This window comes from Streptomyces sp. NPDC090045, from assembly GCF_044747975.1.
Taxonomy (GTDB): Bacteria; Actinomycetota; Actinomycetes; order Streptomycetales; family Streptomycetaceae; genus Streptomyces.
Window position 1 is genome coordinate 736011 of the sequence record NZ_JBIVFA010000002.1, and the last position, 56085, is coordinate 792095.

General features: G+C 72.1%; 49 protein-coding genes, 1 tRNA gene and 1 riboswitch (2 of these 51 running past the window's edge). Of the genes, 32 read left to right on the forward strand and 18 right to left on the reverse strand.

Annotation, left to right across the window (positions count from 1 at the left end):
• Positions 1 to 285 carry the start of a transglutaminase-like domain-containing protein gene (locus ACIPYQ_RS08375; protein WP_401247448.1) on the reverse strand. Its footprint begins 510 nt before the window's first position, so 285 of the gene's 795 nt are visible here — the first part of the coding sequence; it begins with the start codon at positions 283 to 285; its stop codon lies off the left edge, out of view.
• A complete protein-coding gene (locus tag ACIPYQ_RS08380; protein ID WP_361768969.1) occupies positions 282 to 1268 on the reverse strand; it encodes a GNAT family N-acetyltransferase in 987 nt (328 codons plus the stop codon). The genes ACIPYQ_RS08375 and ACIPYQ_RS08380 overlap by 4 nt, the downstream gene beginning before the upstream one ends.
• 117 nt (positions 1269 to 1385) lie before the next feature.
• Here ACIPYQ_RS08380 and fdxA point away from each other — a divergent pair, with 117 nt between their 5' ends.
• The gene (gene fdxA, locus ACIPYQ_RS08385; protein ID WP_361768967.1) at positions 1386 to 1715 is read left to right on the forward strand and encodes a ferredoxin; all 330 of its coding nucleotides are present in this window, start codon (positions 1386 to 1388) and stop codon (positions 1713 to 1715) included.
• A gap of 109 nt (positions 1716 to 1824) precedes the next feature.
• Positions 1825 to 2919: a succinyldiaminopimelate transaminase gene (gene dapC / locus ACIPYQ_RS08390; protein WP_361768965.1), complete on the forward strand. Its 1095-nt coding sequence runs from the start codon at positions 1825 to 1827 to the stop codon at positions 2917 to 2919.
• 76 nt (positions 2920 to 2995) lie between these two features.
• On the opposite strand, the gene ACIPYQ_RS08395 is transcribed toward dapC, so the two are convergent.
• Both ACIPYQ_RS08395 and ACIPYQ_RS08400 read right to left on the reverse strand, forming a co-directional pair.
• Positions 2996 to 3370 carry an ATP-binding protein gene (locus ACIPYQ_RS08395; protein WP_401247453.1) on the reverse strand — a complete coding sequence of 125 codons (375 nt, stop codon included), beginning with the start codon at positions 3368 to 3370 and terminating at the stop codon, positions 2996 to 2998.
• 291 nt (positions 3371 to 3661) lie between these two features.
• The gene (locus ACIPYQ_RS08400) at positions 3662 to 4657 is read right to left on the reverse strand and encodes a hypothetical protein (protein ID WP_401247456.1); all 996 of its coding nucleotides are present in this window, start codon (positions 4655 to 4657) and stop codon (positions 3662 to 3664) included.
• A gap of 85 nt (positions 4658 to 4742) precedes the next feature.
• Here ACIPYQ_RS08400 and dapE point away from each other — a divergent pair, with 85 nt between their 5' ends.
• Together dapE and ACIPYQ_RS08410 are read left to right on the forward strand one after the other, a co-directional pair.
• Positions 4743 to 5822 (forward strand): succinyl-diaminopimelate desuccinylase, encoded by a 1080-nt coding sequence (gene dapE / locus ACIPYQ_RS08405; protein WP_401247458.1) that lies wholly within the window; start codon positions 4743 to 4745, stop codon positions 5820 to 5822.
• Positions 5823 to 5886: 64 nt separating this feature from the next.
• Positions 5887 to 6645, forward strand: coding sequence for a TIGR00730 family Rossman fold protein (locus tag ACIPYQ_RS08410; protein WP_401247461.1), 759 nt, complete (start codon positions 5887 to 5889; stop codon positions 6643 to 6645).
• Between the two features lie 211 nt (positions 6646 to 6856).
• Here the strand turns inward: ACIPYQ_RS08410 and folP are convergent, their stop codons facing one another.
• Positions 6857 to 7717, reverse strand: a complete 861-nt coding sequence (gene folP / locus ACIPYQ_RS08415; RefSeq protein ID WP_362234519.1) for a dihydropteroate synthase — start codon at positions 7715 to 7717, stop codon at positions 6857 to 6859.
• 76 nt (positions 7718 to 7793) lie between these two features.
• Between folP and ACIPYQ_RS08420 the strand changes: the two genes are divergently transcribed.
• Positions 7794 to 8150 (forward strand): DivIVA domain-containing protein, encoded by a 357-nt coding sequence (locus ACIPYQ_RS08420; RefSeq protein ID WP_362234516.1) that lies wholly within the window; start codon positions 7794 to 7796, stop codon positions 8148 to 8150.
• Positions 8147 to 8725: a DNA-3-methyladenine glycosylase I gene (locus ACIPYQ_RS08425; RefSeq protein WP_401247464.1), complete on the forward strand. Its 579-nt coding sequence runs from the start codon at positions 8147 to 8149 to the stop codon at positions 8723 to 8725. Before ACIPYQ_RS08420 ends, ACIPYQ_RS08425 begins: the two co-directional genes overlap by 4 nt.
• A gap of 61 nt (positions 8726 to 8786) precedes the next feature.
• On the opposite strand, the gene ACIPYQ_RS08430 is transcribed toward ACIPYQ_RS08425, so the two are convergent.
• On the reverse strand, positions 8787 to 9590 hold the full coding sequence (locus ACIPYQ_RS08430) for an enoyl-CoA hydratase/isomerase family protein (RefSeq protein WP_401247467.1): 804 nt from the start codon (positions 9588 to 9590) through the stop codon (positions 8787 to 8789).
• Between the two features lie 333 nt (positions 9591 to 9923).
• Between ACIPYQ_RS08430 and ACIPYQ_RS08435 the strand changes: the two genes are divergently transcribed.
• Together ACIPYQ_RS08435 and ACIPYQ_RS08440 are read left to right on the forward strand one after the other, a co-directional pair.
• Entirely contained in the window at positions 9924 to 10091 is a 168-nt protein-coding gene (locus tag ACIPYQ_RS08435; RefSeq protein WP_003966491.1) for a DUF3117 domain-containing protein, read from the forward strand.
• A 120-nt stretch (positions 10092 to 10211) separates the two neighbouring features.
• Complete coding sequence (locus ACIPYQ_RS08440) at positions 10212 to 10829, forward strand: hypothetical protein (protein WP_401247469.1); 618 nt, start codon at positions 10212 to 10214, stop codon at positions 10827 to 10829.
• A gap of 48 nt (positions 10830 to 10877) precedes the next feature.
• On the opposite strand, the gene ACIPYQ_RS08445 is transcribed toward ACIPYQ_RS08440, so the two are convergent.
• A complete protein-coding gene (locus tag ACIPYQ_RS08445; protein WP_030710037.1) occupies positions 10878 to 11540 on the reverse strand; it encodes an O-methyltransferase in 663 nt (220 codons plus the stop codon).
• Between the two features lie 177 nt (positions 11541 to 11717).
• On the opposite strand from ACIPYQ_RS08445, the gene sigE reads away from it, so the two are divergent.
• From sigE to ACIPYQ_RS08470, 5 genes are all read left to right on the forward strand, one after another.
• Positions 11718 to 12497: an RNA polymerase sigma factor SigE gene (gene sigE / locus ACIPYQ_RS08450; protein ID WP_199808064.1), complete on the forward strand. Its 780-nt coding sequence runs from the start codon at positions 11718 to 11720 to the stop codon at positions 12495 to 12497.
• Positions 12494 to 13156 carry a zf-HC2 domain-containing protein gene (locus ACIPYQ_RS08455; protein ID WP_401247473.1) on the forward strand — a complete coding sequence of 221 codons (663 nt, stop codon included), beginning with the start codon at positions 12494 to 12496 and terminating at the stop codon, positions 13154 to 13156. Before sigE ends, ACIPYQ_RS08455 begins: the two co-directional genes overlap by 4 nt.
• A 54-nt stretch (positions 13157 to 13210) precedes the next feature.
• On the forward strand, positions 13211 to 14533 hold the full coding sequence (locus ACIPYQ_RS08460) for a S1C family serine protease (protein ID WP_401247476.1): 1323 nt from the start codon (positions 13211 to 13213) through the stop codon (positions 14531 to 14533).
• A 142-nt stretch (positions 14534 to 14675) separates the two neighbouring features.
• Complete coding sequence (locus ACIPYQ_RS08465) at positions 14676 to 15122, forward strand: sec-independent translocase (protein WP_401247479.1); 447 nt, start codon at positions 14676 to 14678, stop codon at positions 15120 to 15122.
• A 141-nt stretch (positions 15123 to 15263) separates the two neighbouring features.
• The gene (locus ACIPYQ_RS08470; RefSeq protein ID WP_361768938.1) at positions 15264 to 16004 is read left to right on the forward strand and encodes a hypothetical protein; all 741 of its coding nucleotides are present in this window, start codon (positions 15264 to 15266) and stop codon (positions 16002 to 16004) included.
• 156 nt (positions 16005 to 16160) lie between these two features.
• Here ACIPYQ_RS08470 and ACIPYQ_RS08475 read toward each other — a convergent pair whose 3' ends face one another.
• The 3 genes from ACIPYQ_RS08475 to ACIPYQ_RS08485 form a co-directional block, all read right to left on the reverse strand.
• Positions 16161 to 17321, reverse strand: coding sequence for an Mrp/NBP35 family ATP-binding protein (locus tag ACIPYQ_RS08475; RefSeq protein WP_361768936.1), 1161 nt, complete (start codon positions 17319 to 17321; stop codon positions 16161 to 16163).
• Between the two features lie 43 nt (positions 17322 to 17364).
• Complete coding sequence (locus tag ACIPYQ_RS08480) at positions 17365 to 17937, reverse strand: DUF1003 domain-containing protein (RefSeq protein WP_401247722.1); 573 nt, start codon at positions 17935 to 17937, stop codon at positions 17365 to 17367.
• Positions 17938 to 18043: 106 nt separating this feature from the next.
• Positions 18044 to 19315: a magnesium transporter MgtE N-terminal domain-containing protein gene (locus ACIPYQ_RS08485; RefSeq protein WP_361768934.1), complete on the reverse strand. Its 1272-nt coding sequence runs from the start codon at positions 19313 to 19315 to the stop codon at positions 18044 to 18046.
• 223 nt (positions 19316 to 19538) lie between these two features.
• Here ACIPYQ_RS08485 and ACIPYQ_RS08490 point away from each other — a divergent pair, with 223 nt between their 5' ends.
• The gene (locus tag ACIPYQ_RS08490; RefSeq protein ID WP_401247483.1) at positions 19539 to 20330 is read left to right on the forward strand and encodes a hypothetical protein; all 792 of its coding nucleotides are present in this window, start codon (positions 19539 to 19541) and stop codon (positions 20328 to 20330) included.
• A 598-nt stretch (positions 20331 to 20928) separates the two neighbouring features.
• Here ACIPYQ_RS08490 and ACIPYQ_RS08495 read toward each other — a convergent pair.
• Together ACIPYQ_RS08495 and ACIPYQ_RS08500 are read right to left on the reverse strand one after the other, a co-directional pair.
• Complete coding sequence (locus ACIPYQ_RS08495) at positions 20929 to 21774, reverse strand: hypothetical protein (RefSeq protein ID WP_401247486.1); 846 nt, start codon at positions 21772 to 21774, stop codon at positions 20929 to 20931.
• 125 nt (positions 21775 to 21899) lie between these two features.
• On the reverse strand, positions 21900 to 23357 hold the full coding sequence (locus ACIPYQ_RS08500; protein ID WP_401247725.1) for an MFS transporter: 1458 nt from the start codon (positions 23355 to 23357) through the stop codon (positions 21900 to 21902).
• Between the two features lie 547 nt (positions 23358 to 23904).
• On the opposite strand from ACIPYQ_RS08500, the gene ACIPYQ_RS08505 reads away from it, so the two are divergent.
• Together ACIPYQ_RS08505 and ACIPYQ_RS08510 are read left to right on the forward strand one after the other, a co-directional pair.
• Positions 23905 to 24681 carry an ABC transporter ATP-binding protein gene (locus tag ACIPYQ_RS08505; protein WP_279399180.1) on the forward strand — a complete coding sequence of 259 codons (777 nt, stop codon included), beginning with the start codon at positions 23905 to 23907 and terminating at the stop codon, positions 24679 to 24681.
• On the forward strand, positions 24678 to 27260 hold the full coding sequence (locus ACIPYQ_RS08510; protein ID WP_401247489.1) for an ABC transporter permease: 2583 nt from the start codon (positions 24678 to 24680) through the stop codon (positions 27258 to 27260). The genes ACIPYQ_RS08505 and ACIPYQ_RS08510 overlap by 4 nt, the downstream gene beginning before the upstream one ends.
• Positions 27261 to 27351: 91 nt before the next feature.
• Here ACIPYQ_RS08510 and ACIPYQ_RS08515 read toward each other — a convergent pair whose 3' ends face one another.
• The gene (locus ACIPYQ_RS08515; RefSeq protein WP_401247727.1) at positions 27352 to 28611 is read right to left on the reverse strand and encodes a DUF2079 domain-containing protein; all 1260 of its coding nucleotides are present in this window, start codon (positions 28609 to 28611) and stop codon (positions 27352 to 27354) included.
• A gap of 465 nt (positions 28612 to 29076) precedes the next feature.
• Between ACIPYQ_RS08515 and mfd the strand changes: the two genes are divergently transcribed.
• Positions 29077 to 32607, forward strand: coding sequence for a transcription-repair coupling factor (mfd, locus tag ACIPYQ_RS08520; protein ID WP_401247492.1), 3531 nt, complete (start codon positions 29077 to 29079; stop codon positions 32605 to 32607).
• A 60-nt stretch (positions 32608 to 32667) separates the two neighbouring features.
• Here the strand turns inward: mfd and ACIPYQ_RS08525 are convergent, their stop codons facing one another.
• On the reverse strand, positions 32668 to 33369 hold the full coding sequence (locus tag ACIPYQ_RS08525) for a hypothetical protein (protein WP_401247495.1): 702 nt from the start codon (positions 33367 to 33369) through the stop codon (positions 32668 to 32670).
• A gap of 221 nt (positions 33370 to 33590) precedes the next feature.
• Between ACIPYQ_RS08525 and ACIPYQ_RS08530 the strand changes: the two genes are divergently transcribed.
• Both ACIPYQ_RS08530 and ACIPYQ_RS08535 read left to right on the forward strand, forming a co-directional pair.
• Positions 33591 to 34217, forward strand: a complete 627-nt coding sequence (locus ACIPYQ_RS08530) for a hypothetical protein (RefSeq protein ID WP_401247498.1) — start codon at positions 33591 to 33593, stop codon at positions 34215 to 34217.
• Complete coding sequence (locus ACIPYQ_RS08535) at positions 34214 to 35734, forward strand: protein kinase (protein WP_401247501.1); 1521 nt, start codon at positions 34214 to 34216, stop codon at positions 35732 to 35734. Before ACIPYQ_RS08530 ends, ACIPYQ_RS08535 begins: the two co-directional genes overlap by 4 nt.
• Here ACIPYQ_RS08535 and ACIPYQ_RS08540 read toward each other — a convergent pair.
• A complete protein-coding gene (locus tag ACIPYQ_RS08540; RefSeq protein ID WP_401247503.1) occupies positions 35722 to 38076 on the reverse strand; it encodes a YfhO family protein in 2355 nt (784 codons plus the stop codon). The genes ACIPYQ_RS08535 and ACIPYQ_RS08540 overlap by 13 nt on opposite strands.
• Positions 38077 to 38253: 177 nt before the next feature.
• On the opposite strand from ACIPYQ_RS08540, the gene ACIPYQ_RS08545 reads away from it, so the two are divergent.
• Both ACIPYQ_RS08545 and ACIPYQ_RS08550 read left to right on the forward strand, forming a co-directional pair.
• A complete protein-coding gene (locus ACIPYQ_RS08545; RefSeq protein WP_401247506.1) occupies positions 38254 to 38877 on the forward strand; it encodes a SurA N-terminal domain-containing protein in 624 nt (207 codons plus the stop codon).
• Positions 38878 to 38905: 28 nt separating this feature from the next.
• Entirely contained in the window at positions 38906 to 39928 is a 1023-nt protein-coding gene (locus ACIPYQ_RS08550) for a nucleoside triphosphate pyrophosphohydrolase (protein ID WP_401247508.1), read from the forward strand.
• 13 nt (positions 39929 to 39941) lie between these two features.
• On the opposite strand, the gene ACIPYQ_RS08555 is transcribed toward ACIPYQ_RS08550, so the two are convergent.
• The gene (locus ACIPYQ_RS08555; RefSeq protein ID WP_401247511.1) at positions 39942 to 41162 is read right to left on the reverse strand and encodes a globin domain-containing protein; all 1221 of its coding nucleotides are present in this window, start codon (positions 41160 to 41162) and stop codon (positions 39942 to 39944) included.
• A 121-nt stretch (positions 41163 to 41283) separates the two neighbouring features.
• Between ACIPYQ_RS08555 and ACIPYQ_RS08560 the strand changes: the two genes are divergently transcribed.
• From ACIPYQ_RS08560 to ACIPYQ_RS08600, 9 genes are all read left to right on the forward strand, one after another.
• Entirely contained in the window at positions 41284 to 42606 is a 1323-nt protein-coding gene (locus ACIPYQ_RS08560) for a cytochrome P450 (RefSeq protein ID WP_401247514.1), read from the forward strand.
• 71 nt (positions 42607 to 42677) lie between these two features.
• Positions 42678 to 43712 carry a transglycosylase family protein gene (locus ACIPYQ_RS08565; protein WP_401247516.1) on the forward strand — a complete coding sequence of 345 codons (1035 nt, stop codon included), beginning with the start codon at positions 42678 to 42680 and terminating at the stop codon, positions 43710 to 43712.
• A 279-nt stretch (positions 43713 to 43991) separates the two neighbouring features.
• Positions 43992 to 44164, forward strand: a riboswitch (cyclic di-AMP (ydaO/yuaA leader).
• Positions 44165 to 44167: 3 nt separating this feature from the next.
• Positions 44168 to 44890: a transglycosylase family protein gene (locus tag ACIPYQ_RS08570; protein WP_401247519.1), complete on the forward strand. Its 723-nt coding sequence runs from the start codon at positions 44168 to 44170 to the stop codon at positions 44888 to 44890.
• 273 nt (positions 44891 to 45163) lie between these two features.
• Positions 45164 to 46450, forward strand: a complete 1287-nt coding sequence (gene eno / locus ACIPYQ_RS08575) for a phosphopyruvate hydratase (protein ID WP_266787795.1) — start codon at positions 45164 to 45166, stop codon at positions 46448 to 46450.
• 100 nt (positions 46451 to 46550) lie between these two features.
• Positions 46551 to 47039 carry a septum formation initiator family protein gene (locus tag ACIPYQ_RS08580; protein ID WP_361756041.1) on the forward strand — a complete coding sequence of 163 codons (489 nt, stop codon included), beginning with the start codon at positions 46551 to 46553 and terminating at the stop codon, positions 47037 to 47039.
• 47 nt (positions 47040 to 47086) lie between these two features.
• Positions 47087 to 47629 (forward strand): DUF501 domain-containing protein, encoded by a 543-nt coding sequence (locus ACIPYQ_RS08585; RefSeq protein ID WP_030716431.1) that lies wholly within the window; start codon positions 47087 to 47089, stop codon positions 47627 to 47629.
• Entirely contained in the window at positions 47626 to 48567 is a 942-nt protein-coding gene (locus tag ACIPYQ_RS08590; RefSeq protein WP_401247523.1) for an exopolyphosphatase, read from the forward strand. Before ACIPYQ_RS08585 ends, ACIPYQ_RS08590 begins: the two co-directional genes overlap by 4 nt.
• A 390-nt stretch (positions 48568 to 48957) precedes the next feature.
• On the forward strand, positions 48958 to 50334 hold the full coding sequence (locus ACIPYQ_RS08595) for an NAD(P)/FAD-dependent oxidoreductase (protein WP_401247526.1): 1377 nt from the start codon (positions 48958 to 48960) through the stop codon (positions 50332 to 50334).
• Between the two features lie 145 nt (positions 50335 to 50479).
• Positions 50480 to 51883: a class I SAM-dependent methyltransferase gene (locus tag ACIPYQ_RS08600; RefSeq protein ID WP_401247528.1), complete on the forward strand. Its 1404-nt coding sequence runs from the start codon at positions 50480 to 50482 to the stop codon at positions 51881 to 51883.
• Positions 51884 to 51991: 108 nt separating this feature from the next.
• Here ACIPYQ_RS08600 and ACIPYQ_RS08605 read toward each other — a convergent pair whose 3' ends face one another.
• Together ACIPYQ_RS08605 and ACIPYQ_RS08610 are read right to left on the reverse strand one after the other, a co-directional pair.
• Positions 51992 to 54544, reverse strand: coding sequence for an ABC transporter permease (locus tag ACIPYQ_RS08605; protein ID WP_401247531.1), 2553 nt, complete (start codon positions 54542 to 54544; stop codon positions 51992 to 51994).
• 59 nt (positions 54545 to 54603) lie between these two features.
• The gene (locus ACIPYQ_RS08610) at positions 54604 to 55368 is read right to left on the reverse strand and encodes an ABC transporter ATP-binding protein (RefSeq protein ID WP_362238191.1); all 765 of its coding nucleotides are present in this window, start codon (positions 55366 to 55368) and stop codon (positions 54604 to 54606) included.
• 410 nt (positions 55369 to 55778) lie between these two features.
• Here ACIPYQ_RS08610 and ACIPYQ_RS08615 point away from each other — a divergent pair.
• Positions 55779 to 55860, forward strand: a tRNA-Leu gene (locus tag ACIPYQ_RS08615).
• Between the two features lie 146 nt (positions 55861 to 56006).
• Positions 56007 to 56085: the 5' portion of a Bax inhibitor-1/YccA family protein gene (locus ACIPYQ_RS08620; protein ID WP_401247534.1), read on the forward strand. The gene runs 773 nt beyond the window's last position; 79 of the gene's 852 nt are visible here — the first part of the coding sequence; it begins with the start codon at positions 56007 to 56009; its stop codon lies off the right edge, out of view.

Below are 56085 nucleotides of genomic sequence, written 5' to 3' on the forward strand. Positions count from 1 at the left end.
GTGCAGCAGCGAGGACGACAGCCGGCCGTAGTCCGCCGGGGTGCCGTGGAAGCCGAGCCGCGCGCCCAGCACTTCCGTCACGGCCGACGCCCACGCCCGGGCGCCCCGCAGTCCGTACGGCAGCATCCCGGCGAGCCGGTCCAGCTCGATCTGCGCCCAGTCCATGGCGCGTTCGTCCAGGTCCGGGTCCGCCTCCGTCGCCAGCAGCAGGCACAGCAGGGCCAGATCGGGCCGCTCCGAGCGGGCCTCCGCCGCGAACTCCTCCCGCCGGTCCGCCGGACTCACCCCGCCGCCCGGTAGTGGTGGTAGGTGTGGTGCGTCGCGAAGCCCAGCCCGTCGTACAGGGCCAGCGCCGCCGCATTGTCCGTCTCGACCTGCAGCCACGCCGCCGACGCTCCCTCCTCCAGCGCCTTGCCGGCCAGCGCGGCCATCACCGCCGTCGCCAGGCCCTCCCGCCGCTGCACGGGATCGACCGTCACGGCCGAGAAGCCGGCCCAGCGCCCGTCCACCACGCACCGCCCGACCGCCCGGCCCCCGGGCAGCGCCGCGAACCACACCGACGGGCCCTCCACCAGCAGCCGCCGGGCCACGTCCGGGTCGCCGACCTTCCCGTAGCGTCCGAGCCATTCCTCGTCCGGGACACGGGTCAGTCGTACGGATCCGGCGGCGGGCGCCGCCACGTCGGCCACCGTCGCCAGCGCCCCGATCCGTACCTCCGCCGACACCTCGGACGCCCAGCCCCGCCGTTCCAGCTCCGCGCAGAGCAGCTCCTGCGTGCCGGCGGCTCCGGTCGCGGCCTGCACATAGGCCGGAAGCCCTCGTTCCGCGTACCAGGAGGTCACTCGCGCGAGTGCATCGTCCAGCGGTATCCCCGGGTCGCCCACCGCCAGCACCGAATTGGCCCGCCGGGTGAAGCCGGCGGACGCCCGCAGCGTCCAGTCGCCCAGCCGCTCGCTCTCCAGCGGCTGCCAGGACCGCGCCGCGATCCGCGACAGCTCCTCGAAGGAGGCCGCCGGACCCCGCCGCCGGGCCGGCGCCGGAGGCACCGTCTTGCCCGCGACCAGGGAGGATTCCGCGATGCGGACGGACTGCCCGTTCTTCTTTGTGATCAGCAGCACACCCTGGTCCCAGGATGTGAGAACACCGACCGTGTCCGTGAACTCGGGTGATCCGCTCAGCCCGGCCTCCACCCGTCGTACAGAGACTCGTTTACCCACGTCAGCCGGGGTAATTCGGACTTCCAGCAGTCCTCCGGCGTTGATTTCCACAGCTCTGTCCGCCCCTCCTGTTCGGATCGTGCCCGGGAACGGAGATACTAGGTGCGGGCATCGACGACGCCGCGCTCCCGCGCGATATGGAAAGCCCTACCGAGGAGGAACGAGAGCGTGACCTACGTCATCGCGGAGCCTTGTGTCGACGTCAAGGACAAGGCATGCATCGAAGAGTGCCCCGTCGACTGCATCTACGAGGGCCAGCGGTCCTTGTACATCCACCCGGACGAGTGCGTCGACTGTGGTGCGTGTGAGCCGGTCTGCCCGGTCGAGGCCATCTTCTACGAGGACGACACTCCGGAAGAGTGGAAGGACTACTACAAGGCGAACGTCGAGTTCTTCGACGAGCTCGGTTCGCCCGGTGGTGCCTCCAAGCTGGGCCTGATCGAGCGCGATCACCCCTTCGTCGCGGGGCAGCCTGCCGGCATCAACAGCGAGCACTGACCTTTTCAGGCAGACGCGCCCTCCGGTCCCGTACGGCCTCGTCGCCGCACGGGACCGAGGCGTTTGCGGACCCGCTACCAGCCAGTACTCAGAGAGAGCAGAGACCATCGTGGCCGCAGTATCCGACCGTCTTCCCGCCTTCCCCTGGGACAAGCTGGAGCCGTACAAGAAGACGGCGGCGGCCCACGCGGACGGCATCGTCGACCTGTCCGTCGGCACGCCCGTGGACCCGGTCCCGCAGCTGATCCAGCGCGCCCTGATCGAGGCCGCCGACTCCCCGGGCTACCCGACCGTGTGGGGCACGGCCGCCCTGCGCGACGCGATCACGGGCTGGGTGCGCGGGCGCCTCGGCGCGAGCGCCGCCGAGCACCGCAACGTGCTGCCGGTCGTCGGATCCAAGGAACTGGTGGCCTGGCTGCCGACCCAGCTCGGCCTCGGCGCCGGCGACAAGGTCGCCTACCCGCGGCTCGCCTACCCGACGTACGAGGTCGGCGCGCGGCTGTGCGGCGCCGAAGCGGTGGTCTACGACGACCCGACCGAGCTCGACCCGTCCGGTGTGAAGCTGCTGTGGCTCAACTCCCCTTCCAACCCCACCGGCAAGGTCCTCGCCAAGGAGGACCTCGTACGGATCGTGGCCTGGGCGCGCGAGCACGGGATCCTGCTCTTCAGCGACGAGTGCTACCTGGAGCTGGGCTGGGAGGCCGAGCCCGTCTCCGTCCTACACGACGAGGTGTGCGGCGGCTCGTACGAGGGGATCGTCGCCGTCCACTCCCTCTCCAAGCGCTCCAACCTGGCCGGCTACCGGGCGGCCTTCATCGCCGGTGACGCGGACGTGCTCGGCGAGCTCCTGGAGATCCGCAAGCACGGCGGCATGATGACCCCGGCCCCGGTGCAGGCGGCCACGGTGGCGGCGCTCGGCGACGACCAGCACGTCGAGGAGCAGCGCGAGCGCTACGCGGCCCGCCGCGCGGCGCTGCGTGCGGCCCTGGAGGCGCACGGCTTCCGGGTCGAGCACAGCGAGGCGAGCCTCTACCTGTGGGTGACCCGGGACGAGCCCTGCTGGGAGACCGTCGCCCACCTCGCGGACCTGGGCATCCTGGTGGCGCCGGGCGACTTCTACGGCGAGGCGGGCGCACGGTTCGTGCGCGTCGCCTTCACCGCCACCGACGAGCGCGTCGAGGCGGCGGTCAAGCGCCTCGGCTGAGCGCCGGGCAGCGCCGGGAACAGCCCGAGGGGGCCGGGAGTTCGCACTCCCGGCCCCCTCGGTGTTTCCCGCGGCGTCAGCCGCCCAGCGGCGCGCCGGGCAGTCCCGCCGGCAGGACAGCGCCGGCACCGCCCACGGGCAGCTCCGAGACCGGCAGCTGGGACACGGGGAGCTCCTTCGTGGGCAGCCCGCCGAGCAGGCCCCCCGCCTTGCCGGCCACGTCGGCGGCCGGGGCCGGCAGGGTCTCGGCGGTGGAGCCCACGGCGTCGGTGGCCGCGCCCGTGGTCGCGTCGGTGGCGGCTCCGGGCGCGTCCTGCGCGGTGAGTGCGCCCAGCGGCACGGACTCCAGACCGGCGGCGCTGGCCGCGCCGGCCGCACCGACCACGGGCGCTGCCCCGGCTGCGAGGAGCAGCGCGGCACGGGCGATCCGACGGGTCAGGGGGAGAGACATGTTGCTCCTAAGCGGTAGCGGCTGAGTACGCCGTGACTAACCGCTCGCGGGGCGGGAGGAGTTGCGGTGCCGGATGGTAAAGGATCGGTAACGCATCGTTTAATCGGCTTCCGCGACAAGCGCATTGGATGCGGGCCGACCAGGGCTTCCGTGTCTCCAGGGGGTCATGGCCCGGCGAACGGATCACCCTCGCAGGGGTGATCACTCGTACGCGCGCCCGGGGGTCCGTCCCGGCGTGTCGCGGGGCCCCGGCGGATGGCCGCCCCCGGCGCCCCCGGCGCGCCGTGGACGTCAGCGGGCCATGAAGATCCGCACCTCGTCCGGGTTCGAGTTGCGGGGATCCCCGTCGCCGTCCTTCGCCCCCGTGCCACCCTTGTGCTGCCACTGCCCCCGGGCCTGGCCCCCGATCCAGGCGCTCAGGCCGAAGGACACCCGGGCGATGCCCATGTCCTTCGCGTGGGCCACGGCCCAGTAGGCCATCGCACGGCTGCGGCGCGAGGCGGCCTCACCGCCGCCCTTCTTCTCCATCAGGGTGACCTCGACCTCCGGGCCGTCCTTGCCTTCGACGCTGACCCGGCCGGCCTGGCCGGACCGGCCCGGATCGCCGATCCGGGGGGGAATGGTGTGCAGGCCGTCCTCGCCGAAGATCCGGATGATCTCGCTCCGTACCTTCTCCGGATCGCCCGGCCCGGCGGGCTTGGGGCCGCCGCACTCCAGGATGCCGTCGCCGCCGAAGGCCGCCGTCAGCACGGTCGCGTCCGGCTCGTGCTTCGCGTACGCCTGCGGGAACCCGCTGCGCTGCACCTTCTGCGCGGCCACCGTCAGCGGCAGCCGCGAGTACCCCGGCACGTCGACGAGGTGGTCGTAGAAGATGCCGGCCGAGTAGACCGGGTCCCTGATCTGCTCCGGCGTGCCCCAGCCCATCGAGGGCCGCTGCTGGAAGAGGCCCAGCGAGTCCCGGTCGCCGTGGTCGAGGTTGCGCAGCGCGGACTCCTGCATGGCCGTCGCCAGCGCGATGGTCACCGCCCGGTCCGGCAGGCCCTTCGCGACGCCGACGGCGGCTATCGTCGCCGCGTTCGCCGCCTGCTCCGGGGACATTTCGTACGATTCGGAGGTTCCGTCGTAGTTGCCCGAGTACACCCTGGCCGTGCAGTACGGGGCTCCACCACCGCCGTTCGAAGCGCGTTGCACGGCGAGGTAGCCGATCACCGCGAGGAGAACGAGCAGACCGACGGCCGCGCGCAGCGGCCGGCGGCGGCGAGGACGGGAATCACGGTTCTCGGACACGCGGCCCACCGTACTTGAGGCATATGACGCGTCCACCGGCCGGACGGCGAGGTCCCGCCCCAGTCCGGGGCGTTAGGGTCATTCCATGTCCGAATCCGAGCTGGACCTCACCCTGGACGCCGCCGAGCTGACCGCCCGGCTCGTCGACATTCCGTCCGTGAGCGGCGACGAGAAGGTACTCGCCGACCTAGTGGAAGACGCGCTGCGCGGCCTGCCCCACCTCACCGTGGACCGCTTCGGCAACAACGTCGTCGCCCGCACGCACCTCGGCCGCGCCGAGCGCGTCGTGCTCGCCGGCCACCTCGACACCGTGCCGATCGCCGACAACGTCCCGTCCCGCCTCGACGAGAACGACGTCCTGTGGGGCTGCGGCACCACCGACATGAAGTCCGGTGTCGCCGTACAGCTGCGCATCGCCGCGACCGTGCCCGAGCCGAACCGGGACCTCACCTTCGTCTTCTACGACCAGGAGGAGGTCGCCGCCGACCTCAACGGCCTGGGCAAGGTCGCCGAGGCCCACCCCGACTGGCTGACGGGCGACTTCGCGGTGCTGCTGGAGCCCTCCAACGCCGAGGTCGAGGGCGGCTGCCAGGGCACCCTGCGCGTCCTGCTGCGCACCGCCGGCGAGCGCGCGCACTCCGCCCGCAGCTGGATGGGCTCCAACGCCATCCACTCGGCGAGCCCGATCCTGGCCCGGCTCGCGGCGTACGAGCCGCGCAAGCCGGTCATCGACGGCCTGGAGTACCACGAGGGCCTCAACGCGGTGCGCATCGAGGGCGGCGTCGCCAACAACGTGATCCCCGACGCCTGCACGGTGACGGTCAACTTCCGCTACGCCCCCGACCGCAGCGAGGCCGACGCGCTCGCGCACGTACGGGAGGTGTTCGCCGACTGCGACATCGCCGAGTTCGTCGTGGACGACTCCTCCGGCGGCGCCCTCCCCGGCCTCTCCCACCCGGCGGCCGCGGCCTTCATGGAGGCCGTGGGCGGCCGCGCCATGCCGAAGTTCGGCTGGACGGACGTCTCCCGCTTCAGCGCGCTGGGCGTCCCGGCCGTCAACTACGGCCCGGGCGACGCCCTGCTGGCCCACAAGGTCGACGAGCGGGTCGAGACGAAGGCGATCCTGCACTGCGAGGAACGACTCCGTGCCTGGCTGACCTCCTGAATTCCGCTTCTCGTCACCTTTGTGCGCCTACCCTGATCCAACGATCAGCAGGAGGGAGCACATCATGGGCAACCCCGAAGGTACCGCTCGTCGTCGGCCCGAGGAGCAGCAGCTCGGGCCGGTGCTGAGGAGGCGGAGCCAGATCAAGGCGGGCAGTACGACGGACCAGCGGCTGCTGGACTCCGCCGGGCCCTCCGAGTGGGTGCACACCGATCCCTGGCGGGTCCTGCGCATCCAGTCGGAGTTCATCGAGGGCTTCGGCACGCTCGCCGAGCTGCCGCCCGCGATCAGCGTGTTCGGGTCGGCCCGCACCGCGGCGGGCACCCCCGAGTACGAGGCGGGCGTACGGATCGGCGGCGCGCTGGTGGACGCCGGCTTCGCGGTGATCACCGGCGGCGGCCCGGGAGCGATGGAGGCGGCCAACAAGGGCGCCCGCGAGGCCAACGGCGTCTCGGTCGGCCTCGGCATCGAGCTCCCGTTCGAGCAGGGGCTCAACCAGCACGTCGATCTCGGGCTGAACTTCCGGTACTTCTTCGTCCGCAAGACGATGTTCGTGAAGTACAGCCAGGGCTTCGTCGTCCTGCCGGGCGGCCTGGGCACGCTGGACGAGCTGTTCGAGGCGCTGACCCTGGTCCAGACCCAGAAGATCACCCGCTTCCCGATCGTGCTGTTCGGCACGGAGTACTGGAGCGGCCTGATCGACTGGCTGCGGGGCACCGTGATCGCCCAGGGCAAGGCCTCGGAGAAGGACCTCTACCTGTTCCACGTCACGGACGACGTGGACGAGGCGATCGCGCTGGTGACGAAGGAAGTCGGCAAGTAGCCCCACCGGCCCGGGCCACCGCGGCCCGGGCCCGGTTCCTTCGAGTGCGGCTGCTCAGGCCAGGCCGCGGCGGGCGACGGCCGGCGGGCGGTGGCCCTGGATGGAGCGGACCATGTCCAGGAGCCCCTTCTTGACGCCGTCCTCGCGCGGTGCGGCGCCGGGGCGCCTTTCCGGCTTCGGCCGGCTGCGTCGGCCTCCGTCCGACGGGTGTTCAGGCCAGGCCGCGGCGGGCGACGGCCGGGGGGCGGTGGCCCTGGATGGAGCGGACCATGTCCAGGATCTGGCGGGTCTCGGCGACCTCGTGGACGCGGTAGACCTGCGCCCCCAGCCAGGCGGAGACGGCCGTCGTGGCCAGGGTGCCCAGCAGGCGCTCCTTGACCGGCTTGTCGAGGGTCTCGCCGACGAAGTCCTTGTTGGACAGGGAGACCAGGACCGGCCAGCCGGTGTCGGTCATCTCCGGCAGGCGGCGCGTGGCCTCCAGCGAGTGGCGGGTGTTCTTCCCGAAGTCGTGGCCCGGGTCGATCATGATCGCGTCCCGGCGGACGCCGAGTGCGGCGGCGCGTTCGGCCAGGCCGACCGTGACCCGCAGGATGTCCTCCATCACGTCCTCGTACGCGACGCGGTGCGGCCGGGTGCGCGGCTCGACCCCGCCCGCGTGCGTGCAGACCAGCCCGGCGCCGTAGCGCGCCGCGACCTCCGCCAGCTTGGGGTCCACCCCGCCCCACGCGTCGTTCAGCAGGTCCGCCCCGGCCTCGCACACGGCCTCGCCGACCTCGTGCCGCCAGGTGTCCACGCTGATCACCACGTCCGGGAAGCGGCGCCGGACCTCGGCCACGAAGCCGACCGTGCGCCGGGCCTCCTCGGCCGCGTCCACGTGCTCGCCCGGGCCCGCCTTGACCCCGCCGATGTCGATGATCGCGGCGCCCTCGGCGACCGCCTGCTCGACCCGGTCCAGCGCCGGCTCGTCGCGGAACGTCGCGCCCTGGTCGTAGAAGGAGTCCGGAGTCCGGTTCACGATGGCCATGATCACCGGCTCGTGGGTGTCGAACTCGCGCCTGCCCAGTCGCAGCATCCTGCTCTTTCCTCCTTCGGCGGCCCTCGCGCCTCGCCTGCGACCTTAACCTGGTGGCCGGAGTCTCTCAGGGGAGTTGATCGTGTTCTTCTTCTTGATGATCGCGCTGGTCGTGGTCGTGGCGGCGGTCACCCTGGCCGTGATCGGGGGCGGCTCGGAGGCCGTCCTGCCGGAAGCGGAGCCGGACCGTGTGGCGGACGGGCTGCCGGAGAGCCGGCCCGTCGTACGCGAGGACATCGACGCGCTGCGGCTGCCCGTCGCGCCGCGCGGCTACCGGATGGCCGAGGTGGACGACGTACTGGAGCGGCTCGCGGCGGAACTGGCCGAGCGGGACGCGCGGATCGCGCAGCTGACCGCCGCGGCGGCGGGGCCCGCCACCGCCCCGGCGGACGTGGCCGACCGCGTGGACCTCGGCAAGGGCGGTGAGCGGTGAGCGGCGTGCTGGCCGGGACGGACGGGCTGCTGCGCTGCCCGTGGGCGCTGTCCACGCCGGACTACGTCGCCTACCACGACACCGAGTGGGGCCGCGCGGTCCACGGTGACGACGCCCTCTACGAACGGCTCTGCCTGGAGGCCTTCCAGTCGGGGCTGTCCTGGATCACGATCCTGCGGCGCCGCGAGGGCTTCCGCAAGGCGTTCTCCGACTTCAAGATCGCGGCGGTCGCGGAGTTCGACGAGCAGGACGCGGAGCGGCTGCTGGCCGACGAGGGGATCATCCGCAACCGGGCCAAGATCGAGGCGACCCTGGCCAACGCGAAGGTCCTCGCCGGGTGGGAGCCGGGCGAGCTGGACACCCTGATCTGGTCCCACGTCCCGGAGGAGCCCTCACCCGCCCCGCAGACGGTCACCGAGGTCCCGGCCATCACCCCGGAGTCCACAGCCCTCGCCAAGGCCCTCAAGAAGGCCGGCATCCGCTTCGTCGGCCCCACGACGGCCTACGCGCTGATGCAGGCCTGCGGCCTCGTCAACGACCACCTGACGGACTGCGCCTCCCGCGACCCGGCGTGATCCGGCGCGGCGGCCGCCGGGGGCGTACGGCCCCCGGCCCCGCCGGCGCCGCCGGGACGGGTCAGCGGCCGACGTACTTCGGCGGCTGCTTCGCGAGGAAGGCCTGGACGGCGATGCCGTGGTCCTCGGAGGCCCCTGCGCGGGTCTGGAGGACGTCCTCGTGGGCCAGGGACTCCGCGAGGGAGTGGGAGGCCCCGTACGCCAGGGACTCCTTCAGCGCGGCGTACGCGACCGTGGGGCCCGCGGCGAGCGTGCGGGCCACGGCCTCGGCCTCCGCGTGCAGGGCGTCCGCGGGCACCAGGCGGTTGACGATGCCGAGCTCGTACGCCTCCTGGGCCTTGATCGAACGCGGGAAGAGCAGCAGGTCCGAGGCGCGGGAGGCGCCGATCAGGCGGGGGAGGGTCCACGAGACCCCGGAGTCGGCGGTCAGCGCCACCCCGGCGAACGAGGTGTTGAAGGAGGCGGTGTCGGCGACCACCCGGAAGTCCGCCGCCAGCGCGAAGCCGAAGCCCGCTCCGGCCGCGACGCCGTTCACCCCGGCCACCACGGGCTTCGGCATCTCGGTGAGCGCCCGGACGATCGGGTTGTAGTGGTCGGCGACCGTGGTCATGGTCAGCGAGGTACCGGTCTCGCGGTCCGAGGCGAGGTTCCCGACGTGCTCCTTGAGGTCCTGGCCCACGCAGAAGGCCCGGTCGCCGGCCGCGGTCAGCAGGACGGCCCGTACCGCCGTGTCCCCGGCCGCGGCCTGGACCGCGTCGCGCAGGGCGACCTTGGCCTCGGTGTTCATCGCGTTCATCGCGTCCGGACGGTTGATCGTGATGGTCGCGAGTCCGTCGGTCACTTCGTAGAGCACGCTGTCGGCCATGGCAGGGGGTCCCCCTTCGTCGCGGGCTTGGCTACCGGCCGGTACCGGCCGGTGCAAGGGCCAGCATGGCGGACCGGACGCGGCGCGCACATGTGATGTGCGTCAAAGAAAGCCGATGCCGTCCCCGTGGTGCGGCGGCGAAGTATCGCAGGCGGGTCCCCGAAATGAGTGGTTTTGGTCAAGCGCGTTGCCCAAGCGTTCCCGGCCGATGTTGGTCATCGGGTCCTGACATGCGGGATAATGGCTGGGAAGCAATGTGTTCGATGCCGGGTATTAGGCGCCTGAATGGGGCCGTCGGCTGACGATGAGCTGGTTTCAGGAAGGGGAACGAGCATGGCGGCCATGAAGCCGCGGACGGGCGACGGCCCGCTCGAGGTCACCAAGGAGGGGCGGGGCATCGTCATGCGCGTACCGCTCGAGGGCGGCGGTCGGCTTGTCGTCGAGCTGACCCCCGATGAGGCGGACGCCCTGGGTGACGCCCTGAAGAAGGTCGTCGGCTGACCCCCCAAGGACGCTGACAGCACTTCCACCTTCTGCATTCTCTGCGCTGCCCCGACCGCGATCAGCGGCCGGGGCAGCGTTGTGTCGTGTTCGAGGACAGATCCCCTCCGGAGCCACGCCGTGACCTTCTCCCCGCCCGCGCCGCCCGCCTTCGCCGACTGCAGCCCCCGCCAGAAGGCCGCCCGGGTGCTCTCCGACGTCCTGGCGCCGGCGAACCTGGTGGTGGCCCTGCTCCTGCTGATCGGGTGGCACAGCACGACCTCGTGGACCGGGCTCGGCTGGGGCCTGCTCGGCGCCCTGTTCTGCGGCGCGGTACCGATCGGCATCATCGCCCTCGGCGTCCGCCGCGGGGCGCTGACCGACCAGCACATCCGGGTGCGGCGCCAGCGGCTCGTCCCGATGGGCCTGAGCCTGCTCTCCGTGATCGCCGGGATCACCCTGCTGCACGTCCTCGGCGCGCCCCGGGAGGTCTTCGCGCTCGTCGTCGCGATGCTCGTGGGGCTGGTCTCGTCCCTGCTGGTCACGGTCGGCTGGCAGATATCGATCCACATGTCGGTGGCGGGCGGCACGGTGATGATCCTGGCGCTCGTCTTCGGCCCGACGGCGCTCCCCGCGGCCCTGATCGCCGCCGCCGTCGGCTGGTCCCGCCTGGCGCTGAAGGCGCACACCCCGGCTCAGCTCCTCGCCGGCACCGCCCTGGGCGGCACGGCCGCCCTCACCTTCGCGCTCCTGAGCTGACCGTACGGGGCGCCGGGCACCCCTCGCTCCGTGTCCGGCGCTCAGCGCTCAGCGACGGACGGCGCAGAGCAGTCCGTCGCCCACCGGGAGCAGCGCGGCCTCCAGGGCCGGGCTCTCACGGACGCTGCGCAGCAGCTCGCGGACGCGGAGCACCTCCACCGGCTGGGCCGCGGAGTCGACCGTACGGCCGTCGGAGAAGACCCCCTCGAAGCACACCAGCCCGCCGGGGCGCAGCAGCCGCAACGATTCAGCGAGGTAGTCGAGGGACTCGGTGGGGTCCCCGTCGCAGAAGACGAGGTCGTATCCGCCGTCGGCGAGCCGGGGCAGGACGTCGAGGGCGCGGCCGGGGATGAAGCGGGCGCGGTTGCCCGCGAAGCCGGCGGCGCGGAAGGCCTGGCGGGCGAAGGCCTGCCGGTCCGGCTCGGGATCCACCGTGGTCAGCACCCCGTCGGGGCGCATGCCGTGCAGGAGGTGGATGCCGGAGACGCCCGTTCCGGTGCCGATCTCGGCGACCGCCTTGGCGTCCGCGGTGGCGGCCAGCAGGCGCAGCGCGGCCCCGGTACCGGGGGAGACGGAGCGCAGGCCCGCTTCCCTGGACCGGTCACGGGCCCATCGCAGAGCGTCGTCCTCGGCGACAAACGCGTCGGCGAACGCCCAGCTCGTCTGCCGGTTGCCGGTAATGACCCTCTCCTGTCCCCATAGTTGGCGCAACGGTGACTGTATCCGCTGACGTCGGGAACCCGCAGATGGGACCGGGCGTTGTGAGGGGTGGAGGCGGGACGAGAAGGACGGCGGCGGGCAGATCGGCGGCCGGGACCGCCCCAGGGCCTAAGTCCTGCGTAAAGATACTGCAAAAACGCTTATCCGGAGCTGACAGAGGGGGTGGCTATGGTAGGGACTCCACTGGACACCACCAGAGCCGACAGGGGAGGTGCGGCTGCGCCTGTGGATCGTAGGGGCGTACTGAGACGCCTCTTCTGGTCGGCGGGTGAGCCGAAATCCGTGACCTACATTGCTGACCGCTTCCACACCGCCGACGCCGCAACCACCGCGACCTTTGCCGCCGATGCGGGCTCCCAGGCGTGGACCCCTCCCTCGTGGGAGGAGATCGTCAGCACGCACAGCGCGCGGGTCTACCGCCTTGCCTACCGTCTGACGGGGAACCAGCACGACGCCGAGGACCTGACCCAAGAGGTCTTCGTCCGCGTCTTCCGCTCGCTCTCCACGTACACCCCCGGCACGTTCGAGGGCTGGCTCCACCGCATCACGACGAACCTGTTCCTGGACATGGTCCGCCGCAAGCAGCGGATCCGCTTCGACGCGCTCGCCGACGACGCCGCCGAGCGGCTGCCGAGCCGCGAGCCGTCCCCGCAGCAGGTGCTGCACGACACCCACTTCGACGCGGACGTCCAGCAGGCGCTGGACACCCTCGCGCCCGAGTTCCGCGCGGCCGTGGTGCTGTGCGACATCGAGGGCCTGTCGTACGAGGAGATCGCCGCCACGCTCGGCGTGAAGCTCGGCACCGTGCGCAGCCGCATCCACCGGGGCCGTTCGCACCTGCGCAAGGCGCTCAAGCACCGGTCTCCCGAGGCCCGTGCCGAGCAGCGCGCCCTGGCGGGCGTGTCGATGGGCGCCCCCGGCGCCGGGGGAGAGGGCGGAGCCGAGTGAGCGAGGTCAGTCCGTCCCCTGCCGAGCAGCACCTGGGCGACCGGCTTGCCGCCCTGGTGGACGGGGAGCTGAAGCACGACGCGCGGGAGCGGGTCCTGGCCCACCTGGCGACGTGCGCCAAGTGCAAGGCCGAGGCCGATGCCCAGCGCCGTCTGAAGACCATGTTCGTCGAGAGCGCGCCGCCGCCGCTGTCCGCAGGACTGCTGGCGCGGCTCCAGGGGCTGCCCGGAGGCGGCCCTGACGGCCCGTCCGGCCCCGCGGGTCCACCGGGCCCGGGCCCGACGGCGGCCGACCCCTTCGAGGCGTTCGCGTACGGGCTGCACGCGGCCGCCCGGCCGCAGCAGCAGGGCTTCCGCATCCACGAGGTGGGCCGGCCGCGCCGCCGGTTCGCCTTCGTCGCCGCCGGAGCCGTGTCGCTGGCCGCGCTCGCGCTGGGCGGCGGACTGCCGCAGGAGGCCGCGGACCCGAACGTCCGGGGGGATTCCCCGGCGCCCGCCTCCAGGCCCGGCCCCGCGCTGCCCGTGGCCGACACATCGGCGCGTGAGCGCATGCCCACGCCCGCGGCCGTCCCGAGCCTCCTGTCCACCGCCCCGACCCCGTTGCCACCCGTGCACCCCACCCCGGCGATCCCGGCCCGTCCGGTCTCCCTGCTGCGCTGACCCCGGAGCTGGTTGAATCGGTGGCACATGCGCATAGGTACGCGGGGAGCGCCCATGGCCGACAGGCAGCAGACCGACCCGGCTCCACAGTGGTGGAGCCGGCCCGAGGGCACGGCTGACGGCCGCTCCGCAGGAGTGCCCTCCCCGCGGCCCGGAGCCGGGGACGGCGTCCCGGCAGCCCAGGACGCCGTGCCCGACGCGGCGGCGCCGCCGGCCCGCGAGGTGCGGTACGACCCCTGGGGCGAGCAGCCGCTGCAGGTCGTGGACCGCGGCAGGGAAAGGCGCGGCTTCCGGCTGTGGCAGGTGGCGGCCCTCAGCGCCGGAACCGCCCTGCTCGCCGGCGGGATCGGCGGCTACGCCGGCGTGCTCGCCGAGCGGCAGAGCAGCACCCGGCTGGAGCTCCCCCAGGCCGCCGTCGCCGACAAGGGCCGGGCGCCCGGGAGCGTGGCCGGGATCGCGGCCACCGCGCTGCCCGGAGTGGTGACCCTGCACGTGCGCGGCGAGAAGGGCAGCGGCACGGGCACCGGCTTCGTCCTCGACGAGCAGGGCCACATCCTGACCAACAACCACGTGGTCGCCGACTCCAAGGAGATAGCGGTCACCTTCAGCACCGGCGAGAGCGTCACCGCCGAGCTGGTCGGCCGCGACTCCGGCTACGACCTGGCCGTGGTCAAGGTCAGCGGCGTACGGGGCCTGCGGCCGCTGAGCCTGGGGAACTCCGAGAACGTGCAGGTCGGCGACCCGGTGGTGGCCATCGGCGCGCCCTTCGACCTCTCGAACACCGTCACCTCCGGCATCATCAGCGCCACCGGCCGGCCCGTCACCGCGGGCGGCGACAAGGGCGACGGCAGCGACATCAGCTACGTCGACGCCCTGCAGACCGACGCCCCCATCAACCCCGGGAACTCCGGCGGCCCCCTCCTCGACGCCAAGGCCCACGTGGTCGGCATCAACAGCGCGATCCGCGGAGCCGACAAGGACGACCCCACCCGCCAGGGCGGCTCCATCGGGCTCGGCTTCGCCATCCCCATCAACCAGGGCAAGCGCGTCGCCGAGGAACTCATCCGCACCGGCCACGCCACGCACCCCGTCATCGGGGTCACCCTCGACATGGACTACACGGGCGCCGGAGCCCGGGTCGGGGACAAGGGCGAGGACGGGAAACCGTCCGTAACCGCCGGCGGACCGGGCGCGCGCGCCGGGATCAAGGCCGGCGACGTGATCACCAAGGTGGACGGCCAGCGGGTCCGCGGCGGAGACGAGCTGATCATCAAGATCCGGGCGCACCGCCCGGGCGATCCGCTGACCCTCACGGTGCTGCGCGAGGGCCGGGAACGGACGCTCCAGGTGGTCCTCGGATCGGCGAACGGATCATGAGCGCGGGGTGACGGCCGGGTCACCTCCCGGACGAAGTCTGGGGGCGAAACGGCCACGGAGTGGTACGCAGGTATGGGTGTGAGGACAACGCCGGGTACCGTGTGTTCGGGCCCGAAGTGGTACAGAGCCGAGGAGCGGCAAGGTGTTCAACGACATAGGCGCACTCGAACTCGTCACGATCGTGGTGCTCGCCATTCTCGTCTTCGGCCCGGAGAAGCTGCCCAAGGTCATTCAGGACGTGACGGGCGTCATCCGGAAGATCCGTGCGTTCTCGGACAGTGCCAAGCAGGACATCCGCTCCGAACTCGGCCCAGAATTCAAGGACTTCGAGTTCGAGGACCTGAATCCGAAGACGTTCATCCGCAAGCAGCTGACGGAGAACGAGGACCTCAAGGAGCTCCGCAGCAGCTTCGACCTCCGCAAGGAGCTGAACGACGTCACCGACGCCGTGAACAGCGACGGAGCCACCCCCGCCGCGGCCGCGCCGCCGGCCGCCGCCACGCCCGTCGGCACCGGCCCGGATCTGCTGAAGAAGCCCGTCTCCCCGGCCCCGGAACAGCGCACGCGCTTCGACGCCGACGCCACGTGACACGCGGCCTGCCCGGCGATCCGTGATCGGGTGGCTATCCTCCATCTGTTGTCCGGACCCAGGACGCCCGAGGGAGGGGGTCCCCCCAGCCCAGCGAGGGGGAGGGCCGTTCCGGACCCCACGGAACGAGAGGCCGCTCAGATGGAGACGACGAGCAGTAGCCGGGTCGGGGCGCAGACCGCCGAGCCCGCCACCGCCGCCGCACCCGCGCAGGAACCGCAGACCGACGCGGTGACCGGCGCGCAGACCGACACACAGCCGCAGGAGGCCGCCGCACCCGTGCCGGCCGCCCGGCGAACGGCCGAGGGCTTCCTGGCCGCGGACTTCCCCTGGTACGGGCTGGACGGGGCCTTCAGCGGCCCCCGCTGGCTGATGCAGGTCGGCACCGCCGCCGACGGGACCGTGGAGCACGGCTCCACCGGTCACGGCGACGAGCCGTCCGCCCGGGGCGAGATCGCCACCGGCGAGAAGGAACGCTTCGCGGTGGTCATCACCGTCGCGAGCAACCCGCTGCGCCGCAGCGCCGACGGCACCGGCGTCCTGGAGGCCACCTCGGTCTCCTCGGCGGCCTGGCTGGCCGGCTCCGGGCTGCTGGCCTACAGCTGGCCCGGGCAGATGGACCACTCCCTGCGCGACGACTGGCTCGACCAGCAGACCGAGGCCGCGTGGGAGCTCGCGGACGACCTCGCCGGGGAGGACTGGTCGACGCTGTCGCTGCCGGTCGACGGGGAGCCGACGCCGTTCCACTACCGGGAGTCGGAGTTCGGGTGGGTGCTCGCCGGGTCCACCGGGAGCGGGGTTCACCTGGGCGCGTACGGCCGGGGCATGAGCGCGTACGGGCTCGGCTTCTCGGCGATCGCGGACCTCGGCACGTACGAGTAGCCGTAGGGGTACGGGCAAGCGAAAGGGCACCGCCTGGCGGCGGTGCCCTTTTCACGCTGCGCGGCCCGTGCGGGCCGCTGTTCCGGTGTGCCCACCCTCCCCCAGACTCCGTCCGGGGGGACCCCCAGCCCAGCGGCACGAGTGCCCACACCTAGGTCAGAACTTGTTCCGGGGAGTGATGCCCAGGGACATGCCCGAGAGGCCGCGGCTGCGGCCGCCGAGCTTGCCGGCGATGGCGCGCAGGGCCGCGCCGGCCGGGGAGTCGGGGTCGGACAGGACGACGGGCTTGCCCTCGTCGCCGCCCTCGCGCAGGCGGACGTCGATCGGGATCGAGCCCAGCACCGGCACCGTCGCGCCGACCGTCTTGGTCAGCCCGTCGGCGACCTTCTGGCCACCGCCCGAGCCGAAGACGTCCACCATCTCGTCGCAGTGCGGGCACGGCAGGCCCGACATGTTCTCGACGACACCGACGATCTTCTGGTGGGTCTGCACGGCGATCGAGCCGGCCCGCTCCGCGACCTCGGCCGCGGCCTGCTGCGGGGTGGTGACGACCAGGATCTCGGCGTTCGGCACCAGCTGGGCCACCGAGATCGCGATGTCGCCGGTGCCCGGCGGCAGGTCCAGCAGCAGGACGTCCAGGTCGCCCCAGAACACGTCCGCCAGGAACTGCTGCAGTGCTCGGTGCAGCATCGGGCCGCGCCACACCACCGGCGCGTTGCCCGGGGTGAACATGCCGATGGAGATGACCTTCACGCCGTGCGCCGACGGCGGCATGATCATGTTCTCGACCTGGGTGGGACGGCCGTCCACACCCAGCATGCGCGGCACGCTGTGGCCGTAGATGTCGGCGTCGACCACGCCGACCTTCAGACCGTCGGCCGCCATCGCCGCGGCCAGGTTGACCGTGACCGAGGACTTGCCGACACCGCCCTTGCCGGACGCGACCGCGTACACGCGGGTCAGCGAGCCCGGCTTGGCGAAGGGCACCTCGCGCTCGGCGGTGCCGCCGCGCAGGGTGGCGGCCAGGTCCTTGCGCTGCTCGTCGCTCATCACGTCGAGGGTGACGGCGACCGAGGTGACGCCCGCGACCTTCTCGACGGCCTCGGTGACGTTCTTGGTGATGGTCTCGCGCATGGGGCAGCCCGACACCGTGAGGTAGACCGTGACGGCGACCGCGCCGCCGTCGCCGATCTCCACCGATTTGACCATGCCGAGCTCGGTGATCGGCCGGTGGATCTCGGGGTCGTTCACCGTCGCCAGAGCGTCCAGGATCGCGTCCTGCTCAGGCACGGCGGCGGAGCTTGTGTCGGTAGCCATGTACCCGATGGTACGGCTCGGTAGCAGGCCACAGGTAAGCCCGTCAGCGGTCGCCTTCATCACGTTCGGAGGGGAATAGACGCCGCTCGTCCATCTCCTTGATCAGGTCCTGGAACTCGGACCTGATCCAGTCGCGCGTGGCGACCTCGCCCAGGCCCATCCGCAGGGCCGCGATCTCGCGGGTCAGGTACTCCGTGTCGGCGATGGACCGCTCGTTCTGCTTGCGGTCCTGCTCCAGGTTGACCCGGTCGCGGTCGTCCTGCCGGTTCTGCGCCAGCAGGATCAGCGGAGCGGCGTACGAGGCCTGGAGCGACAGCATCAGCGTCAGGAAGATGAACGGGTATTCGTCCCACCTCAGGTGGCCCGGCGCGAAGATGTTCCACAGCACCCAGACGATGATGACCAGGGTCATCCAGACGATGAACCGGCCCGTGCCGAGGAACCGCGCCACCCGCTCCGACAGCCGCCCGAAGGCCTCCGGGTCGTACTCGGGCAGCAGCGAGCGGCGCGGGGCGCGCGGCAGGTCCAGGCGCACCCGCGACCGGGTCAGCGCGCTCGACCCGGTCGACGCGACGGCCCTGGCCCGCTCCGCCCGTTCGCCGGCCTCCACGGTCAGCCCGTGCTCGCGCGCCTGCAGCCGTGCCTGCTCGCGCCGCTCCCGGATCTGCTCGCGGCGCCGCTCGCGCGCCTGCTCGCCGCGACCCCGGTCGAAGCGCCCCTTCTCACTGACCACCCACGGCCTCCTCGGAATGGAATTCCGTCTCCCGCCAGTCGTCCGGCAGCAAGTGGTCCAGCACGTCGTCGACCGTCACCGCGCCCAGCAGGGAGCCGCTCTCGTCGACCACCGGCACCGCGACCATGTTGTAGGCGGCCAGGTGCGTGGTCACCGCGGGCAGCGAGGCGTTCGGCCGCAGCGGCGGCAGGTCCGTGTCCACGATCGAGCTGACCAGCGTGAACGGCGGGTCCCGCAGCAGCCGCTGGAAGTGCACCGTGCCCAGGTACTTGCCCGTGGGCGTCTCGTCCGGCGGCCGGCACACGTACACCTGCGCCGCCAGCGCGGGCGACAGGTCCGCCTGCCGTACGCGGGCCAGCGCGTCCGCGACCGTCGCGTCCGGCCGCAGCACGATCGGCTCGGTGGTCATCAGACCGCCCGCGGTGTTCTCCTCGTAGGACAGCAGGCGGCGCACATCGGCCGCGTCGTCCGGCTGCATCAGCGTCAGCAGCCGCTCCTTGTCGTCCTCCGGCAGCTCGGAGAGCAGGTCGGCCGCGTCGTCCGGGTCCATCGCCTCCAGCACGTCGGCGGCGCGCTCCTCCTTGAGCTTGCCGAGGATCTCCACCTGCTCGTCCTCCGGCAGCTCCTCCAGCACGTCCGCGAGCCGGTCGTCGTCGAGGGCGTTGGCCACCTCGGCGCGCCGCTTCGGCGTCAGGTGGTGGAGCACGTTCGCCACGTCGGCCGGGCGCATCTGCTCGAAGGTGGCGACCAGGTTCTCGGCGCCCTGCCCGTGCTCCTCCAGCGAGAAGCCCGTCACCGCCGACCACTCCACCGTCAGCGTCTCGCCCCGCCGGCGCAGCGCCCCCGACTTGCCCTTCCGCACGAAGATCCGGTCGATCTCCCAGTCGCGGCGGGCCGGCAGCTGCTGGATGGCCACGTCCAGGACGGTGACCTCCTCGCCGTTGGCGACCAGAGTCACGCGGCGGTCCAGCAGCTCGCCGAGGACCAGCCGCTCGGTGGGGCGCTGTTCGAAGCGCCGCATGTTGACGACACCGGTGGTGATGACCTGCCCGGACTCCACGCCCGTGACGCGGGTCATCGGCAGGAAGATCCGGCGCCGGCTGACCACCTCGACGACCAGGCCCAGCAGCCGCGGCGGGCGGCCGCCGACGCGCAGCATCGCGACCAGGTCGCGGACGCGCCCGACCTGGTCGCCGTTGGGATCGAAGACGGGCACACCCGACAGATGCGAGACGAAGATCCGCGGGGCGCCTGCAGCCATCCGAGCGCCTCCTAGAGCGTCCACCAACAGTCGTATGGGCCCTCAGGCTAGCCCGTGCCGCGAGGAAGCGTCCTGGTGGGCGGTCCGCCCGGGGTCCGGCGGGGTCCGCCCCCCTCACCTGGGGCGCGGTCGCGGGCGGCTGCGTACGGGCGGGTACGCTGCCTGCTGCTCGCAGACGTACGCTGCCTGCTGCTCGCAGACGACCGACGAGAGGCACCTGCCCGTGACCGCCTACTTCCCCGCCGCGCGGCTGCGCCGGGCCGCCTTCATCGGTGTCTTGTGCGCGGGCCTCGCCGTCACCGGTACGGGCTGCGGGGAGGACCCCGACGAGGGCACGAACGGCGTCGGCAAGCTCTCCGCCGAGAAGATCGAGGCGAAGGCGAAGGCGGCCGCCACGGAGGCCGACTCGGTGCACCTGTCGGGCACGCTGGTGAGCGGCGGCAAGTCCTTCACCCTCGACATGCGGCTGAAGTCGGAGGGCGGCTCCGGCGAGGTGAAGTCGCAGGACGACACCTTCCAGCTGCTGCGCGTGGGCGAGCAGCTGTACCTGAAGGCGAGCGCGGCGTTCTGGGGACAGTCCGACTCGGCCGGCAAACTCGGCGACAAGTTCGTGAAGGTGCCCGAGGGCGACCCCTCGTACAAGCAGTTCCGCGGGTTCACCGACATGGACGTCCTGCTGGACGGGCTGCTCGGACTGGAGGGCAAACTCGCGAAGGGCTCGTACACCAAGGTCGGGCACACCCGCGCGGTCCAGGTCACGGCGGACGCGGGCAAGGGCGGCAAGCTCTCGGTGTCGCTGGAGGGGACCCCGTACCCGCTGCTCATGGAGCGCGCCGGCGGCGCGGGCCGGGTTGAACTCGCGGAGTGGGGCAAGCCGTTCCAGCTGGACCCGCCCGCGCAGGACCAGACGGTCGACTACGGCACCCAGCTGCCGACGACGAAGGACCAGAGCGGCGGGCCCGCCCCGGCCCCCTCCAAGGGCTCGGGCCAGGGCGCGAACCCGACGAAGCCGTAGACCTCGCGGTCGGCTTGGGCGGATCGGCTGCGCCGCAGGCCGGTTGGCTGCGCCGCTCGGGCCGGGCCGGGCCGGGGCGGGCCGGCTTCGGCGGTGCGGCTTGGGCCGGGTGTGTTCCGGGGCGTCTCCTCGGGCGTCGAACGTGTCGGGGGGTCGGCGGGCCGGGGCACCTTGTGTTCGACGCCCTGCGGGGAGCGCCCCTGCACACACCCGACCCCGGCCGAGCTGCCCCGATCCCTCAGCCCCGCCGCACCAAATCCAGCCCCGCCGGCGTTTGAGGCGCGGGGTCCGGGGTGGAGCCCCGATCTTTGAGCCGCGCCAGTCAATCCGGCCGCAGCCTCGAGCCCCGCCCGCACATTCCAGCCTCGCCGGCGTTTGAGGCGCGGGGTGCGGGGTGGAGCCCCGGTCTTTGAGCCGCGCCAGTCAATCCGGCCGCACCCCTCCGGCCCCGCCCGCGCAATCCGGCCCCGCCGGCGTTTGAGGAGCGGGGGTCCCCCCCGGACGGAGTCTGGGGGAGGGGCTGGGGCGGAGCCCCGGCAGCGGCGGCATCCCAGGCGGGGCGCCATACCGCGGGAATCGCCCCGACGAAGGAGCCGGCCTAGCTGGCCGGTGTGGTCCGGGGCTCGTAGCGGTACGGGTCGCTGCGCAGGCCGCGGGCCGTGACCGTCACCTCGAACGGGGCGGTCGCGCCCTGCGGGAGCGGGGTGCTCAGGCTGCCCGTCGCGGGGTCGAGGAAGGCGGGGGCGGTGGTGCCGTTCACGCTCACCTGGGCCGGGGCGCCCGCGGGGCCGGGGCCGAAGCCGCCGCCCTCGACGGTGAGCAGGCCGTCGGCGACGGAGACGTCGGTGATCACCGGGTTGGCGCGGACGGCCATCTTGTTCACCAGGTAGGCCCCGGCCGGGGCGCCGGTCAGGGCCCACATCTCGGCGGGCAGCCGCGGGAGCCCGCCGCCCACGTCCGCGAGGAAGAACAGCACCACGTACAGCATGGTGACCGCGCTGAGCGCGACGTACTGGAGGTCGACGAGGTCCGTGCGCCCGCTGTCGTTCGCGATCAGCTCCCGCAGCGGCCGCCGCCCCGACTGCGTCGGCTTCGCGGCCGGTTTGGCCAGGGTGCCGTTCTCCACGCGCAGGCCGACGACCGTCTTGGCCGCGATCAGCGCCACGTACGGGCCGCCGAGCAGCGGCAGGTACACGGTGGTCAGCTGGGACAAGGGGCCGTCGGCGCCCCGGAAGTACGTGACTCCGCCGCCCGAGGTGAGCCCGTACGCGAGGATCGCGAGCAGCAGCCAGACGAGGATCACCGTCCAGGCCAGGGCGAGCGCGGTGGAGGTGGAGAGCCTGCCGTCGCGGCCGGTGACGAAGGCCGGGCTGCGGCGCAGCCGCAGGCCGATCGGGCCGGCCAGCGCCGCCAGTAACAGCAGTGCGCACAGTGCGGATGCCATGTCGTCCCCCCGGATAACGGTGCTGCGTACGAGGGTCTCCCACTGGCCCGGGCCATGACAAGTCGGGGCGGCCGCCCGGCCGTTGCTCCCTGTCTGCCCCGCCTGTTGAGCCTGCCCGTGCGGGCCTACTCCTCGCGGAGCTCCGGCAGGACCGGGAACCTGCGGGGCGCCACCAGCAGCAGGATGAGCAGCGCGGCCACGGCGGCGGCGCTCGCGCCGAGGAAGATGTGCTCCACGGCGGCGGCGACGGCCTCGCGCAGGTAGTCGGCGGCGGCCCGCGGGAGGAGTTCGGGCCGTTCCAGTGCCTTGGCCACGTCGTCGAGGTGGTCGGGGAGGCCGGGCACGGGGGCGTCGGCCAGGCGGGCGGCGATGGTGGCGTTGGCCACGGCCGCGAGCAGGGCGGCGCCCACGCTCTGGCCGACCTGCCGGCAGAAGAGCACCGAGGCGGTGGTGGTCCCGCGCTCGGCCCAGCCCACCGTGGACTGGACCCCGACGATCAGCGGGAGCTGGAAGAGGCCGAGGGCGGCGCCCAGCAGCAGCATGATCAGCGCGGGCTGCCAGGGCCGGGCGGGGTGCGGCAGCAGGCTGAAGGAGTACAGGATCACCGCGGCGAGGCCGATCCCGACGGCCGCGGAGTTCCGGAAGCCGATGCGCCGGTAGACGTGCTGGCTGAGGGCGGCGCTGATCGGCCAGCTCAGGGTCATCACGGACATCACCAGCCCGGCGCCGACCGGCCCGAGGCCGAGCACGGACTGGGCGTACGTCGGCATGAACACCATCGGGGCGACCATCAGCAGCCCGAGCGCGGCCATGGCCAGGTTGACCGCGGCGATGGTGCGCCGCCGCCAGACCCAGCCCGGCAGGATCGGTTCCTCGGCCCGGCGTTCCACCACGACCACCACCGCGGCCAGCACCGCGCTCGAGCCCAGCAGCCCCAGCGAGGGCGCGGACAGCCAGGGCCAGGCGACCCCGCCCTGGACGAGCGCGAAGAGCAGCAGCCCGCCGCAGGCGAAGACGGCCAGGGCGCCCGCCCAGTCGACGGGACCCCGGCGACCGGGGGACCGTACGGGCTCGACCAGGTGACGGGCGACCATCCACAGGGCCAGGGCGGCCAGCGGCAGGTTGAGCAGGAAGATCCAGCGCCAGTGGGCGTACGAGGCGAGGAGCCCGCCGAGCGCCGGGCCGGCCACGGCCGAGGTGGCCCAGACGCTGGACATCCGGGCCTGGATCCTCGGGCGGTCCTTCAGCGGGTAGAGGTCGGCGGCCAGGGTCTGGACCGTGCCCTGGAGGGCGCCGCCGCCCAGGCCCTGGACGATCCGGAAGGCGATCAGGGCGGCCATGTTCCAGGCGGACGCGCACAGCAGCGAACCGACGAGGAAGAGGCCGATGCCGAAGAGGAGGACGGGCTTGCGGCCGAAGGTGTCGGACAGCTTCCCGTAGACGGGCAGGGTGACGGTGACGGCCAGCAGATAGCCGGAGAAGAGCCAGGAGAAGACGGAGAAGCCGCCGAGGTCGCCCACGATCTGCGGGACGGCGGTGGCGACGATGGTGCTGTCGAGGGCGACGAGGGCCATGCCGAGCATCAGCGAGGCGACCACGGGGGCCGGTGGCCGGCCGCCGCCTTTCCGGGCCTCTCCGGCGCCGCCCGGACGGGCCCGACCGCCCGCACCGGCACCGGCCGGTGCCTCCGGGCCCGTGGCCGAAACGGCCGCTCCCGCCGGCGCGGGCACCTGGTCCGCACGCCCCTCGGGTATGCCGTCCTGGCCTCCGCCCGTGCCCTCCGCTGCGGCCACCGAGATTCCTTCCCCCTGCATGTATCTGCGGGGAACACCTTCTCACCGCCCCCCGTCCCGCGGTATCCCCCAGGCCTTCTCCCCCGGAGGGCGGACATCCCCTAGGGGTCCCTCCGCACAACGGGCCAGGGGCGGTTCCTCCCGGCGGAGGAGGTGAGGGTCCCCGGCGTCTCCTTAACTGGAACATACGGACCGGGAGGTGGGGGGTGGGGATAACCCCCGGGTGGATACGGCGATGGGCACCAGCGTGCCCGGACCCCCGCCCGCCGCAGACTTCATGACGACGCCGCACGCAGACGCACACAGGCGAAAAGGGAGAAAGACCGTGACAACGGCTATGACCGAAACCAGGCACGGGGGTACTGGAGGGCATGCAGCCGTCGCGGCCCGGGCGCGGAAGGTCGTCAAGGCCTACGGCTCCGGGGAGACGCGCGTCGTCGCCCTCGACGACGTGGACGTGGACATCATGCGCGGCCAGTTCACCGCGATCATGGGCCCCTCCGGCTCCGGCAAGTCCACGCTGATGCACTGCCTCGCCGGTCTCGACACGGTGACCAGCGGGCAGATCCACCTGGACGACACCGAGATCACCGGGCTCAAGGACAAGAAGCTCACGCAGCTGCGCCGCGACCGGATCGGCTTCATCTTCCAGGCCTTCAACCTGCTGCCCACGCTCAACGCCCTGGAGAACATCACGCTCCCCATGGACATCGCGGGCCGCAAGCCGGACGCGGAGTGGCTGAACCGGGTCGTGGAGACCGTGGGTCTCGCCGGCCGGCTCAAGCACCGCCCGACCGAGCTCTCGGGCGGTCAGCAGCAGCGCGTGGCGGTCGCCCGCGCCCTCGCCGCCCGCCCGCAGATCATCTTCGGCGACGAGCCGACCGGAAACCTGGACTCCCGCGCAGGCGCCGAGGTACTCGGCTTCCTGCGCCGTTCGGTGGACGAGCTCGGCCAGACCATCGTCATGGTCACCCACGACCCGGTCGCCGCCTCCTACGCGGACCGCGTCATCTTCCTCGCCGACGGCCGGATCGTCGACGAGATGTACGGGCCCACCGCCGACCAGGTCCTGGACCGCATGAAGGACTTCGACGCGCGCGGGCGGACCTCATGAGCAACACCGTCCTGAAGACCTCGCGGCGCAACTTCGTCGCGCACAAGGGGCGGATGGCGCTCTCCGCCGTGGCGGTCCTGCTCTCCGTCGCCTTCGTCTGCGGCACCCTGGTGTTCACCGACACCATGAACACCACCTTCGACAAGCTGTTCGCCGTCACCAACTCCGACGTGACCGTCAGCCCGAAGGAGGCCAAGGACGGGGAGGAGACCCCGGACCGCGGCAAGCCCGAGATGCTGGCCGGCTCGGCCGTCGAGCAGATCAAGAAGGCCGAGGGCGTCAAGAACGCCGAGGGCGGCGTCGTCTCGATGTCCGTCACCGTGGTCAACTCCAAGAACGAGAACATGGGCTCGACCACCGGTGCTCCGACCATCGCGGGCAACTGGAGCGACAACGAGCTCAAGTCCATGAAGATCACCTCGGGTCAGGCCCCGCGCGGCCCCACCGAGGTCATGGTCGACGCCGACACCGCGAAGAAGCACGGTCTGGGGCTCGGTGACGAGCTGCGCACCATCACCGTCACCGGCGACATCCGCGCCAAGATCTCCGGTATCGCCACCTTCACCGTGACCAACCCGGGCGCGGCCGTCGTCTACTTCGACACGGCCACCTCGCAGCAGGGCCTGCTCGGCTCCGCCGGCTCCTTCACGCACGTCAACGTCACCGCCAAGGACGGGCTGAGCGACGAGCAGCTCAAGCGGAACATCGCGACCGCGGTCGGCGCGGACACGTACAAGCTGCAGACCGCCAAGGAAGCCGCGGACGCCAACCGCAAGGACGTCGGCTCCTTCCTGAACGTCATGAAGTACGTGATGCTCGGCTTCGCCGGCATCGCCTTCCTCGTCGGCATCTTCCTGATCTTCAACACCTTCTCCATGCTGGTCGCCCAGCGCACCCGCGAGATCGGTCTGATGCGCGCCATCGGCGCCGACAGCGGACAGGTCCTCAAGTCCGTGGTCGTCGAGGCGTTCCTGCTCGGCGTCGTCGGCTCGGTCCTCGGTGTCGGCGCGGGCGTGGGCCTGGCCGTCGGCCTGATGGAGCTCATGGGCCAGATGGGCATGCACCTGTCCACCGACGACCTGACCGTCGCCTGGACCACCCCGGTCGTCGGCGTCGTCCTCGGTGTCCTCGTCACGGTCGTCTCTGCCTTCGTCCCGGCCCGCCGCGCCGGCAAGGTCTCCCCGATGGCCGCGCTGCGCGAGTCCGGCACCCCGGGCGACAAGAAGGCCGGCCGCGTCCGCGCCGTCCTCGGCCTGGTCCTCACCGGCATCGGTGCCGCGGGGCTCTTCGCCGCCGCGGCCGCCGAGAAGGCCGGCACCGGATCGCTTTGGCTGGGCCTGGGCGTCGTCTTCAGCCTCGTCGGCTTCATCGTGATCGGCCCGCTGCTCGCCGCGGGCGTGGTGCGGGTGCTCTCCGGCGTGGTGCTGCGGCCCTTCGGGTCGGTGGGCCGGCTCGCCGAGCGCAACGCCCTGCGCAACCCGCGCCGCACCGGCGCCACCGCCGCCGCGCTGATGATCGGCCTCGCGCTGGTCGCCTGCCTGTCGGTGGTCGGCTCCTCGATGGTGGCCTCCGCGACCGAGGAGCTCGACCAGTCGGTCGGCGCGGACTACATCGTCAACTCCGAGATCAACCAGCCCGTGCTGCCGCAGGCCGAGCAGGCTGTGCGCGCCACCAAGGGCCTCGACCACGTCACCGCATACCGTCGGGTGCCGGCCAGACTCACCGCCCCCGACGGCACCTCCGAGGAGGTGGGGCTCGGCGCCACCGACCCGACGTACGCCAAGGACATCCGGCGCAAGATGGTCGCCGGCGAGCACGCGGCGGCGTACGGCAAGGACTCCATGTCGGTGGGCTCGGAGTACGCGACCAAGCACGGCATCAAGCTCGGCGACGAGCTGACGGTCGCCTTCACCGGCGGCAACACCGTCAAGCTGAAGGTCGCGGCGATCACCAGCGACAGCGGCAACATCGACAAGACCATGAAGTACATCAGCACCGACATCGCCCGGGCCAACGTCCCGGCCGACCGGCTGCCGCTGCCCTTCATGCTGCTGGCCAGCGCGCAGGACGGTCAGTCCGCCACCGCGTACGAGTCGGTCAAGGCGGCGATGGCGGAGTACCCGCAGTACAACGTGCGCAACCGGGCCGACTACAAGCAGGCCCTGAAGGACCAGGTCGGCCAGCTGCTGAACATGGTCTACGGGCTCCTCGGCCTCGCGATCATCGTCGCGGTCCTGGGCGTCGTGAACACCCTGGCCCTGTCGGTGGTCGAGCGGACCCGCGAGATCGGCCTGATGCGCGCCATCGGCCTCTCCCGCCGCCAGCTGCGCCGCATGATCCGCCTGGAGTCGGTGGTCATCGCCCTCTTCGGCGCCCTGCTCGGCCTCGGGCTGGGCATGGGCTGGGGGGCCAGCGCCCAGCAGCTGCTGGCGCTCCAGGGCCTGAAGGTCCTGGAGATCCCGTGGCCGACGATCATCGGGGTGTTCGCCGCCTCGGCCTTCGTGGGCCTGTTCGCCGCACTGGTCCCGGCCTTCCGGGCAGGGCGGATGAACGTTCTGAACGCGATCGCGAGCGAGTGAGCGAGTAACCGCTGCGCGGTCGTACGGGGGAGGGCGCCGGCCCGGGACCTTTGGTTCCGGGCCGGCGCCTTTTGGTCGGTACAGCCGCTCGTCATCCCCGCTGCAGCAGAACGATCCCGGCGGCCTCGCCCACCAGGGTGTACCGCTCACCGGGGTGCAGCTGGCCGGCGTAGACGACCGGGTCGCCGGCCCACCCGGAGGAGTTGTCGATGGTGATCCAGTCGGGGACCACGCCCTTGCTGCCGCCGATCCACAGCACCCGGCAGCGGGAGGTCAGCCGGGTCAGCGGCGTGGTGTCGGCCTCCACGGTGGCCCCGTCGGGGATCCGGGCAAGGAGCCGCTCGATGGCGGTGACCCGGTCGGGCTTCTCGTACGTACGCGCCTCCGCGAGCTTCGCGGTCGGCATGGCCGTCGCGGCGAGGGCGAGGCCGGCGGCGAGGACGGCCGTGGGCAGCTGGAGGGAGTAGGCGCGCAGCCGGGGCCGCTCGCTGCGCCGGAAGGTGTCGATGGCGTCGACGAGGGCGAGGGAGACGACGGGCATGAGCACGGCGCTGTAGTGCCAGTCGGTGGACCAGTAGTGGTCGTCCCCGGACAGGAACCGCCAGCCGAGGGTGGGCGCGGCGACCAGCAGCAGCGGCGAGCGCAGGGCGAGCAGTCCGGTGGTGGGGATCAGCACCCACCCCAGGGTGGCGAGCTTCGTGCCGGTGCCGGCGAACGGGCCGCCGCCGTCGATCTTGTGCCAGTAGCCGTAGCCCTCGGTGGCGAAGGCCGGTATGAAGACGGTGAACACGAGGACGGCGAAGACGGCGCCGAAGGCGGCGACGCCGAGGGCGGTCCACGCGGTGCGGCGGTCGGTGATCCACGTCCGCCAGGCCACGACCACGGCCAGGGCGGCCAGTGTGAAGCCGAGGTCCTCCTTGACGAGGATCAGCGGGAGCGCCCACAGCAGCGCGGCCCGCCAGCGGCGGGCGAGCACCGCCTCCAGGGAGAAGGCCAGCAGGGGCATGGCGAAGGCGATCTCGTGGAAGTCGAACTCCACCGCCCGCTGGATGCCCCAGGACAGCCCGTACGCGATGCCGATCGCGGTCCCGCGGGCCCGGCCCAGGAGCCGTCCGGCCGCCCTGGTGACGGGGACCGCGGAGAGCGCGAACAGCGCGGCCTGCACGACGAGCAGGGTGAGCGGGCCGGGGAAGAGCCGGTAGACGGGGGCGGCGAGTGCGATGATCGGGCTGAAGTGGTCGCCGAGGATGTTGGCCCCCGGCCCCTTCAGGTCCGCGACGGGCTCCTGCAGGTGCGCGTACGCGCGGATCGCCTGCTCGAAGATGCCCAGGTCCCACGAGGCCCAGTCCATCCGCCGGAACCGCCCGACGGAGAGGACGAGGTAGACGAGGAAGAGGCCGCCGGCGACCGCGTACGGTCCGGCCCACCGGCTCCCGGCCGGCTTGGCCCGGACCGGTTTCGCCTGCACCGGCTTCGCCTGCGCCGCGTCCGGGCGCGCCGGGTCCGGACGCGCCGGATCCGCCGCGGCTTCCGGCCGGACTATGGCATCGCTCGTCACGGCCTTCGTGCCCCCTCGGCGAGCTCGGACGTCAGTACCTCGACATCGTAGAGGGGTGCGAACGCACCCCCGGTTGCTCCGGCGGGCCCTCCGGTCCGGGCTCCTGCGGGCCCTTCCGGGCGCCGCACCCGTCACCCGCACGGGCGACCTGAATCCCCCGCGCGTGGCGGCGGGGCGCGTCGTAGGGTGGGAACCCCCGGCCCGTGCGACGTGTCGGGTCCTTCGCGTTGCCCCTTCACCGGACGGAAAGCCTCCTTCATGAGCCTGCACGGACTGCTCGACGCCGTCACCCGGGACCCGGCCCTCGCCGAGGCGGTCACCGCGGCCGGGGACGGCAACCGCATGCACGTGGACCTGGTCGGCCCCGCCGCCGCGCGGCCCTTCGCGATCGCCGCGCTGGCCCGGCGGACCGAGCGGACGGTGCTCGCGGTCACCGCCACCGGGCGCGAGGCCGAGGACCTGGCCGCCGCCCTGCGCTCCCTGCTGCCCCCCGACGAGGTGGTCGACTACCCGTCGTGGGAGACGCTCCCGCACGAGCGGCTCAGCCCGCGCAGCGACACCATGGGCCGCCGGCTCGCCGTACTGCGCCGCCTGGTGCACCCCAGCAAGGACGATCCGGCGGCCGGGCCGGTGAGCGTGATCGTCGCCCCCATCCGGTCCGTGCTCCAGCCGCAGGTCAAGGGGCTCGGGGACCTGGTGCCGGTCAGCCTGCGCCAGGGCGGGAGCGCCGACCTCGGGGAGGTCACGGCGGCGCTGGCCGCCGCCGCGTACGGGCGGGTCGAGCTCGTCGAGAAGCGCGGGGAGTTCGCCGTGCGCGGCGGCATCCTCGACGTGTTCCCGCCCACCGAGGAACACCCGCTGCGCATCGAGTTCTGGGGTGACGAGGTCGAGGAGATCCGTTACTTCAAGGTCGCCGACCAGCGCTCCCTGGAGGTCGCCGAGCACGGGCTGTGGGCCCCGCCCTGCCGCGAGCTGCTGCTGACCGACTCCGTACGGGAACGGGCGGCGGCCCTCGCCGAGGCCCATCCCGAGCTCGGCGAGCTGCTCAACAAGATCGCCGAGGGGATCGCGGTCGAGGGCATGGAGTCCCTGGCCCCGGTCCTCGTCGACGACATGGAGCTGCTGATCGACGTCCTGCCGGCCGGTTCGATGGCCGTGGTCTGCGACCCCGAGCGGGTCCGCACCCGGGCCGCCGACCTGGTCGCGACGAGCCAGGAGTTCCTGATGGCCTCCTGGGCGGCCACGGCGGGCGGCGGCGAGGCCCCCATCGACGTCGGCGCGGCCTCGCTGCGCGGGATCGCGGACGTCCGCGACCGGGCCCGCGAGCTGAACATGATGTGGTGGTCGGTCTCCCCCTTCGCCGCGGACGAGACGGTGGGCGGGGACACCCTCAAGCTCGGCATGCACGCGCCGGAGGCCTACCGCGGCGACACCGCACGGGCGCTGGCCGACACCAAGGGCTGGATCGCCGACGGCTGGCACACCGTCTACCTCACCGAGGGCCACGGCCCGGCCGCCCGTACCGTCGAGGTGCTCGGCGGCGAGGGCATCCCGGCCCGGCTGGAGGCCGAGCTGCGCACCCTGGAGCCGTCGATCGTCCACGTCGCCTGCGGCTCGGTCGACAACGGGTTCGTCGACCCGGTCCTGAAGATCGCCGTCCTCACCGAGACGGACCTGACCGGCCAGCGCACCGCCACCAAGGACCTGGGCCGGATGCCGACCCGGCGCCGCAAGACGATCGACCCGCTGACCCTGGAGGCCGGCGACTACATCGTCCACGAGCAGCACGGCGTGGGCCGCTACGTCGAGATGGTCCAGCGGACCGTGCAGGGCGCCACCCGCGAGTACCTGCTGGTGGAGTACGCGCCGGCCAAGCGCGGTCAGCCCGGGGACCGGCTCTACATCCCCACCGACCAGCTGGAGCAGGTCACCAAGTACGTGGGCGGCGAGGCCCCGACCCTGCACCGGCTCGGCGGCGCCGACTGGACCAAGACCAAGGCGCGCGCGAAGAAGGCCGTCAAGGAGATCGCCGCCGACCTCATCAAGCTCTACAGCGCCCGCATGGCCGCCCCCGGCCACACCTTCGGCCCGGACACCCCCTGGCAGCGCGAGCTGGAGGACGCCTTCCCGTACGCGGAGACGCCCGACCAGCTCACCACCATCGCCGAGGTCAAGGAGGACATGGAGAAGTCCGTCCCCATGGACCGGCTGATCTGCGGCGACGTCGGCTACGGCAAGACCGAGATCGCGGTGCGCGCCGCCTTCAAGGCGGTCCAGGACGGCAAGCAGGTCGCCGTCCTGGTGCCGACGACCCTGCTCGTGCAGCAGCACTTCGGCACCTTCTCCGAGCGGTACGCGCAGTTCCCGGTCAAGGTGAAGGCGCTGTCCCGCTTCCAGAGCGAAACGGAGTCCAAGGCCACCCTGGAGGGGCTGAAGGAGGGCTCGGTCGACATCGTGATCGGCACCCACCGCCTCTTCTCGCAGGAGACGAGGTTCAAGGACCTGGGCCTGGTCATCGTCGACGAGGAGCAGCGCTTCGGCGTGGAGCACAAGGAGCAGCTGAAGAAGCTCCGCGCCAACGTCGACGTGCTCACCATGTCCGCGACGCCGATCCCGCGCACCCTGGAGATGGCGGTGACCGGCATCCGCGAGATGTCGACGATCACCACCCCGCCGGAGGAGCGGCACCCGGTGCTCACCTTCGTCGGCCCGTACGAGGAGAAGCAGATCGGCGCGGCCATCCGGCGCGAACTGCTGCGCGAGGGCCAGTGCTTCTACATTCACAACCGGGTCGAGTCCATCGACCGGGCGGCCGCCAAGCTGCGCGAGATCGTGCCCGAGGCGCGGATCGCGACGGCGCACGGCCAGATGTCGGAGCAGGCCCTGGAGCAGGTCGTCGTCGACTTCTGGGAGAAGAAGTTCGACGTCCTCGTCTCGACGACGATCGTCGAGTCCGGCATCGACATCTCCAACGCGAACACCCTGATCGTGGAGCGCGGCGACAACTTCGGCCTGTCCCAGCTGCACCAGCTGCGCGGCCGGGTCGGCCGTGGCCGCGAGCGCGGGTACGCGTACTTCCTCTACCCGCCGGAGAAGCCGCTCACGGAGACCGCGCACGAGCGGCTGGCCACCATCGCCCAGCACACCGAGATGGGCGCGGGCATGTACGTGGCCATGAAGGACCTGGAGATCCGCGGCGCGGGCAACCTGCTCGGCGGCGAGCAGTCCGGTCACATCGCCGGGGTCGGCTTCGACCTCTACATCCGCATGGTCGGCGAGGCCGTGGCCGACTACCGGGCCGCCGTCGAGGGAGGGGTGGAGGAGGAGCCGCCGCTGGAGGTCAAGATCGAGCTTCCGGTCGACGCGCACGTCCCGCACGACTACGCGCCCGGCGAGCGGCTGCGCCTGCAGGCGTACCGGTCCATCGCCTCCGCCGGTTCCGAGGCGGACATCAAGGCCGTGCGGGAGGAACTCACCGACCGCTACGGCAAGCTGCCCGAGCCGGTGGAGAACCTGCTGCTGGTGGCCGGGCTGCGGATGCTCGCCCGGGCCTGCGGAGTCGGGGACATCACCCTCCAGGGCAACAACATCCGATTCGGCCCGGTGGAGTTGCGCGAGTCGCAGGAGCTGCGCCTCAAGCGGCTCTACCCGGGGACGGTGCTCAAGCCCGCCACCTCACAGGTGCTGGTCCCGCGCCCGAAGGCGGGCAAGATCGGCGGCAAGCCGGTGGTCGGCCGGGAACTGCTGGCCTGGACGGGCGAGTTCCTCACGACGATCCTCGGCTCGTAGCCGGGTCGCCGCTTCCGGCCGCCCCGGGACCCGGCGGTCCCGGGGCGGCCGGGGCACGCGTCAGTCGACGTCGTACACGTCCTGCTCGCCCGGAACGTCCACCTGTACCGGCTGGTTGATGCCGGTGTAGGCGAGGTCGATCCCCTCCGGGCCGGCCTTGGTCACCTTGAGCAGGTACGGCTCGCCCTGGGTGGCCACGAGGAAGACGTGCTTGGCCGCGACGATCGACACCGCCTTCCGGCCCGCGGCCTCGGCCGGCCCGCTTTCCACCGCGTCGCCCGAGAAGCTGTAGAACGCCTTGAGCATGCCGTCCCGGTCGCACAGGGAGGTCAGCCCCTTCAGCGCGGGATCCGAGGGCTTCTTGCGCATCCACCGGGTCGTGGCGTCCTTGACCGCCTGCTCCACATCCTCCTCGGGCAGGTCCTTGGTCCATGCGCGGGCGTAGGCCTCGTCGCCCTGCAGGAACACGTGGTCGTGGGTGCGGACCACTTTCACCATTCCTTCCGTGAACGACATCGTGCCCGTGCATTCGCCGGTCTTGCTGATCGAGAGGTTGACGTGCGTCGCCACGCCCTCGGTCACCGTCTTGCCGCTGACGGTGAACGAGGACGCGCCGCGCAGTGCGGTCACCGACTCGTTCAGTACCTTGGGGGCCGACGCGCCGGGGAACGGCTGGGACGGCTTGTTCAGGCAGCCGGTGAGCCCGAGTGCCGCGGCGCCGGCGAGGGTGGCGGCCGCGGTCAGCCGGTGAGCGGTGTGCACGGAGGGACTCTCTTCGACGGGATGCAGGTCGCAAGGAGAGTACGGGGCGCCCGAAGGGCGGTTCGGGGTGGGCGGGGCTCCGGGCGCCGGCCGCCGGACGGCCGACGGCGGGTGCCGTGCTGCGACCCTGCAACGGTTGCGCGCATCCCCTCACTCATGGCCGGGAACGCTGTATACCCTCAGACCCGAAACTTCTTCCGCACGGCCCGTCAGGAGCAGCGATGCACGGCCCCGGCCTTCCGCCGCAGCACGCCCCCCAGTCCACCGACGGGGGCGTGGTGGCACTGCGCGTGGTGTTCATGCTGCTGCCCATCCTGAGCTGCGGCTTCCTGGCCTGGGGTTCGATGCTGCGGCTCGCCCTGGTCACCCGCAAGTCCCGTGACTGGGTGCTGCTGGTGGTCACCGGTGCGCTCGCCGTCCTGTGGATGACGCTGATCCAGCTCGACCCCACGCCCGACGTCAACGGCTGGCAGGGCAACCTCGGGGCCGGCGGCTCGATCTTCACCGGCTTCGCGATCTGCGTGTACTTCCTCGTCGCCGACATCAAGCACCACGAGGCCAGGAGGGCGGCGCTGCCCGCCTACGGGTACCCGGCCGCGCCCTACGCCCACCCGCAGCAGACCACGCCCGCCTACGGGTACCCGCACGCCCAGACGCCCGTGCCCCAGCAGCCCACTCCGGCGCCGGTCCCGCCGCAGGCGCCCCCGCAGCCGACCCCGCCGCCGCGCATCGGGCAGGTCCGCGCCGAACTCGACGAGCTGAGCGAGCTGCTGCGCAAGCAGACCCCGCCGCCCGGCGGCCCCTACCAGGACCCGAACCAGACCGCGATCCAGGACCCGAATCAGTGACCGACCGGCTCATCGGAGACCGCTACCAGCTGGCCTCCATCCTGGGACAGGGCGGCATGGGCCAGGTCTGGACCGCGTACGACAAGCGCCTGGACCGCCGGGTCGCCGTCAAGCTGCTGCGTCCCGACAAGGTCGCCGGCCCCGGCACCGTCGCGGAGGAGCTGCGCCGCCGCTTCGTGCGCGAGTGCCGGGTGACCGCGCAGGTCGACCACCCCGGCCTGGTCACCGTGCACGACGCCGGCAGCGACGGCGACGAACTGTTCCTCGTCATGGGCTACGTCGAGGGCACCGACCTCGCCGACCACCTCGCCGAGCACGGCCCCTACCCCTGGCAGTGGGCGGTCGCCGTCGTCGCGCAGCTGTGCTCGGTGCTCTCCGCCGTGCACGCGGTGCCGATCGTGCACCGCGACCTCAAGCCCCGCAACGTGATGGTCCGCCCGGACGGCACCGTGCTCGTCCTGGACCTCGGTGTGGCCTCGGTGATGGACACCGACACCACCCGCCTCACCAGCACCGGCACCCCCATCGGCAGCCCCGCGTACATGGCGCCCGAGCAGGCCATGAGCGGCGCGGTCGGCCCGTACACCGACCTGTACGCGCTGGGCGTGCTGCTCTACGAACTCCTCAGCGGCAACGTCCCCTTCGCGGGATCCACCGCCCTCGGCGTGCTCCACCGCCACCTGTACGAGCCCCCGGCCCCGGTCCGCCCGAAGCGCCCGGAGGTCCCGCAGGAGCTGGAGGCGCTGCTGATGCGCCTGCTCGCCAAGGACCCGCAGGACCGGCCCGCCTCCGCGCAGGCCGTGTACGAGGCCCTCGCCCCGCTGCTGCCCGCCAGCGGCAGCCGGGCCCCTGCAGGACCGCTCGACCCGACCCGCCCCTTCCTGCGCCCGCACGCCCCCTGGCCGGACCGGGCCACCGTGATCCCGCCGCAGCCGACCTCGCCGCCCACCCCGGTCCCGACGCCCGCCCGGCCCGACATCCCCGGCGCCGTGGACGAGGCCCGCAAGCTGCTGGACCAGGGGCGGCTCACCCAGGCCGGGGACATCCTCGGCGGCATCCTCCCGGCGGCGGCCGCCGAGCACGGGGAGCACTCCCCGGTGGTCCGCTCCCTGCGCAAGCAGTACGCCGCCACGCTGATGGACGACGGCCAGTACCGGCGCGCCCTGCCGGAACTGCGCCGCCTCGCCGACGAGTTCCCGGCCGGCGACCCGCAGTCCCTGCGCTTCCGCTACGACGCGGCCCAGTGCCTGGAGCAGCTCGGCGAACCGGCCGCCGCCCTGGCGGAGTACCGCTCGCTGCTCCCGCTCTTCGAGAACCACTACGCCAACCCGGACCCGGGCCTGCCCCTGGAGGTCCGCCGCCGGATCGCCCACCTGCTGCTCTCGCTCGGCGACCGGCAGGCGGCCCACGAGACCCTGGCCCGGCTGCTGTTCGACGCGGACCGGCTGCACGGCCCGGCGCATCCCTTCCCCGCGGAGATCCGCCGGACCCTGCAGTGGCTGGGTCAGGTGCGCTGACGCCGCCCGATCGCCAGGCCCGCCAGGACGAGCAGGGCCAGCCCGGCCGCCGCGGCGCCCGGGAGCAGCCCCGGGGGACGGAACGAGCAGTCGAGCGTGGTGGCGCGGCCGTCCAGGGGCAGGGCGACCAGTCCCAGATGGGCCGCGGCCGGGCGGCCGTTGCAGGTCCAGCCGGCGATCGCGGGGACGGAGAGGACCGCCGTGCCCGTGGCCCCCGCGGGCAGCTCGGCCCGGATCCGCGAGGAGCCGACGCGCAGGGAGGTCGCCGCCGTGGCGCGCAGGCCGGCCACCGCGGTGTCGAGGCGGGCGCGGTCCAGGCAGGACAGGGTCCACCGCGGGGGCGGGGCCGCGTCGAAGACCAGGGCCGAGGAGGCTCCGCGGGAGGCGCCCAGCGGCTGCAGGGCGGCCCGGTTGCGGGGCGCGTTGCCGTTCAGCCGGAAGGCGGGCCCGTCGGCGAGGCGGGCCGTCGCGTTGTACTCCGGGGCCCACAGGTAGGCCTCCGTGCCCGCGCGGCAGACGCCGGGCACGAGCGGGTCCTCGTACACCCGGGCGCCCAGCAGCAGTTCCTGGTTGGCGAAGGGGGAGTCGCCGTAGGCGAGGGGTGCGCCGGGCGGGCGGGTCGTCACCAGCGGGGGGACCTCGGCGCGGCGGACCGTGCCGTCGGGCTGCAGGCGTGCGCCGACCGCGAAGAGGGCGTCCGTCACCGGGTTGTCGATGCTCTGGACGTTGCGCCCGCGCGAGGTCCAGCCGGCCCCGAGGGCGACCATCGTGTGCGTGAACACCTCAGGGGTGTGGCTGCTGTAGTACGAGCCGCCCTCCCCGCCCAGCAGCATCGGGTCGTTGCCCGACAGGGCGGGCCGGCTCGGGTCGGTGCGGTACGCCGGCCAGCCCTCGGCCCCGGCCAGGGCCTCGGCGCGCGCGGTGTGCGCCGCCCCCCAGGACGGGTAGTCGTCGAGCCCGCCCAGCTTCCCCTTGTGGCCGTAGGCGGTCGTCGCGGCGGCCTGGGCCAGCAGGACCACGGCCAGCAGCCCGGCCGCCGGGAGCACCAGCCGGCGGTGGCGCAGCGCCCACCAGGCGGCGCCCGCCAGGGCCAGCCCGCCCGCGAACAGCGCGTACCCCCAGTCCGTCCCGAGCGTGCTCCCGCGCGCCCACAGCACGGCGGCCGCGAGCAGTCCCGCCCCCGCCGCCAGGGCCGGCGGCCGGGGCGGGCCCGCGGCCAGACCGGTCCAGGCGGCGATCACGGCGATCCCGGCGAGCACGAAGGTCTGCCGGTACGGGCTTCCGTTCGGGGTGGCGAAGAGGTGCCAGGCCAGGTGGGTCGGGGCCCACTGGAGCGAGAGCGCCACGGCCACCGTCAGCCCGGCCCACCACAGCCGGGTGCGTGGGGGCACCGCCCGGTGGAAGGGCAGCGCGGCCACCAGGAGCAGGGTCCCGGTGCCCACGAAGACGGCGGGCGAGGAGAAGGAGTACGTCGCGGGCAGCAGCCGCGCGAAGAGGTCCGCCCAGGACACCGGCCGGAACTCCTTGACCCACCCCGGGTAGGCCTGGCCCGAGCTGAGGAAGAGGGGAACGAGCACCGGCGCCGCGAGCACGATCCCCAGCAGGGTCGTCCCGGCCGCCCGTGTGATCACGGCCGCCCGGGGCCGCAGGCCCTCCCGGGTCAGCACCACCCGTACCACCAGCACCAGCGCCGCACCGAGCGTCGCCATGTAGGCGGTGTAGAAGTTCGCCGTCCAGCAGACGGCGACGACCAGCGGCGCGAGCAGGAGCCGGCGCCCGCGCAGGGCCCATTCGCCGGTCAGGCACAGCAGCGGGAAGGCGATCAGCCCGTCCAGCCACATCGGGTTGTAGGAGGCCTCGATCACCGACCAGCCGCACAGCGCGTACGAGGCCCCGAGCAGCCCCGCCGCCCACCACGGCCCGCGGCGCTGGGTGCGCAGCAGCCAGGCCATCGCCGCCGCCGCGACCGCCATCTTGAGCACGGTGACGACGTACACCGCGAGGTCTATGTCCGCGCGCGGGAAGAGCCCGACGAGGACGGAGAGCGGGCTCGTCAGATACGTGCCCAGGTCGGGCAGGAAGCTGGTGCCGTACCCGGACTGCCAGTTGAACAGCAGTCCGCCCTCAGCACGGCCGTGCAGGAGGTCCCACAGGTGCGCGTGGAAGGGCACGAACTGATTGCCGAGGTCGTTGATGCTGCGGTGGCGCGATCCGTACGGGAAGACGCGGGCGGCGGCGTCCCCGGCGCACACGGCCACCGCCGTGAGCAGGGCGGCGAGCGCCGAGCCGGACAGGCTCAGGCGGCGTGGCGAGCGGTGCTGTGAGCGGTGCGGTGTCGACATGGTGGGCCGACCCTGGCACCACCGGGGGACCGAAGGATGGCCGCCAGATGAACGCGCACCCCGACACCTCGGGAATCGTTGGTCGAACCGGTGGCTCGGACCACCCTGACTGCATACCATCGATCACCGCACGGCCCTTGTGCACCGACGCACAATCTCCCGGCCCTGGAGGCTCCTTTGCACCGTCGCACAGCGCTCTCCGTCTCCGCCGCCCTGCTCCTGGCGGCGCCCCTGCTGTCCGCCTGCTCGGGCGAGGCCCGGCCCGGCACCGCGGCCGTCGTCGGCGGCGAACGGATCACCACCTCCGCCCTCCAGGCCCAGGTCAACGACGTCCGGGCGGCGCAGAACCGGACCGGGCAGGCCGCCGCCGAGCTCATCGCGAGCACCCCCAACCTGGAGCGGCAGAAGCTCGACTCGATGCTCCAGAGCCACGTCATCGACAAGATGGCCGACAGCGCCGGGATCTCCGCCTCCGCCAAGGAGATCGAGGACGAGCGCAAGGCGTACGTGGAGGAGAACAACGGGACCGAGCAGTTCGAGGCGCTGCTCCTGCAGAAGGGCGCCATGGCCCCCGGCCAGGTCGACCGCTTCCTGCGGGACCGGGTCCTGCTGACCAAGCTGACCGCGAAGTACGGCCAGGGGAAGCTGGAGGAGCCCGCCCGCGCCGCCGCCACCGACCTGCACATCGAGGTCAACCCGCGCTACGGCTCCTGGGACGTCAGGCAGATCAAGCTCGGCGCCGCCGAGACCCCCTGGATCACCCAGCGGACCCAGCCCGAGCAGGCACCCGCCGGAGCCTGACGGGCCCGGCCGGAGGTAGGTTCGGAGGGTGACCGAGCACTCCGAGCCCACCGCCGCCGAGCCCACGGGCCGCATCGTCCTGCTGACCACCAGCCACCGGGTCGCCCCCGGCGTGCTGTCCTGGCCGGCGTGGCAGACCCTGCACGCCGCGGACCGGGTGCTGTGCGCCGACCCCGGCCACCCGCAGCTGCCGTACCTGCGGGAGGCGGGCATCGAGGTCGCGTTCGGGACCCCGGACGCGCACGAGCTGGTCGAGGCCTGCGCGGGCGGCCGTACGGTCGTGCTGCTGCCGAGCGGCGAGGGCGACCGGCGCCTCACCGACGGGCTGGCCCGGCTGGCCGGCTCCGGCCGCGTCTCCATGCCCGACCTGGAACTGCTGCCCGGCTCGTACGACCTGCCCGGCGCGCGCCTGCTCGACCTGGTCCAGGTGATGGACCGGGTCCGGCGCGAGTGCCCGTGGACCTCGCGGCAGACCCACGAGGGCCTGGCCAAGTACGCGATCGAGGAGGCGTACGAACTGGTCGAGGCCATCGAGGACGGGGACCGGGAGGAGCTGCGCGAGGAGCTCGGCGACGTCCTGCTCCAGGTGGTCTTCCACGCGCGGATCGCGGAGGAGGGCGACGGCGGTGCCGAGGACGGCGAGGACGGCGAGGACACCGCCGGGGCCTTCTCCATCGACGACGTGGCCGCGACCCTCGTGGAGAAGCTGATCCGCCGCCACCCGCACGTCTTCGGCGACGCGGAGGCCGAGACCCCGGAGGACGTCAACGCGCACTGGCAGCGCACCAAGGCGGTGGAGAAGCAGCGGGAGTCGGTCACCGACGGGATCCCGGTGGGCCAGCCGGGCCTGGCGCTCGCGGCCAAGCTCGCGGGCCGGGTCCGTACGGGCGGCGTGGCCGTGGAGCTGCCCCGCGGCGAGGGGATCGGGTACGAACTGCTGGCACTGGCGGCCCGGGCCGAGGCGGCGGGGACCGACCCCGAGACCGCACTGCGCGCGGCGGCCCGCGTCTACCGGGACGCGATCCGCGCCGCCGAGGGCGTCGGCGAGTAGGACCGGCCGGGTTTCAGCCGGTCCCGTGGTCCTGGGGCGCGCGGCCCGCGGGGTTGTGCCAGTGCGGCGACGGACGGTTCAGGAACCACTCGCCGAAGCCCAGCGGGCGGCCTCCGGGCCCCTGCCCCGTGCCGGCGGCGGGTACGGAGTCGTGGAAGAGGCGGCCGGGACGGGCGCCCAGCTCCTGGAGGAGGTGGGCGGTCTCCTCGATGAACTGCGGCGGGCCGCTGAGGTAGACGTCCTGGTCCGGCCACAGGCCGCGGTGGCCGAGCGCGGTCGCGAGCCGGTCGGTGGCCTGGTTGCGGTGCCGCCCGGGGGCGGGCGTGATGTAGGTGACGCCGAGCCAGCCGCAGGAGGCGGCGTACGCGTCGATGAGCGGGCGGTCGTAGAGGTGCGCGCCGTCCCGCGCCACCACGAAGAGCCGTACGTCCTGATCGGGAGGGTGCTCCGCGAGGTCCTCCAGCATGGCCCGGATCGGCGCCCAGCCGGTGCCGGCGGCTATGAAGCTGACGGGGCGGTCGGCGCGGCGGAAGGTCAGCCGCCCGCCGGCGGCGCCGAGCCGCAGGACGTCGCCAGGCTGCGTCTCGCGGACCAGGGCGGTGCTGAGGCGCCCCCGCTCGATCCGGCTGACATGGAGGTCGACGGTGCCGTCGGGGCGGGGGGCGTTGCCGATGGAGTAGGTGCGCCACGTCGTCGGGACCCGCTCGCTGCTCACGCTCGTGTACTGGCCGGGGACATAGGGGAAGGGGGCGTGCGGCCGCAGCGTCAGCACGCCGATGTCCGGCCCGTACTGGAGGTGGCGCACGACCTCCGCGTCCCACCACGGCGGGTCCTCGCTCGCGTCGGCGCCGGCGATCATCGCGTCGGCGATCACCTGGTAGGCCTCGGCCCAGGCCTTCTCCACCCGCGGGGTCCAGGTCTCTCCGGAGGTCTCGGCGAGGGCGGCGAGGAGGCTGCAGCCCACGGCCGCGTAGTGCTCGGGGCGGGCCAGGAACTTGCGGTGGTCGCGCCCCAGGTCGCGCAGATAGGGGACGAGGCTCTCGTCTTCGAAGTGGGCGATCACGTGGGTGAGCGCGGCGAAGAGGCGGTCCCGCTGCCGCTCCATGTCCTCGAAGGAGGCCGGGAAGAGGTCACGGATCCCGGGGTTGTGCCAGAAGAGGTGGGAGTAGAAGAACTTGACCGCGTGCTCGGCCCGCCTCTCCACCACCGCGAAACTGCTTTTCAAGATCCTCACATCCACAAAACCGAAAGTAGGAATGTCGGGGGAGGTGAGGTCAAGCGATGGGCGATCTGCGGACAGCCGCGACGAACGGGCCATATGGGATGGCGGTCCGGCGCCGGGATACGGTCGTGCCGTGCATGAGCAGACCCCCGCAGACCCCGCCGACACTCCTTCCGCCGACGCCCCTTCCGCCGAGGCGCCGACCCTCTTCGACTGGGAGTTCGCGACCGACCCCTACCCGGCCTACGCCTGGCTGCGCGAGCACTCCCCGGTGCACCGCACCAAGCTCCCCAGCGGGGTCGACGCCTGGCTGGTCACCCGGTACGCCGACGCCCGTCAGGCCCTCGCCGACCAGCGGCTGAGCAAGAATCCGGCGCACCACGCGGAGCCCGCGCACGCCAAGGGCAAGACCGGGATCCCGGGGGAGCGCAAGGCGGAGCTGATGACGCACCTGCTCAACATCGACCCGCCGGACCACACGCGGCTGCGGCGGCTGGTGTCGAAGGCGTTCACCCCGCGCCGCGTCGCCGAATTCACCCCGCGCGTGCAGGCGCTCACCGACCATCTGATCGACGCCTTCGCCGCGAAGGGGGAGGCGGATCTCATCCACGAGTTCGCCTTTCCGCTCCCCATCTACGCCATCTGCGAGATGCTCGGCGTACCGCGCGAGGACCAGGACGACTTCCGCGACTGGGCCGGGATGATGATCCGCCACGGCGGCGGTCCGCGCGGCGGGGTGGCCCGGTCGGTGAAGCAGATGCGGACCTATCTGGGCGAACTCATCCACCGCAAAAGGGATGATCTGGGCAATGACCTCATCTCCGACCTGATCCGGGCGAGCGACCACGGCGACCACCTCACGGAGGCCGAGGCCACCGCCATGGCCTTCATCCTGCTTTTCGCCGGTTTCGAGACGACCGTGAACCTCATCGGCAACGGGGTCCACTCCCTCTTCATGAACCCCGGCCAGCGCGAGCGTCTCCAGCGCTCCCTCGCCGCCGGCGAGACCGGGCTGCTGGCCACCGGGGTCGAGGAACTCCTGCGCTACGACGGCCCCGTGGAGCTGGCGACGTGGCGGTTCGCCACCGGGCCGCTGACCCTCGGCGGGCAGCGGATCGAGGCCGGGGATCCGGTCCTGGTCGTCCTCGCGGCCGCCAACCGCGATCCCGAGCGGTTCGCGGAACCGGATACGCTCGACCTCTCCCGGACCGACAATCAGCACCTCGGGTACGGGCACGGCATCCACTACTGCCTGGGTGCCCCGCTCGCGCGACTCGAAGGGCAGACGGCACTCGCCACCCTGCTGACGCGCCTGCCCGATCTGGAACTCGCCGTTCCGACCCAAGACCTGCGCTGGCGTGGGGGGTTGATCATGCGAGGGCTTCGTACTCTTCCCGTTCGGTTCACGGCTCAAAACACTTGCGCGGCTTCTGATGAAAAGTCAGATCCCGCTTGAACTTGTGACAATCGTTCGAAGGCCGCTAGGTTCTGCCGTTACCTTGTTGTTATGCGAAAGGTGCACGCCTCATGCGTTCCGGGAACGGCCGCCACAGACGCCCCCGCCAGGTCCCCGCGCTGGTAGTCACGGCCGGAGTCACTGGCTCCGCGCTGGCTCTGCCGCTGCTAGCCGCCACCAATGCCACCGCTGCCGACACCGCGACCTGGGACAAGGTCGCCGAGTGCGAGAGCGGCGGCTCCTGGAGTGTCAACTCCGGCACCGGTGCGTACGGCGGGCTGCAGTTCACCCAGGAGGAGTGGAAGGGCGCCGGCGGACTCGACTTCGCCGAGCGGGCCGACCTCGCGAGCCGGTCCCAGCAGATCGCCGTGGCCGAGCGCGTGCTGGCCTCGCAGGGCCCGCAGGCGTGGCCGCTGTGCGGCACCTCGGCCGGACTGGAGCAGAAGGGCCCCGCCGCGAAGGTGGACCCGGGCCTGCCCGGCACCTCCGGCCCGATCGCCCCCTCGCCGTCCCGCCCGGACGACGCGGTGCCGTCCACCACCGGCGGCGAGAAGGCCAAGGACTTCGGCGCCCCGACGCACGCGGCCCCCAGCCCGACCGGCAGCCCCTTCCTCATCCCCGAGGCGCCGTCGGTCGGACTGCCCGTCATGCCGGCGCCGGACGCCCCGACCACGCCTCCCGTCGACCCGTCCCAGCCGGTGCTCCCGGGCACCCCGGGCACCACCCCGCTGCCGCCGGTCGACCCGACGGCCCCGACCCTGCCGGTGGACCCCTCGGCGCCCACGACCCCGCCCGCCACCCCCGGTGCGACTCCGGCGGACCCGGCCGCCCCGACCGCTCCGGCGACCCCGGGCGCCACTCCGCAAGGCGCTCCGGGCGAAGGCGGCGGCAAGCACCGCGGCGCGCCCGCGGCCGAGACCCCGGTCCCGTCTGACGCCGCGTCGAAGCCCACGTACACGGTGCAGGAGGGCGACAGCCTGGCGACCATCGCGAACGCCAAGGGAGTCAAGGGCGGCTGGAACGGGCTCTACGAGGCCAATGAGCAGGTCATCGGCGAGGACGCCAACCTGATCAAGCCCGGACAGAATCTGGATCTAACCACGTAATATGGACACTTCGGCCATCCGGAAAGACCTGATTGTCGGTTATCTGTAAGTGAGACATGTGTCTCTTCCGGTCAACTGGCGTGTCCCGCCCCGGGGCTTCCGCAAACCCCGCCCTCACCTGCGCAAACGCCCCTGCGGGGAGCGCAAGTAGGGGCCCCCTCTCCCCGATGTTCCTCGTTGAACATCGGGGAGAGACCTGTCTACCTTCTGAATCGCCCGCCACCGCGGGCTCCTTCGACCGCATCGCCGAATCCTGCCGGCGGACGGGGGGAACAGTCGTCGCGTCAAGCGCCGAAGGCAGGAGCGGGGGAACCAAGGTAGGTGCCGGGAGCGGCCGTTGAGAGACGGTCACGCCACCGGCTAGGGGTTAAGACGTGCGCTAGGTCGCACGGCCGGGCAACTCACTCGCCCGAACCCGACAGCTCACCTCGTAGGCGTCGGTGAGGAGAATCTCCATGCTGCTTTCCGGCAAGGGCAAGCACCGTCGCGGCACTGCCATTCAGCGGTCTGTCCGCATCGTCACGCTCGCCGGTGTCGCCGGTGTGGCCGTCGCCGCCCCCCTGATGGCCGCGGGCACCGCCAGCGCCGCCACCGCGTCCGAGTGGGACAAGGTCGCGCAGTGCGAGTCCGGTGGCAACTGGTCCATCAACACGGGCAACGGCTACTACGGCGGACTGCAGTTCTCGTCCTCCACGTGGGCCGCATTCGGTGGCAAGTCGTACGCCGCGCAGGCCAACCAGGCCTCGAAGGCGCAGCAGATAGCCGTCGCCGAGAAGGTCCTCAAGGGCCAGGGCAAGGGTGCCTGGCCGCACTGCGGCAAGGGTCTGTCGAACTCCTCCTACACCGGTGGCGGCACGGAGACCTCGACGCAGAACAAGCCGAAGGCCGACTCGAAGAAGACCGAGCAGAAGTCCACCCCGAAGGCCACCCCGAAGGCGACGCCGAAGAAGGAGACCCAGCGCTCCGAGGCCCCGACCACCCGCTCCGAGCGCCCGGCCGCCCCCGAGGCCCCGAAGACCGGCAACGGCTCGTACGAGGTCAAGCCGGGCGACACCCTGGGCACCATCGCCGAGGCCAACGGCGTCAAGGGCGGCTGGGAGAAGCTCTTCGAGCTGAACAAGGACATCGTCTCGGACGCCGACCTGATCTTCCCGGGTCAGAAGCTGAAGCTCAGCTGAACACTGCGGCAATAGCCGCAGCTGCGTACGCAACGCACAGCGTTCCCCCCGCCCGGCGCGTCTCCCCCCACGCGCCGGGCGGCGGTGTGCGTACCGGGTGACGGGCGATATCCGGAGACCTATGTCCCGGAAGAGGGGTATTCGGTCCCTTTTTCGTCCCAGGGGTCGGGCGGTCGGGCGGCCGAGTGCTCCGGGCCGGTTAGGCTCTAAGCGGCAGGGCCGTCCCACGGCCCGACACGCCACCGCACACCCAGCGTCACATCCCAGAAGGAGATGCTCGTGCCGTCCATCGACGTCGTCGTAGCCCGGGAAATCCTGGACTCCCGAGGCAACCCCACGGTCGAGGTCGAGGTGGGCCTCGACGATGGCAGCACCGGCCGTGCTGCAGTTCCGTCCGGCGCCTCCACCGGTGCATTCGAGGCCATCGAGCTCCGTGACGGTGACCCCAACCGTTACTTCGGCAAGGGTGTCGAGAAGGCCGTCCTCGCCGTCATCGAGCAGATCGGCCCGGAGCTCGTCGGCTACGACGCCACCGAGCAGCGCCTGATCGACCAGGCCATGTTCGACCTGGATGCCACCGACAACAAGGGCTCCCTCGGCGCCAACGCCATCCTCGGCGTCTCCCTCGCCGTCGCGCACGCCGCGTCCGAGGCCTCGGACCTTCCGCTCTTCCGTTACCTCGGCGGTCCGAACGCGCACCTGCTGCCCGTTCCGATGATGAACATCCTCAACGGTGGGTCGCACGCCGACTCCAACGTGGACATCCAGGAGTTCATGATCGCCCCCATCGGCGCGGAGTCCTTCTCCGAGGCGCTGCGCTGGGGTGCCGAGGTCTACCACACCCTCAAGAAGGTCCTGCACACCAAGGGCCTCTCCACCGGCCTGGGCGACGAGGGCGGCTTCGCGCCGAACCTGGAGTCCAACCGCGCCGCGCTCGACCTCATCGTCGAGGCCATCAAGCAGGCCGGCTACACCCCGGGCAAGGACATCGCGCTCGCGCTCGACGTCGCCGCGTCCGAGTTCTACAAGGACGGCAAGTACGAGTTCGAGGGCCAGTCCCGCTCGGCCGCCGAGATGACCGACTACTACGCCGAGCTCGTCGAGGCGTACCCGCTGGTCTCCATCGAGGACCCGCTGTTCGAGGACGACTGGGCCGGCTGGAAGACCATCACCGACCGCCTGGGCACCAAGGTCCAGATCGTCGGTGACGACCTGTTCGTCACCAACCCGGAGCGTCTGGCCCGCGGTATCGAGGAGGGCTCCGCGAACGCCCTGCTCGTCAAGGTGAACCAGATCGGTTCGCTGACCGAGACCCTGGACGCCGTCGAGATGGCCCAGCGCAACGGCTTCAAGTGCATGATGTCCCACCGCTCCGGTGAGACCGAGGACGTCACCATCGCCGACCTCGCCGTCGCCGTGAACTGCGGTCAGATCAAGACCGGTGCCCCGGCCCGCTCGGACCGCGTCGCCAAGTACAACCAGCTGCTGCGCATCGAGGAGATCCTCGACGACGCCGCGGTGTACGCGGGCCGCAGCGCCTTCCCGCGCTTCAAGGGCTAATCACCCCCCTGAGGGGCTGGCCTCCGTACGTCCCCGCACTCGGTCCCGTACCGTGTGCGGGGACGTATTTGCGTAGTGCGTACACAGGGGAGGCGGACCAATGGCCGGGAACCGGGATCGGTTCTCCACCTTCTCCACCGCGACCAGGCTCAAGCAGCTCGGTGAGCGGACCGCCGCCCACGTCTACCGCTCGCAGTCGCGCCGTCAGGTCCGCCGCAGCCGGCTCACGGGCCGGGCCGCGCTCCTGGTGCTCGTCCTCTGTACCCTGGTCGTCGCCCTCGCGTACCCGATGCGCCAGTACGTCTCCCAGCGCACGGAGATCGCCGAGCAGCAGCGGGCGGCCGCCTCCGCACGGGAGCGCCTGGAGCGGCTGCGCGACGAGAAGGCCCGCTGGCAGGACGACGCCTACGCGGAGCAGCAGGCGCGCAGGCACCTGCACTTCCTGCGGCCGGGGGAGATCGGCTACATCATGAGCGACCCCGGGGCCCAGCCCGCGGAACCGCACCGGACCGGCCAGGCCGGCTCCGACCGGCCCTGGTACTCGAACGTCTGGGACGGCGTCGACAAGGCCGACCGCCCCGGCGACTGAACCAGTTCCATCCGTCATAGAACCGAACGAAGAGACTTCCTCCAGGCATGCAGACGCCCCCGCCCCAGACCGACCGGACCGAGCCGACCGACGCGGACATCGAGGCGTTCGAGCAGCAGCTCGGCCGCCCGCCGCGCGGGCTGCGCGCCATCGCGCACCGCTGCCCCTGCGGGCAGCCGGACGTGGTGGAGACCGCCCCGCGGCTCCCCGACGGCACCCCCTTCCCGACGCTGTACTACCTGACGTGCCCGCGCGCGGCCTCCGCCATCGGCACGCTGGAGGCCAACGGCGTGATGAAGGAGATGCAGGCCCGGCTCGCCGAGGACCCGGAACTCGCCGCCGCCTACCAGGCCGCGCACGAGGACTACATCCGGCGCCGCGACGCCATCGAGGTGCTCCAGGGCTTCCCGAGCGCCGGCGGGATGCCGGACCGGGTCAAGTGCCTGCACGTGCTGGTCGGCCACTCCCTGGCCGCGGGCCCGGGCGTGAACCCGTTCGGCGACGAGGCCCTGGCGATGCTGCCGGAGTGGTGGGCCAAGGGCGCGTGCGTCACCCCGTGCGGGGAGAAGAAGGAAGAGGAGTCCCGGTGACCCGGGTCGCCGCCGTCGACTGCGGTACGAACTCCATCCGGCTCCTCGTCGCGGACTGCGACCCCGTCACCGGTGAGCTGGCCGAGCTGGACCGGCGGATGACCATCGTCCGCCTCGGCCAGGGAGTGGACCGCACCGGGCGCCTCGCCCCGGAGGCGCTGGAACGCACCTTCGCGGCCTGCCGCGAGTACGCCGCGGTCATCAAGGAACTCGGCGCGGAGCGGGTCCGCTTCGTGGCCACCTCCGCCTCCCGGGACGCCGAGAACCGCGGCGAGTTCGTCCAGGGGGTCCTGGACATCCTGGGCGTCGAGCCCGAGGTGATCTCCGGAGACCAGGAGGCCGAGTTCTCCTTCACTGGCGCCACCAGGGAACTCGTGGCGCACGACCACCTGGAGCGGCCGTTCCTGGTGGTGGACATCGGCGGCGGCTCGACCGAGTTCGTGGTCGGCGAGGACCACGTGCGCGCCGCCCGCTCGGTGGACGTGGGCTGCGTCCGGATGACCGAGCGTCACCTGGTGGTCGACGGGGTCGTCACCGACCCGCCGGCCCCGGAACAGATCGCCGCCATGCGGGCCGACATCGAGGCCGCCCTCGACCTGGCGGCCGAGACGGTCCCGCTGGCCGAGGCGCGCACGCTGGTGGGCCTGGCCGGCTCGGTGACCACGGTCGCCGGGATCGTCCTCGGCCTGCCGGAGTACCTCTCCGAGGAGATCCACCACGCGCGGATCTCCTACGAGCAGGTCCGCGAGGTCGGCGAGCGGATGCTGACGGCGACGCACGCCGAGCGTGCGGCGATCCCCGTGATGCATCCGGGCCGGGTGGACGTGATCGGAGCCGGCGTGCTGGTGCTCCTGGCGATCATGGAACGGATCGGCGCCACCGAGGTCATCGTGTCCGAGCACGACATCCTCGACGGAATCGCCTGGTCCATCGCCTGAACGACCTTCGAACCAGCGGTTGAGGGGTCTTCGGACCCGTGATCCACATCAACTTCGTGAAGTTCTTCACAAGGAAAAGGGGCCTGCGGGGCCGACGGAGGGGCCGTTTGGGCCCCTCCAGAGGCCCTCAGGCCCTTTTCTGCGTGTGTTCGTGCGATCGGCGGACGCCGCGGGTTCCGCCTCAGAGGTACCGACGAACCCCTGTGGTCCAGTCCGGCTGAAGCCTTGGAGGCCAGTTCAGGACGGGTGAACAACGACTCCCGATACACGGTGGTTCCCGTTGCGCGCCATGACGTCCGTCACGTGGGCGGCGGAGTGTAGCAGAGCCCCTCCCACTCCTTGTGAAGGGGCTCACGAGCGGCACCCCATTGGGTGCTGGATACTCGTTCCATGAGCACCACGGAGCGTCCCAGGATCCTCGTTGTAGGAGGTGGGTACGTAGGCCTGTACGCAGCCAAGCGCATCATGAAGAAGATGCGTTACGGCGAGGCGACCGTCACGGTCGTCGACCCGCGCTCGTACATGACCTACCAGCCCTTCCTCCCTGAAGTGGCCGCAGGCAGCATCTCGCCTCGGCACGTCGTCGTCCCGCTGCGACGCGTGCTGCCCAAGGCAGAGGTCCTCACCGGCCGGGTCACCAGCATCGACCAGGACCGCAAGGTCGCCGTCGTCACGCCGCTGGTCGGCGAGGCGTACGAGCTGCCCTTCGACTACCTGGTGATCGCGCTCGGCGCCGTCTCCCGCACCTTCCCGATCCCCGGCCTCGCCGAACAGGGCATCGGTATGAAGGGCGTCGAAGAGGGCATCGGCCTGCGCAACCACGTCCTCGAGCAGCTCGACAAGGCCGAGTCCACGACGGACGAGAACGTCCGCCGCAAGGCCCTCACCTTCGTCTTCGTCGGCGGCGGCTTCGCCGGTGCGGAGACCATAGGCGAGGTCGAGGACATGGCCCGCGACGCCGCGAAGTACTACTCCACGATCAAGCGCGAGGACATGCGCTTCATCCTGGTCGACGCGGCCGACAAGATCCTTCCCGAGGTCGGGCCCAAGCTCGGCACCTGGGGCAAGGAGCACCTCGAGTCCCGCGGCATCGAGATCTACCTCAACACCTCCATGGACTCCTGCGTGGACGGCCACGTGGTGCTGAAGAACGGCCTCGAGGTCGACTCCAACACCATCGTCTGGACCGCCGGCGTCAAGCCGAACCCGGTGCTGGCCCGCTACGGCCTGCCGCTCGGCCCCCGCGGCCACGTGGACGCCCAGCCGACCCTCCAGGTCACGGGCACGGACTACATCTGGACCGCCGGCGACAACGCCCAGGTTCCGGACGTCGCCTCCCGCAAGGCCGGCGTCGAGAACGCCTGGTGCCCGCCGAACGCCCAGCACGCGCTGCGCCAGGCCAAGGTCCTCGGCGACAACGTCATCTCGGGCATGCGGGGCTTCCCGCAGGCCGAGTACTCGCACTCCAACAAGGGTGCGGTGGCGGGCCTCGGCCTCCACAAGGGCGTCGCGATGATCGTCATGGGCAAGACGAAGATCAAGCTCAAGGGCCGGCTCGCCTGGTACATGCACCGTGGCTACCACGGCATGGCCATGCCGACCTGGAACCGCAAGATCCGCGTCTTCGCCGACTGGACCCTCGGCATGTTCCTCAAGCGCGAGGTCGTCTCGCTGGGTGCTCTCGAGACCCCGCGCGAGGAGTTCTACGAGGCCGCCAAGCCCGCCCCGGCTCCGGCCGCCACGGCCCAGAAGGCCAAGGCTTCCTGACCCGGCGCAAGCCGGCAGGACCCTGAGCAGTACCTGCACGTCCCCGAAGGGGCCGCCCGCCATCCGTGGTGCGGGCGGCCCCTTCGGCGTACTCGGGCCCCGGGATGGGTAGACGGAGGGGTCGGAGCTTTTGTGGAGGTGCGCCATGACCGACGCCGCGCCGCGGCTGGCCGCTGTTGCCGAGACTCTGCTGGGTGCCCCGCTGCCGGTGCGCGTCCGGGCCTGGGACGGCAGCGAGGCCGGCCCGCCCACCGGCCCCGTACTCGTCATCCACGACCGCCGCGCCGTGCGGCGGGTGCTGTGGAAGCCCGGCGAACTGGGCCTGGCCCGCGCGTGGGTGGCGGGGGAACTGACCGTCGAAGGCGACCTGTTCGCCCTGCTGGACCACGTGGCGGGGGTCCTGTGGGAACGGCCCCCGCAGGAAGGGCCGCCGCCCGCCGGCCGCAGCGGGCCGCTCGCGGCCCTGGAGGGCCTCGCGCGGCGCGTCGGAGGGGCCCGCCCGCTCGCCGTGCCGGAAGCCGCCCGGCTGCTCCGGGATCCGGCCCGGCGGGACGCCATACGGGAGCTGATCGCGCTCGCCGGACCGCTGCCGCCGCCCGCGCCCCCCGCCGAGGAGGCGGCCCGGCGGGGCGGGCAGCGCCACAGCAAGGGCCGCGACCGCCAGGCCATCAGCCACCACTACGACGTCGGCAACGACTTCTACGAGCGGGTGCTCGGCCCCTCGATGGTGTACTCCTGCGCCTACTGGAGCCCCGGCTCCACCCTGGAGCAGGCCCAGCGCGACAAGCTCGACCTGGTCTGCCGCAAACTCGCCCTGCAGCCCGGCGACCGCCTCCTCGACGTCGGCTGCGGCTGGGGCTCCATGGCGCTGCACGCCGCCCGCGAGTACGGGGTCCGGGTCACCGGCGTCACGCTCTCGCGGGAGCAGGCCGCGTACGGCCGCAAGCGGGTCGCCGAGGAGGGCCTGGCCGATCTCGTCGAGCTGCGCATCCAGGACTACCGGGACGTCAAGGACGGCCCGTACGACGCGATTTCCTCCATCGGCATGGCCGAACACGTCGGAGCCGACCGCTACCGGGAGTACGCCCGCACCCTGCACGCCCTGCTGCGCCCCGGCGGGCGGCTGCTGAACCACCAGATCGCCCGCCCGCCGGAGCCCGACGAAGAGGCGTACCGGATCGACGAGTTCATCGACGCCTACGTCTTCCCGGACGGCGAGCTCTCCCCGCTCGGCACCACCGTGGGCGAACTGGAGCGGGCCGGCTTCGAGGTCCGCGACGTGGAGGCGCTGCGCGAGCACTACGCGCTGACCCTGCGGGCCTGGGTGGCGCGGCTGGAGAAGCACTGGGACGAGGCGGTCCGGCTCACCTCGCCGGGCCGGGCCCGGGTCTGGCAGCTCTACATGGCGGCCTGCGCGCTCGGCTTCGAGCACGGCCGCCTGGGGGTCAACCAGGTCCTCGCCGTGAAGCCCTCGGCCACCGGCAGGTCCGGCCTGCCGCTGCGGCTGCGCACCTGGGGCGCACCTGGAGGCGTAGCGGAAACGGCGTAGCCGAAACGGCGCAGCGGAAACGGCGCAGCGGAAACGTATGTGCACAACGGGACAGGGCCCCGGGGCGTGATGCCCCGGGGCCCTGTCCGTTCGCCGTCCCGCGTCCCGCTACTCGGTCTTGATGGCCGTCAGCATGTTCAGGCGGGCGGCGCTGCGGGCCGGCCACATGGCGGCCAGTACGCCGACCACGGCGGCCAGCAGGAGGAAGATGCCGATCCGGTCCCAGGGGAGGATCAGTTCGTAGCTCGGCATGCTCTTCGCCAGCGTGCTGCCGACCGCCCAGGCGAGGAAGACGCCGATGGCGACACCCAGCGCCGCGCCGAAGAGCGAGATCGCCACGGCCTCCAGGCGGATCATGTTCTTGACCCGGCCCCGGTCGAGGCCGATCGCCCGCAGCATGCCGATCTCCTGGGTCCGCTCGAAGACGGACATCGCCAGGGTGTTGACCACACCGAGCACCGAGATGAGCAGCGCCATGCCGAGCAGGCCGTACATGATGTTCAGCATCAGGTTGATCTGGCCGCCCATCTCGTTGCGCATGTCCTGCCGGGTGGCGACGTTGATGGCCGGGTTCTTGCCCAGGGCGTCGACGACCTTCTGCTGGCCGGCCTTGGACGAGCCGCCCTCGACGTTGACGTACACCTCGGCGACGGCGCTCTCCTCGCTGTGCTGGCCGAGGATCTTGTCGTCGAGGACGTACGGGGAGAGCAGGCCCTCCATGTCCTTGTAGACCGCGCCGACCTTGAGGGTGCCCTGCTGGCCGTCCTCGTACTTCACGTCGAGCGTGGAGCCGACGGAGAGGTTCGCCTTCTTCGCGGTCTTCTCGGCGACCAGGACCTCGCCCTTGCCGAGGGAGTCCACCGAGCCGCTGACGGTCTCGATGTTCAGCAGCTGGCCGATGGCGGCCGGGGTGACGCCGGAGGCGGACCGGAAGTCGTCGCCGACCATGAAGTAGCCGGCGGTCTGCGGGGAGACGGCCTTGATGCCGGGGGTCTTGGCCAGGGTCTCGGCCACCGACTTGTCGAGGTAGCCCATGCCGCCGGCCATGGAGACCTTGTAGTCGGCCTTGAGCTTCTCGGTGCTCATCCGGTCGACGACCTTGCCGATGGTGATGCCGAGCACCGACAGGGTGGTGACCAGGGTCAGGCCGATCGCCAGGGAGGCGGCGGTGACGGCGGTGCGGCGCGGGTTGCGGACGGCGTTCTGGGAGGCCAGCTTGCCGGGGATCCCGAACACCTTCTGCAGCGCCGGGCGGACGGCCCCGATGACGGGCTTGGCGAGCAGCGGCAGCAGCACGATCATGCCGATGAGCATGAAGAAGGCGCCCGCGCCGATGGTCATGCGGCCGCTGTCGCCGCCCGTGGAGACCCCGAGCAGGACCAGGCCGATGCCGATGACGCTGATGATCGAGCCGATGACGTTGCGCACGACCAGGGACTTCGCGGTGGCCGGCAGGTGGGCGCTGCCCATGGCGGCGACCGGGGCGATCCGGCCGGTGCGCCAGGCCGGCAGCACCGCGGCGACCGTGGTGACCAGGACGCCGATGACGAGGGCCGCGACGATGGTGCCCGGGGCGATCACGAGGTCGCCGCCCGGGAGCTTGGCGCCGAAGGATTCGAGTACGGAGCGCATGCCGACCGCCAGGCCGATGCCGCCGAGCAGGCCGACGACGGCGGACAGGACGCCGACGACCAGGGCCTCGGCGAGGACCGAGCGCATGACCTGGCCCCGGTTGGCGCCGACGGCGCGCAGCAGGGCCAGCTCCTTCGTGCGCTGGGCGACCAGCATGGTGAAGGTGTTGTAGATCAGGAAGATGCCGACGAAGAGCGAGATGCCGGCGAAGACGAGCAGCATGGTGCCCATCTGGCCGAGGCCCTTCTCGATGTCCTTGGCCTGCTTGGCGGCCAGCTCGGCGCCCGTCTTGGCCGTGGTGTGCTTGTCGTCGACCAGCGGCTTGATGTCGGCGAGCAGCGTGTCGGCGGAGGTGCCGGCCTTGGCCGCGACGGACAGCTCCTGGAAGTAGCCGGGCTTGAGGTAGAGCTCCTGGGCGACCTTGGTCTCGAAGAGCACCAGGCTGCCGCCGGCCTGCACGGCGCCGTCCTCGGTGGTGAAGACACCGGCGAGGGAGTACTCCTTGACCGGGCCGTTGGTGGCGACGCGGACCCGGTCGCCGACCTTGTAGGCGCCCGCGTCGGCGGTGGCCTTGTCGAGCGCGACCTCGTCGGCCTTGGCCGGTCCTGCGCCCTGTATGAAGGCGTAGCGCGGGTCCTTGCCGTCCTTGACGGGGGTGTAGTTGCCCCCCTTGTTGGACCAGCCGGAGCCGATCAGCTTGCCGTTTTCGTCGCCCACGCCGGCGAAGCCGGAGACGCGGCCGGAGACGGTGTCGACGCCCGGGAGCGCCTTGACCTTGTCGAGGGTCTGCTGGCCGAGGCCGGGCTCGCCCTCCTTCTGTCCGTTCTCGTCGCGGCCCTGGCCGTACGAGGTGACGGAGACGGCGACGCCCTCGTAGTCCTTGGCGCTCTGGCCGGAGAGGGACTTCTTGAGGGTGTCGGTGAAGACGAGGGTGCCGGAGACGAAGGCGACGCCGAGGGTGACGGCGAGCACCGTCATCAGCAGCCTGGCCTTGTGCGCGAGGACGTTGCGCAGGGCGGTACGGAACATGGGGGATCTCAGTCCTGGGGCTGGAAGTCTGGAGGAGGGCCGGGGAGGGAGATCCCGGGTCAGCTGGTGCGGCCCTTGGCGTCGAAGGCCTTCATGCGGTCGAGCACGCCGTCGGCGGTGGGCCCGTACATCTCGTCGACGATCCGGCCGTCGGCGAGGAAGATGACGCGGTCCGCGTAGGAGGCGGCGACCGGGTCGTGGGTGACCATCACGACGGTCTGGCCGAGCTCGCGCACCGAGTTGCGCAGGAAGCCGAGGACCTCGGCGCCGGAACGCGAGTCCAGGTTTCCGGTGGGCTCGTCGCCGAAGATGATCTCGGGGCGGGAAGCCAGGGCGCGGGCGACGGCCACGCGCTGCTGCTGGCCGCCGGAGAGCTGGGTGGGGCGGTGGGAGAGGCGCTCGGAGAGGCCGACCATGCTGATCACGTTGTCCAGCCACTGCTTGTCGGCCTTGCGGCCGGCGATGTCCATGGGGAGCGTGATGTTCTCCAGGGCCGTCAGGGTCGGCAGCAGGTTGAAGGCTTGGAAGATGAAGCCGATCTTGTCCCGGCGCAGCTGGGTGAGCTGCTTGTCCTTGAGGGTGCCCAGCTCGGTGTCGCCGATCCGGACGGAGCCGGCGGAGAAGGTGTCCAGGCCGGCGACGCAGTGCATCAGCGTGGACTTGCCGGAGCCCGAGGGGCCCATGATCGCCGTGAACTGTCCCTGCGCGAAGTCCACGGAGACGTTGTCCAGGGCGACCACCTGGGTCTCGCCCTGTCCGTACACCTTGGAGAGGCCGGTGGCGCGGGCGGCCACGGCCTGGGCGGTGTGCGGGGCGTAGTTCATGGTGGTCACAGGACGGCTCCTCGATCTGCGGTGCGGGGACGATTCCATCCTCGCCGCGGGCACCCCCGCTCCGGATCAGCCGCCGAGCTTGTTTCCCGGCCCACTGGAGTCTGATGGACGGCGCGTGCGCCTCCTCCTCTGGTATGACAGGAGCCCTGATCGGAGGGGCGGTGTCCCGGGGTGGCGGGAAGGGTGGCGCGCGGGGTGGCGCGGGCCATCGAAATCCCGTCAATCCCGTACACGTGGTGATCGGCGCCCAGAACGGGCCGACCGTGCATTCTCGGGCCTGACGATCCCTCAAGCGCCAATAAAATCAGACAACATCGGATTGACGGCCGGTCAGCGGCGACGGCGTTCCGGATAGGCTCGGATCAGCGTTGAAGGCTTTTACACGGGGGCCGCCACGCCCTGCCCGGATGGTGGAATGCAGACACGGCGAGCTTAAACCTCGCTGGCCTTCGGGCCGTGCCGGTTCAAGTCCGGCTCCGGGCACTCCGCAGTTCTCGCGAGGCTCGCTCCTTTATCCCCTGCGCTTCGCGCTGCCTTCTCCTAAGATCCTCCTCCAGCAGTAGGGTGCTTTCTTTGCGAGCGCATTACTCTTGTTGCAAGGCCGCGCTCGGCGGCCACGGAGGAGTGAGATGAGGAGCAGTAACCCGGTCTTCTCGCGACGGGGGTTCAGCCGCGACAACGGTGGCTACGCGGGCTTTGAAGCGCCGC

What these genes read in the sequence shown, in the direction of transcription:
- ACIPYQ_RS08395 (WP_401247453.1), bottom strand. Translation starts at nt 3,370, where the DNA reads ATGTCTCTCCCCCTGACCCGTCGGATCGCCCGTGCCGCGCTGCTCCTC.
- dapE (WP_401247458.1), top strand. Translation starts at nt 4,743, where the DNA reads ATGTCCGAATCCGAGCTGGACCTCACCCTGGACGCCGCCGAGCTGACC.
- ACIPYQ_RS08410 (WP_401247461.1), top strand. Translation starts at nt 5,887, where the DNA reads ATGGGCAACCCCGAAGGTACCGCTCGTCGTCGGCCCGAGGAGCAGCAG.
- folP (WP_362234519.1), bottom strand. Translation starts at nt 7,717, where the DNA reads ATGCTGCGACTGGGCAGGCGCGAGTTCGACACCCACGAGCCGGTGATC.
- ACIPYQ_RS08430 (WP_401247467.1), bottom strand. Translation starts at nt 9,590, where the DNA reads ATGGCCGACAGCGTGCTCTACGAAGTGACCGACGGACTCGCGACCATC.
- ACIPYQ_RS08435 (WP_003966491.1), top strand. Translation starts at nt 9,924, where the DNA reads ATGGCGGCCATGAAGCCGCGGACGGGCGACGGCCCGCTCGAGGTCACC.
- sigE (WP_199808064.1), top strand. Translation starts at nt 11,718, where the DNA reads ATGGTAGGGACTCCACTGGACACCACCAGAGCCGACAGGGGAGGTGCG.
- ACIPYQ_RS08460 (WP_401247476.1), top strand. Translation starts at nt 13,211, where the DNA reads ATGGCCGACAGGCAGCAGACCGACCCGGCTCCACAGTGGTGGAGCCGG.
- ACIPYQ_RS08470 (WP_361768938.1), top strand. Translation starts at nt 15,264, where the DNA reads ATGGAGACGACGAGCAGTAGCCGGGTCGGGGCGCAGACCGCCGAGCCC.
- ACIPYQ_RS08475 (WP_361768936.1), bottom strand. Translation starts at nt 17,321, where the DNA reads ATGGCTACCGACACAAGCTCCGCCGCCGTGCCTGAGCAGGACGCGATC.
- ACIPYQ_RS08485 (WP_361768934.1), bottom strand. Translation starts at nt 19,315, where the DNA reads ATGGCTGCAGGCGCCCCGCGGATCTTCGTCTCGCATCTGTCGGGTGTG.
- ACIPYQ_RS08495 (WP_401247486.1), bottom strand. Translation starts at nt 21,774, where the DNA reads ATGGCATCCGCACTGTGCGCACTGCTGTTACTGGCGGCGCTGGCCGGC.
- ACIPYQ_RS08500 (WP_401247725.1), bottom strand. Translation starts at nt 23,357, where the DNA reads ATGCTCGGCATGGCCCTCGTCGCCCTCGACAGCACCATCGTCGCCACC.
- ACIPYQ_RS08505 (WP_279399180.1), top strand. Translation starts at nt 23,905, where the DNA reads ATGACCGAAACCAGGCACGGGGGTACTGGAGGGCATGCAGCCGTCGCG.
- ACIPYQ_RS08510 (WP_401247489.1), top strand. Translation starts at nt 24,678, where the DNA reads ATGAGCAACACCGTCCTGAAGACCTCGCGGCGCAACTTCGTCGCGCAC.
- ACIPYQ_RS08515 (WP_401247727.1), bottom strand. Translation starts at nt 28,611, where the DNA reads ATGGACTGGGCCTCGTGGGACCTGGGCATCTTCGAGCAGGCGATCCGC.
- mfd (WP_401247492.1), top strand. Translation starts at nt 29,077, where the DNA reads ATGAGCCTGCACGGACTGCTCGACGCCGTCACCCGGGACCCGGCCCTC.
- ACIPYQ_RS08530 (WP_401247498.1), top strand. Translation starts at nt 33,591, where the DNA reads ATGCACGGCCCCGGCCTTCCGCCGCAGCACGCCCCCCAGTCCACCGAC.
- ACIPYQ_RS08540 (WP_401247503.1), bottom strand. Translation starts at nt 38,076, where the DNA reads ATGTCGACACCGCACCGCTCACAGCACCGCTCGCCACGCCGCCTGAGC.
- ACIPYQ_RS08565 (WP_401247516.1), top strand. Translation starts at nt 42,678, where the DNA reads ATGCGTTCCGGGAACGGCCGCCACAGACGCCCCCGCCAGGTCCCCGCG.
- ACIPYQ_RS08570 (WP_401247519.1), top strand. Translation starts at nt 44,168, where the DNA reads ATGCTGCTTTCCGGCAAGGGCAAGCACCGTCGCGGCACTGCCATTCAG.
- eno (WP_266787795.1), top strand. Translation starts at nt 45,164, where the DNA reads ATGCTCGTGCCGTCCATCGACGTCGTCGTAGCCCGGGAAATCCTGGAC.
- ACIPYQ_RS08580 (WP_361756041.1), top strand. Translation starts at nt 46,551, where the DNA reads ATGGCCGGGAACCGGGATCGGTTCTCCACCTTCTCCACCGCGACCAGG.
- ACIPYQ_RS08585 (WP_030716431.1), top strand. Translation starts at nt 47,087, where the DNA reads ATGCAGACGCCCCCGCCCCAGACCGACCGGACCGAGCCGACCGACGCG.
- ACIPYQ_RS08595 (WP_401247526.1), top strand. Translation starts at nt 48,958, where the DNA reads ATGAGCACCACGGAGCGTCCCAGGATCCTCGTTGTAGGAGGTGGGTAC.
- ACIPYQ_RS08600 (WP_401247528.1), top strand. Translation starts at nt 50,480, where the DNA reads ATGACCGACGCCGCGCCGCGGCTGGCCGCTGTTGCCGAGACTCTGCTG.
- ACIPYQ_RS08605 (WP_401247531.1), bottom strand. Translation starts at nt 54,544, where the DNA reads ATGTTCCGTACCGCCCTGCGCAACGTCCTCGCGCACAAGGCCAGGCTG.
- ACIPYQ_RS08610 (WP_362238191.1), bottom strand. Translation starts at nt 55,368, where the DNA reads ATGAACTACGCCCCGCACACCGCCCAGGCCGTGGCCGCCCGCGCCACC.